Genomic DNA, 56,122 nt, shown 5'->3' on the forward strand with positions numbered 1-56,122 from the left:
CCGAACACGAGGAACGCCTGTACCAGGGCTCCGGTGAACTTCGGGTCGGAGGCCGGCAGGAGGAAGGCGTTGAACGACAGCCCGAACACGACGATCGCACCCGTCACCCACAGCAGGAGCTTGCGCCGGCCTACGGCGTCGGCGATCGGGCCGGAGAGGAGCGTGAAGATCCCGAAGAAGACCACCCCGATGATCTGCATCAGCACGAAGTCGGTGTAGCCGAAGCCGAGCCCCGGGTAGAACTGATCCGCGAAGGCGGCGGCGTCGAAGTCCTTGCCGGTGGCTTCGGCAGCCGCCTTCGCCGCGGCGGACGCGGTCTCGAGAGAGGCGGCCTTCGTGCCGTAGGCGAGGGTGAAGTTCGTCATCAGATAGAACAGCACGTAGGTGGCCAGCATGATGAACGTGCCGAGAATCAGCTTCTTCCAGTGATGACGGAACACCGTCGCCAGCGGCAGCTTGCGCAGGGCGCCCTTCTTCGACGCCTTCGTGAAGGTCTCGGATTCCACGAGCTTCAGCCGCACCCACAGGCCGATGATGACCATGACGGCGGAGAAGAGGAACGGGATGCGCCAGCCCCATGACAGGAAGGCCTCGGACTTCAGCGCCGGGTTCTCGGAGTGCGGCAGCATCCAGTTGATGGCCAGGAACAGGAAGTTCGCGATGATGAATCCGAGAGGGGCTCCCAGCTGCGGGAAGGTGCCGTACCAGGCGCGCTTGCCCTTGGGCGCGTTCTCCGTCGCGACGAGCGCTGCTCCCGACCATTCACCGCCGAGTGCGAAGCCCTGGGCGAGGCGGAGGATCAGCAGCAGGAGCGCTGCCCACCAGCCGATCTGCTGGAACGTCGGCAGCAGTCCGATGATGAACGTCGCGATGCCCATCGTGAGAAGAGAGGCCACCAGCGTCGCCTTGCGGCCGAACTTGTCGCCGAAGTGACCGAACACGACAGCGCCGATCGGGCGTGCGACCATCGCCGCGCCGAACACCGCGAACGACGACAGCAGCGACGTGGTGTCGTTGCCGGTCGGGAAGAACAGCACCGGGAACACGAGCACGGCAGCTGTCGCGTAGGCGTAGAAATCGTAGAACTCGATCGTGGTGCCGACCAGGCTCGCCGTGATGACTCGCGAACGGGGGTTCGCGGGCGCGGTTGCAGTGCTCAAGATTCTCCTTCGTTCCTCGCTCCGTGCGGAGCACGTGGGAGTTTACGCGGTGTTGAGCGTTCGCTGTGCGAGCGCGGCCGGTCTCATTCGACGTGTCGAGGAACAGGTCCGAAGCCTCGGGCAGGGAGAGCTCGCCCGCCCACGCCGAATGGCCAGCGGTGCGCTCGCCGTCGATGCGCTGCCGGTGCAACTCGACGGTCGCGGTCCGGTTCAGACGCCGCTGGTGGGCACTGAGCTCATCGTGCGGGGGAGCACGGCAGCGCCGCGCGCCGCGACCCGCTGACCTGCTGCCCACGGCCACCGGTGGTGCTCCGTCGGGGAGCACCACGCCGGGCGTGCGAGTCGGTCAGCGCCAGAGCACCCCGAGACCGGCGTTGACGAGGGTCAGCACGCCGATGAGCCAGAACATCACCGGAGGCACCCCCTCGTCGCGCTTCTGGCGGGCGGTGCCGATACCGAGCAGGGCGCCGATGACGATCAGAACGACCAACTTGACGCCGATCTTGACGTAGTTGAGCTCGCCGTCGATGCCCCACGGCGCTGCGAGCGCGAGACCGGCGAGACCGGCGATCAGCAGGCCGTAGTCCATGATCCTGGTGATCTGACGCCCGCCGCCGAACGCCTGCGCGGCCCACGCGCCGAACAGGACGGCGAAGCCGACGAGGTGGATGAGGACGACGATCAGACGCAGAGTCTCCATGCCTTTACCGTAGCCATCAGGTGACCGCATCCGCCAGGTAGGTGAGCCTCAGCGTCTGCGGGTGGTGTCCCGACTGCGCCGGGTCAGCCGAGGAGGTCCTTGATGACCAGCGCCGTACGCAGCGCGGCATCCGCCGCCTCGGCGCCCTTGTCCTCCTTGGACCCCTCGAGACCGGCACGATCCAGCCCCTGCTTCTCGTCGTCGAGAGTGAGCAGACCGAAACCCACCGGCTTGCCGGCATCCAGCGACACCCGGGTCAGCCCGTCGGTGGTCGCCGCGGACACGTACTCGAAGTGGGGTGTACCGCCGCGGATGATCACGCCGAGCGCGACGACGGCGTCCGCGCCGCCCGCGAAGGCCGCCTGCGCTGCCACGGCCAGCTCGAACGAGCCGGGAACCCGCACCAGCCGGTGGCTGGCACCGGCGGCATCGAGGACCCGCTGCGCGCCCGCGATGAGACCGTTGCTGATGATCTCGTGCCAGGTGCCTGCGATGACGACGACGTTCAGTCCTCGTCCGTCGATGTCGCCCGTGGTCGGTGCTCCTGCGCCGCTCATGCGTTGCTCCTTCCGTTGGCGAGAGCCTCTGCCAGCTCCGCCTCGCCGATGATGTGTCCCATGCGGTCCCGCTTGGTCTCGAGGTACTGGTGGTTGTTCGGGCCGACGCCGACGATGAGCGGCACCTGCTCGATGACGTCGAGGCCGAGCTCGCGCAGCTGGTTGACCTTGTCGGTGTTGTTGGTCAGCAGCCGCACCCTGGAGACGCCGAGGTCACCGAGGATGCCGGCGGCGGCGGCGTACTCCCGAGCATCCGCCGGCAGCCCGAGTGCGAGGTTCGCGTCGACGGTGTCCAACCCCTCCTCCTGCAGGCTGTATGCGCGGAGTTTGTTGATCAGTCCGATTCCTCGGCCCTCGTGACCGCGCATGTAGATGACGACGCCGCTCTCTCGCTCGATCGCGTCGAGTGCGGCCTCCAGCTGCGGTCCGCACTCGCATTTCAGCGATCCGAACGCCTCACCGGTCAGGCATTCCGAGTGCACTCTGACCAGTGCCGTCTCGGAGAGTTCTCCCGACACGACGGCGATATGGTCGGTGCCGGTGACGCGGTCCTTGTACGCGAGGAAGCGGAAGGTGCCGTGCGTGGTGGGGACGGTGGAGTCGGCGCGCAGGCTGACCCGACGACTCTTGGGGGCGCTCGCCGCCTCGTCCCGGGGATCGACCTCGTCGAGGTGCGCGATGAGCTGTTCGATCGTGATGACGGGGACGCCGTCGCGCTCGCCGAGCTCGATGAGCCCCGGCAGGCGCATCATGCTGCCGTCTTCGGCGACCACCTCGGCGATCGCGCCCACCGGACGCAGGCCGGCCAGCCGCATGAGTTCGACCGCTGCCTCAGTGTGCCCGCTGCGCTCTCGCACGCCGCCGTCGACGGCACGCAGTGGGAGCACGTGACCGGGGCGGATCAGACTCGACGCCGTCGAGGCCGGGTTCGCGAGCACGTTGAGGGTGTGGGCGCGATCGAACGCGCTGATACCGGTGGTCACGCCCTCGGCTGCATCGACGCTGACGGTGTACGCGGTGGACCGGGCGTCCTCATTGGACTCGACCATCGGCTGCAAGTTCAGGCTGTCGGCGAGATCGGCGGGCATGGGCGCGCAGATGAAGCCCGATGACCAGCGAACCGTCCACGCCACCCACTCCGGCGTGGCGAGCTCGGCCGAGAGGATGACGTCCCCCTCGTTCTCGCGGTTCTCATCGTCGGCGACGATGACCGGACGCCCGGCGCGCAGCGCTTCGAGCGCCTGCGGGATGGTGGCAAGGCTCATCGCGAGCCTCCTTCCGTGACGGCCCGGAAGGCGAGCAGACGCTCGACGTGCCGGGCGAGGATGTCGGTCTCGAGGCTGACGCGATCGCCGACCGCGCGAGAGCCGAGCGTGGTGGCGACGAGAGTCTCGGGGATGAGGGAGACCTCGAACCAGGCCGCCGTCTCGCCGGGGTCGCTGACAGCGCTGACGGTGAGCGAGGTGCCGTCGACCGAGATCGATCCCTTGTCGACGACGAGCGGCGCCAGGTCTGCGGGGAGGCTGATCCGAAGAACACTCCACTCGGCGCCGGGGCGCACCTCCAGCACGTCGCCTGTGCCGTCGACGTGACCCTGCACGATATGGCCGCCGAGCCGGGCGCCGACGGGCATCGCCTTCTCGATGTTGACGCGGCTGCCGACCGAAGCGCCGCTGAGCGCGGCGACATCCAGGGTCTGCTTCATCACGTCGGCGTCGAAGGTGTCAGCCGTCGAACCGACCACGGTCAGGCACACGCCCGAGACGGCGATCGATTCGCCGTGCACGGCATCGGCCGCTGCCCGGGGCGCACGCACGGTGAGCCGCCAGCCGTCTCCGGCGGGTGCGATGGCGGTGATCTCGCCGATCTCCTCGATGATTCCGGTGAACATCAGGCGGCTCCTTCGTTCGTGACACGCGAGTCGTTCGCGGCGTCGTCTTCGGTCGGGTGGGTTCGGGTCGGGTGGTTCTCGGCCGGACGCGCGACGACGAGCAGGTCTGCGCCGAGGGGGATCCACTCATCGACGGTCAGGCGTCGTGCGCCGTCGATGGATGCGACGCCGATGTCGGTGAGGGCGAGTCGTCCGCCGCCGAGGAGCACCGGCGCGACGTATGCCAGCACGCGGTCCGCGAGGCCTTCCGCGATGAACGCGCTCGCGAGTGTCGGGCCGCCCTCGATGAAGGCCGTCTGGATGCCGCGTGCGTGAAGGTCCGCGACGACAGCGCGCAGGTCTCTCGTGTCGTACAGGAGAGGGTCGCGCGGATGGCGCCGGAGGGCCGCATCCGCCGGAATCGCCCGAGAGCCGATCACCACGGGAATCGGCTGGTGGTCGTGGAGGCGGTCGCCGTCGCGAGCGGTGAGGGCAGGGTCGTCGGCGAGCACCGTGCCGGTCCCGACCACGATGGCATCCGCCGCTGAGCGCCTCCGGTGCACGTCTGCGCGCGCGGCGGCGCCGGTGATCCACTGGCTGGTGCCGTCATCAGCCGCCGCGCGGCCATCGAGACTCTGCGCCCATTTCACGGTGATGTGCGGCCGGCCGAGCCGCGCGGCGGTCAGCCAGTCCGCGATGACGCGGCCGGCGGCATCCGCCTGCTCGCCGGCGACGACGGCGACGCCCGCGTCGCGAAGCCGCTGTGCTCCGCCGCCGGACTGCCTGCCAGGGTCGTCGAGCGCGTAAACGACGCGCGAGATTCCGGCATCGATGAGAGCGAGCGCGCAGGGGCCCGTGCGTCCGGTGTGGTTGCAGGGCTCGAGGGTGACGACGGCGGTCGCGCCGTGCGCGGCACCGGGTGCGAGTTTCGAGAGCGCGTCGACCTCGGCGTGAGCGGTACCGGCACCGCGATGCCATCCCTCGGCGACCACCTCGCCCGCAGGTGACAGGATGACCGCTCCGACCTGCGGATTCACGCCGCGGGGGCCACGGACGGCGAGCTCCAGTGCGCGGGCCATCGCATCGCGCTCTGCCTCGTTCACTGCCATCCGTCGTCCTTCGGTGAGGCTCCGGGGTCGGCAGAACGCGCGCGTCGGCGCATCGTGCTGCCTCCCATCCGGACTAGCGAAGTCTCCTTCGCATCACCGTCGGTTCCGGAATTCCACCGGATCGGCACCGAGGTCTCCCTCGGCGCTCGCGGACTGTCACCGCCGGTTCGGATTCTCACCGACCCCGGAGCACGTTGATGCTCTGAGTGTACTCAACGCATCTGAATGGATTTCATTCCGTGCGCGATTCTCACGTGATCGGGCACCGCTGCCGCTGGCGGAGCTACTTCAGAAGGCGCGACAGGCGGCGGTCGGCGAGCGGCTTGCCGCCGGTCTGGCACGTCGGGCAGTACTCCAGTGAGCGGTCGGCGAAGAAGACGCTGCGAACCGTGTCACCGCAGACCGGGCATGCCTCGCCGCGTCGCGCGTGCACCTGCATGCCGCGGCGCTTGGCGTCCTTGAGGTCGGCGGGCGGTTTGCCGGAGGCTTCGGCGACGGCGTCCCTCAGCGTGCTCTGCGTCGCCTCGAACAGCCGCTCGACGTCCTCGGTATCGAGCGTGGCGGCGATCGCGTACGGAGACATGCGCGCCGCATGCAGGATCTCGTCGGAATAGGCGTTGCCGATACCCGCGATCACCGCCTGATCCCGAAGGAGCCCCTTGATCTGCATCCGCTTGCCCGCCAGGAGGCCGGCGAACACCTCCAGGGTGAACTCGGGCTCGAGCGGGTCGGGCCCGAGCCTCGCGATCCCTGGGACGTCCTCGAGGTCTCGCACGACGTAGACCGCGAGCGACTTCTTCGTCCCGGCCTCCGTCAGATCGAATCCGCTGCCGTCGCCGAGCGCGACGCGCAGAGCGATCGGCGTCTTGCCGGGCTTGATCAGGGTGGTGGGAAGCGCGTCGTACCAGCGCAGCCACCCGGCCTTCGCGAGGTGGAACACCAGGTGCAGCTCCTCGCCGAACGAGAGGACGATGAACTTGCCGCGGCGGGTCGATGCCGACACCACCGCTCCCTGCAGGGCCGTGACCGGGGGATCGTACGTCTTCAGTGCGGCGATCGCTGACACGCTGACGCGCGTGAGTGTGCGGCCGACGGCGCGCTCGCCGAGGAAGGCTGCGAGCCCCTGGACCTCCGGCATCTCCGGCATGAACTCATCCTGCCATCCGCATCCGACATCGTCACGGGGGTTCCCGGATTCCTGGCGCCTCGATTCCGATCGGAGCGGGGGCGGTCAGACGCGGTCGCCGACCGCCTCGTCGCGGACCGGCGACGCCACGGGGAAGCGGTCATCCGTCGCGAGCAGCCCGGCGACCCACCCGTCGACGCGCCCGCGCGGGCTGACAGGGGCCTGCGCTGCAGACCCTCGTGCCTGAATCCAGGAGGAGGAACTCCATCCCGGCATCCTATTGGCGCGCCGGCGGATGCCCTGACCGCCCATGTGTGAGCGTCCGAACCTGCAGTCCGACGGGGCGCGGCGAAGCTCCGTCCGCGCACAGCCCGATGTCGGATGCCGCGACTAGGCTTATCCGGTGACTGTTCCGGGGATTCTGCGCGCCTTGGAAGAGGCGACCCTTTACCGCGATGCCCTCACCTGGGCGCAGACGGATGCCGATCTCGGCCTCGTGGACGGGCTGGACGCGCCGGCACTCGCCGGGCTGCTCCGTCGTCGCCACGAGGCAGGTCACCCCGCGGCTCTCCTGGCCGTCGCCCCGACCGGCAGGCGGGTGGAGACCCTCGCCGCAGCGCTCGAGGCGTACGCTCCCGATGCCCAGGTGCTCACCTTCCCCGCGTGGGAGACGCTGCCGCACGAGCGGCTGAGCCCGAGCCCCGACACGGTGGGTCATCGCCTGCAGACGCTGCGCCGCATCGCGCAGTGGTCGGGCGATGCTCCGCTGATCGTCGTCGCTTCGGTGCGCGCCGCCCTGCAGCCGATCGCCGGCAACCTCGGCGAGCTCGCCCCGCTCGAACTCGCACTCGGGAGCCGCGGCAACGAGCTCGACCGCGTCGCCGAGCAACTCGTCGAACGCGCGTACTCCCGGGTCGACATGGTGTCCCGTCGCGGCGAGTTCGCGGTCCGAGGCGGAATCCTCGACGTCTTCCCGCCCACATCCGAGCATCCACTGCGCGTCGAGTTCTTCGGCGACGAGATCGACCAGATACGGGCGTTCTCGGTCGCCGATCAGCGCTCGCTTCCCGGTGACATCGACCACGTCGACCTGCCGCCCAGCCGTGAGCTGCTGCTCACCGCAGACGTTCGCGAACGAGCACGCGCGCTCATCGACGGATTCCCCGCCATCGCCGGGATGCTCGAGAAGATGGCGGAGGGTATCCCGGTCGAGGGGATGGAGTCGCTCCTGCCCGCCGTCTCCGGTCCTCTGAAGTCGCTCGTGGAGTATCTGCCGGCAGGAAGCGCGACCGCACTCGTCGATCCCGAACGCTCCACCGCGCGAGCGATCACTCTGGGCGACACCAACCGCGAGTTCCTGGACGCGGCATGGAGCGCTGCGACCTCCGGCGCGTCCGCGCCCATCGATCTCGGTGCCGGAGACTTCCTCACCGTGGCGCAGCTTCGTGAGGTGGTCCGCGAACGCGGCGGCGTCTGGTGGCGACTGAGCCCGTTCGGTGCCGGGCTCGGCGAGGGCGACGTCGACGACGCGAACCTCGATGCCGCCGTCATCCCGTCGTTCCACGGCAACGTCGACGGGGCGATCGAGTTCGTCGACGCTCGTGTCGCCGACGGCTGGCGGGTCGTGGTCATCGCCGCCGGTCACGGGCTCGTCGAGCGGGCAAGGGACGTGCTGGCAGATCGGGGCATCGCCGCGCGCATCGTCGACAGCCTCACCGACGCGCCTGACCCGGCAGTGGCAACCCTGGTGACCGGTTCGGTCGAGGCCGGCTTCCAGATCGCTCAGGCGAAGCTCGCCGTCCTCACCGACAATGAGTTCTACGGGCGCACGATCGGCGGAGACCAGCGGGTCGTCAAGAAGCTCGCCTCGCGCCGCAAGAACGTCGTCGACCCCCTGCAGCTGAAGCAGGGCGACTACGTCGTGCACGCCACCCACGGCATCGGCCGCTTCGTCGAGATGACGCAGCGCGAGGTGTCGACGGGCGGGCGCAATGCGACCAAGTCCCTTCGCGACTACCTCGTGCTGGAGTACGCGCCCTCCAAGCGCGGCTACCCCGGCGACAAGCTCTTCGTGCCGACCGATCAGCTCGACCTGCTGTCGAAGTACGTCGGAGGCGAGGCGCCGACCCTGTCGAAGATGGGCGGAAGCGACTGGGCGCAGGCCAAGGGCAAGGCGCGCAAGGCCGTCAGAGACATCGCGGTCGAGTTGGTCAAGCTGTATTCGGCCAGGATGAGCGCGAAGGGTCATGCGTTCGGGCCGGACACCCCGTGGCAGCGCGAGCTCGAAGAGGCGTTCCCCTTCGCCGAGACGCCCGATCAGCTGCAGACGATCGACGAGATCAAGGCCGACATGGAGCGGCCGATCCCGATGGACCGGCTGCTCTCGGGCGACGTCGGATTCGGCAAGACCGAGGTCGCGGTGCGCGCGGCCTTCAAGGCGATCCAGGACGGCAAGCAGGTCGCGATGCTGGTGCCGACGACCCTGCTTGTCAAACAGCACCTCGAAACGTTCACCGAGAGGTTCGCGGGCTTTCCGGTGAAGGTGCGTCCGCTGTCGCGCTTCCAGAGCGACAAGGAGGCGAAGCTCACGCTGCAGGGACTCCTCGACGGCACGGTCGACATGGTCATCGGCACCCACCGGATCCTCACCGATCAGATCATGTTCAAGGACCTCGGCCTGATGATCATCGACGAGGAGCAGCGCTTCGGGGTGGAGCACAAGGATGCGCTGAAGAAGATGAAGACGAACGTCGACATCCTCGCGATGAGTGCGACCCCGATTCCCCGCACGCTCGAGATGGCGGTGACCGGCATCCGCGAGATGTCGACGCTGCAGACCCCGCCGGAGGACCGGCATCCGATCCTCTCGTTCGTGGGTCCCCGCAGCGACAAGCAGATCGCGGCCGCGATCCGGCGCGAGATCCTGCGCGAGGGGCAGGTGTTCTTCGTCCACAACCGGGTGCAGTCGATCCAGCGCGTCGCGTCGCAGCTCGCGGAGCTCGTCCCGGAAGCACGCATCGCGGTCGCGCACGGACAGCTGGGTGAGCACCAGCTGGAGCAGGTCGTCGACGACTTCTGGGAGCGCAAGTTCGATGTGCTCGTCTGCACCACGATCGTCGAGACGGGGCTCGACATCTCGAACGCGAACACGATCATCATCGATCGCGCCGACAAGTACGGCCTGTCGCAGCTGCACCAGCTGCGCGGCCGTGTCGGCCGTGCCCGCGAACGCGCGTACGCGTACTTCCTCTACGACGAGATGAAACCGCTGTCGGAGACCGCCGCCGACCGGCTGCAGACGATCGCCGTGAACAATGATCTCGGTTCCGGAATGCAGGTCGCGCTCAAGGATCTGGAACTCAGGGGAGCGGGGAACCTCCTGGGCGCGGAGCAGGCTGGGCACATCGCCGGCGTCGGATTCGATCTGTATCTGCGCATGATCGGCGAGGCTGTGGCGACGTTCCGCGGCGAGGAGGTCGAGACCGGGACAGAGCTTCGCCTCGAGCTCCCGCTCGACGCCCGGATTCCTGAGGACTACATCGACAGTGAGCGGCTTCGTCTCGAGGCGTACCAGAAGCTCTCGGCGGCGTCCGCGGCGACGGCGAAGGATGACGCGATCGATCTGGTGATCGAGGAGCTGACCGACCGCTACGGTGCGCCGCCGGCAGAGGTGTCCGGTCTGATCTCCATCGCGAGGCTGCGTCGTCGCGCGGCACGTGCCGGGTTGACGGATGTCGTCGCGATGGGATCGAACCTGCGGATCGCACCGGCGCGCTTCGAGGACTCCATGAGGGTCAGGCTGCAGCGGTTGTATCCGAACGCGAAGCTGCTCGCGGGCGGAGAGGCGCTCGTCGTGCCGATGCCGCGCCCGGGCGGGGAAGCCCCGACGGACGCAGGACTGTTGGAGTGGGTGGAGCAGCTGTTCACCGCGATGTTCCCGGAATCGGTCGCGGCCGCGGACGATCAGACGGTGTCGAGCCCGAGATAGATGTGGTTGCCGTCGGGGTCGCGAAGCTCTGCGACGCGCTCGCCCCACGGCATGTCGGCGGGGCCGCTCAGCGCCTCGGCGCCCGCAGCGACGGCGGCGGCGAAGTCCGCCTCGATGTCGTCGGTGTAGATCCAGAGCGCGATGGCGTCGCCCGTGGCGACCTCCGGCTCGAACCCGATGCCGATGGTGCCGCCCCCGACGGCGAGTGCCACGTACACGACGTCGCCGCCCTCGGGAGCGAACCGGTAGGTGACCTCGGCGGCGAAGGCCTGTTCGTAGAACGCGATCGACGCGGCGAGGTCGACGGAGCGAAGGATCGGGAAGAGGCGCGTCACGCTCATGGCGGCACCGTACGATGAAGGCTCCGCGCGGTCAACGCCCGCGGCTGCCCGCCGTTCGATCCGAGACGATGTCGACATGCACGATCTGGACCTCGAAGCACTCCTCGATGTGGAACGGCGTGGCTGGGACTCGCTCTGCGCGTCGCGGGGCGGGCGATTCTACGGCGAATTGATGACGGCGGGTGCGGTGATGGTGCTCGTCAACGGGATGGTCCTCGACCGCGAAACCATCCGATCGTCCCTCGATGGGTCGCCGGCATGGGATCGGTACGAGATCGATGATGCGCAGGTCGTTCCCGTCGGGGCGGATGCCGCAGCGCTGGTCTATCGGGCGCGAGCCGAGCGCGCCGGCGAGGCGCCCTTCGTCGCGCTGATGTCGAGCGTGTACGTCCGTCGATGGGCAGTTGCGTCTCGCGCTCTACCAGCAGACCACCATCGACGCCTGACGAGGGGTGTCGGCGGGCCGGTACTGTCCAACGGTGTCATCGTCGTCGGGGCGGCCGCGGCGCTTCTGCTCGTGGTGTATCGGTTTCGATGCGCCGCCGGGACTAGTCTGACGTCATGCTGTACGAGCACCTCGGGGCTCGGCCCCGGATCCACCGGACCGCTGTCATCGCCCCCACCGCCGTGATCTCCGGCGATGTCGAGATCGGGGCGGACTGTCAGGTGCTGCACGGCGCCGTGATCACCGCCGAGGGCGGCCCGATCACGCTCGGCGAGAACGTGATCGTGATGGAGAACGCGATCGTGCGGGCGAGTTCTGCGAACCCGGTGCATATCGGCGATCACGTGCTCATCGGGCCCGGCGCCTCGGTATCGGGCGCGATCATCGGCGATGAGGTGTTCCTCGCCACGGGCACGCGGGTGTTCAACGGTGCCCGCATCAAGGACCGGGCGGAGGTGCGGATCAACGGCGTCGTCCATCTGCGCACGGTGCTGCCCGAGGATGCCGTCGTGCCGATCGGCTGGGTCGCGGTGGGTGACCCGGTGCAGGTGCTGTCACCCGACCGGCACGACGAGATCGCGGCCGCTCAGCGCGAGCTCGACTTCCCCGGCTACGTGTTCGGAGTCGACCGAGACACTCCCGACGTGATGGTGCAGTTGACCGAGCGCTACGGCCGCTCGCTCGCGCGGCACGCCGACGATTGCGAGATCCGGCCGTAGCGGCATCCCTCCGTCGCGGCCGTGGCGGCATCCGGTGCCGCTGTGAGACACCACCTCCGTCGTGAGAAACCATGCGTGGCGTGGTGTCTCGTGCGAGGAGTGGTGTCTCGGGCTGGATGCGTTGATTCGGGTACGACGTGCCGCGGCGACGGCGACGGCGACGCGACGCCGGACGATGACAGCGCTCAGATGACGCCCTGTGCGAGCATCGCGTTCGCCACGCGCTCGAAGCCGGCGATGTTGGCGCCAGCGACGTAGTCGCCCGGCGTTCCGTATCGCTCCGCCGCGCGGAACGCCGCGTCATGGATGTCGCCCATGATCTCGCGCAGCTTGTTCTCACTGTCGGCAAAACTCCAGCGCTGACGGGACGCGTTCTGGCTCATCTCCAGGGCCGAGGTGGCGACGCCGCCGGCGTTGGCGGCCTTGCCGGGGGCGAACAGCACACCGGCCTTCTGGAAGGCGTCGACGGCCTCGGGCACGCACGGCATGTTCGCGCCCTCGGAGACGGCGCGCACACCGTTCGCGATGAGCGTCTGGGCCTCTGCGGCACTGACTTCGTTCTGGGTGGCCGACGGGATCGCGATGTCGACCGGGACGTCCCACACGCTGCCGTTCTCGACGAAGCGGGCGCTCGGGCGGCGGTTCGCATACTCCACGATCCTGGCGCGCTCGACCTCCTTGAGCTGACGCAGCAGCGCGAGGTCGATCCCGGCGTCGTCGACGACATAGCCGGAGGAATCGGATGCCGTCACGGCGGTGGCACCGAGTTGCGTGGCCTTCTCGATCGCGTAGATCGCGACGTTGCCCGAGCCGGAGATCCCCACACGCTTGCCCTCGAAGGACTCGTTGTGCACCGCGAGCATCTCCTGCGCGAAGAACACGGCGCCGTACCCGGTGGCCTCGGTGCGCACCTCGGCGCCGCCCCAACCGGTTCCCTTGCCGGTGAACATGCCGGACTCGTGGCGGTTGGTGACCTTGCGGTACTGCCCGAACAGGTAGCCGATCTCGCGGCCGCCGACGCCGATGTCGCCGGCGGGGACGTCGGTATGCTCGCCGAGGTGGCGGTAGAGCTCGTTCATGAAGGACTGGCAGAACCGCATGACCTCGGCGTCGGACCGGCCGTGGGGATCGAAGTCCGACCCGCCCTTGCCGCCGCCGATGCCCTGGCCGGTGAGAGCGTTCTTGAAGATCTGCTCGAAGCCGAGGAACTTGATGATCGACAGGTTCACCGACGGGTGAAAGCGCAGACCGCCCTTATACGGGCCGAGCACCGACGAGAACTGGATGCGGTAGCCGCGGTTCACCTGCAGGCGCCCGGCGTCGTCGACCCACGGCACGCGGAACATGATCTGACGTTCCGGTTCGACCAGGCGCTCGAGGATCCCGCCCTCGACGTACTCGGGGTGCTCCTCCAGTACCGGGGCGATCGAGTGCAGCACCTCGTGCACGGCCTGATGGAATTCCGGCTCATGCGGGCTGCGGTCGAGCACCGTGGTGAAGACCGGCTGCACGGAGGCGGCGAGAGGGTGGAAGTCGATGGTTTCGGTCACGCGGGAACGGCTTTCTGAATGGGGGATGTCGGTGCGAGGCGATCGTGTCGCGTGAAGCGCCGCCGGATCAGGCGAGAGATTTCACTCTAGCGGGCAGCTGAATGTGAGAGCTTCGCCGGGCACGATCGGATGCCGGTCACCCGGTGTTCTGCAGGCCGGCGGCCACGCCGCTGACAGAGAGCAGCAGCAGTCGGCGCTGCTCCTCGTCGGCGCCGGATCCCTCGGGCGACTCTGCCGCCGAGGAGCGCAACGCCCGCAGCGCTCGCAGCTGCAGGAGTGACAGCGCGTCGACGTAGGGCGTCCGCAGCTGCACGGCGCGCTGCAGGATCGGCTTGTTCTCGAGAAGCCGCTCTCCGCCGGTGAGGCGGATCACCCACTCGCGGGTCAGCGAGAGCTCGTCGAGCACGAGGGCGGCGAGATCATCGCGGTCGCCGAGGGCGAGGTACTGGCGCGCGATGCGCTCGTCCGTCTTGGCAAGGCTCATCGCGACGTTGTCGATCATCGTCCGAAGCAGCGGCCACTCGCGGTACGCCTCGGCGAGCAGCTCTTCGTCGCCGACGGCCTGAAGGGCGGTGCCGAGACCGAACCAGCCGGCGAGGTTGATGCGCGCCTGAGTCCAGGCGAACACCCATGGGATGGCTCTGAGGTCCTCGAGCGACTCCACCGAGAGCCCGCGGCGTGCCGGCCGCGAGCCGAGGGCGAGCAGTCCGATCTCCTCCATCGGCGTGACGGTGGCGAACCAGGGTGCGAACCCGTCGGCCTTCACGAGCGAGAAGAAGCGCTCGCGCGAGGCGACATCCATGACGGCGGCGACCTCGGCGTACCGGGCGGCGGCGCTGCTGGTGCGCTCCTCGACGGTGGGGGATGAGGCCAGCAGGGTGGCGGCGGCGACCTGATCGATGTGCCGCATCGCGATCGCGGGCTCACCGTAGCGCGCGAAGATCACCTCGCCCTGCTCGGTGAGCTTGAAGCGTCCGTCGACGGAGTGGGGCGGCTGCGCGAGGATCGCGGAGTTCGCGGGCCCGCCGCCACGTCCGAGCGCACCGCCTCGACCGTGGAAGAGCGTCAGTGCGATCCCGGACTCGCGAGCCCACTGCGCGATCTTCTCCTGAGCCTCGTACAGTGCGAGATTCGCCGCGACCGGGCCGACGTCCTTCGAGGAGTCGGAGTACCCCAGCATGACCTCGAGACGGTTGCCGGTTTCGGCCATCCGTGCCCGGAACTCGGGGAATGCGACCACCTCGGCCAGGATGCCGGGAGCAGCCTGCAGATCGGCGAAGGTCTCGAACAGCGGGACGACGTCGAGCACCGGCACATCGTCGCCGAGCGCGTGGCGCGCGAGGCGGTGGACGGCGGCGAGATCGGATGCCGCCTGGGTGAACGACACCACGTAGCGTCCGGCGGCTCGAGGGCCGTGCTCCCGCTGGATGTCCGCGATCGCGCGGAACACCTCGAGCACCTCTTCGGTCTGAGTGCTGACGGGTTCGCCGCTCTCCAGCTCGGCGAGAGCCTTCGCGTGCACCTGCGAATGCTGGCGGACTTCGAGCTCCGTGAGGTGGAAGCCGTAGGACTCCACCTGCCAGATGAGATGCTGAACGCCGCCGAACGCGTGGCGATTCGCTCCGGCCTCGACCAGCGACCGCTGGACGGTGCGCAGGTCGTCGAGCAGCTCTTCGGGGCCCCCGTAAGCGCCGTCGGTGCGAGTACGTGTCGCCGCCACGCGCCGTGCGAAGGCGAGGAGCACCCGGCGGTGCGGTTCGCCGGGGGAGCGGGCGGCCAGGTCGGAGGCGATGGACGGCTCCGCCTCGGCGAACGCCTCCCACAGGGCGAGGACGGCAGCACTGGGCGGGGTGTCCTCCGCGTCGAGCGTGAGCGTGCGGCCGATCCGGTCGAGCGCCCTCTCAAGTCCCCGGAGCACGTGGTCGGATGCGATCTGCGCGGCCTCCCTGGTGACGGAGGCGGTCACGAACGGGTTGCCGTCCCGGTCTCCGCCCACCCAGGAGCCCACGCGCACGAAGGCGGGAACCACGGGGGCACTGGCGCCGGACTCATCACCGCGCAGGGCGTCGTCGATCCGGCGATACACGTGCGGGACGGTCGTGAAGAGCGTCTCGTCGAAGACGCCCATCACGGTGCGCACCTCGTCGGTGGGTGACGGCTTCTGGGCGCGCAGCGGCGCCGTGCGCCACAGAGTGCCGATCTCCTCCAGCATCCGTCGTTGTGCTCGCTGGGCTTCGGCACCGCCCGTGCTCGCCGCATCATGCTGGGTGAGCAGCTCCGAGAGCCGCCGGATGCTGGAAGAGACCGCCCGGCGGCGTGCCTCCGTCGGATGTGCCGTGAAGACGGGGTGAAAGCGCAGTTCTTCGAGGCGGCGGCGGGCCTCGTCGTCGCCCACCTCGGTCTTCAGGCGCGCGTAAGCGCTCGCGACGGTGTCTGCCGCATCCTCGCGACCCGGCTGGCCGGCGCGCTCACGTAGCACCCGCACCCGCTGATGCTCCTCGGCGAGGTTGACCAGGTGGAAGTAGCACGTGAAGGCCCGGGCGACCTGGTCGGCGCGGGCGATCGAGAACGACTCCGCGATGGCCGCGGCGCGGTCGAACGCCTCCGACGTCTCCTCGTCGAACGCTTGGATGGTGGCCAGGCGCAGTCGCTCGACGTCCTCGAAGAGGCCGTCCTCGCCGGACTCGCGGAGGATCTGGCCGAGGAGGCCGCCGAGCATCCGGACGTCGGAGCGCATCGATTCCGGGATGCCGCGACCCGCTTCGAAGCGTCCGATGACACGGATCGCCTCGGTGTTCGTGGGCTCGAGGTAAGTGCGTTCGGAGGTCACCGTTCGAGCGTAGCCCGGGGCGTGGGCGTGCTTTGCACGCATGACGTCGTGTGGCGGGGCCTGCGCGCCGGGGCGTCTCGCCTACGATGGGCGGGATGCGCATCTCGGCGAACCCGCTCCGCGGGCAGCAGTTCCCGGCCATCCTCCTGCTCGTTGCAGCAGGCCTGGGACTGCTGCTGGCGAACCTGCCCACGCACGGCCCGCTCGCGGCGGTGCTGGACTTCCACATCCCGGTCCCGGGCACCGGCATCGATCTGTCGGTCGCACACTGGGTATCCGACGGACTGCTCGCGATCTTCTTCCTCGTCGTCGCCGTCGAGTTGCGGCACGAACTCACCCACGGCGAGCTCGATTCGCCGCGCAAGGCCCTGCAGCCCGCGATCGCCGCCGCCGGCGGGATCGTCGTCCCGATCGCGGCCTACCTGCTCATCGCCGGCGAATCGGCGACGGCCACGGGATGGCCGATCCCGACGGCGACCGACATCGCCTTCGCGCTCGGAGTGCTGGCGATGTTCGGCCGCGGACTGCCGTCAGGCGTACGTGTCTTCCTGCTGGCGCTCGCCATCCTCGATGACATCATCGGCATCATCTTCATCGCGGTGCTGTTCGCCCGTGACGTGCAGTGGCTGCTGCTGGCGCTGGCCGTCGTCGCGGTCGTCGCCTTCGCGCTGCTGAGCCGGCTGCTGCACGAGAACGGACACGTCGCCATCGCCATCGCGATGGGCGTCGTCGGCATCATCACCTGGGGTCTGGTCGCGGCGTCCGGCATCCACGCCACGATCGCCGGCGTGATGCTGGGCCTGGTGATGTCGCCGGTGCCCGCCGGCCGCGCGCGTCACGCGCTCGAGCCGACGGTGAACGGCGCGATTTTGCCCCTGTTCGCCTTCGTCGCGGCGTTCGTCGTGATTCCGTCGCTCTCTCCCAGCGAGCTGTCGCCCGCCTTCTGGGGCATCGCCGTCGCGCTGCCGGTGGGCAAGATTGTCGGGATCAGCCTGTTCGGCTGGGTGGCGATGCGCATCCGGCCGAAGGGGTCAGAGCCGGCGCTGCCGTTCGCGGACCTGCTGTCGGCCGGTGCCCTCGGCGGCATCGGCTTCACGGTGTCGTTGCTGCTGGCGAATCTCGCCTTCGCGTCGGACGACTCCGTCCGCGACCAGGCGATCCTCGGGGTCCTGGTCGGCTCGCTCGTCGCCCTCGCGCTGTCGGGGGTGATCGTGTCGCTGCGTGCCCGGTGGTACCGACAGGTCGCCGCGGCGACATCGTGACGCGATGACGCGTCGCGCCGAACGAAGGAGGTAGCGTGTCCCCGCATTCCGATCGCCGAGACGGCGTCCCAGGTGCCGATCCGCTGCGGGTGGCTGCCGAGACGATGCACGAGGTGCGTGACCGATGCGTGTGGTCGCAGCGCATCACCCATCGCGATCTCGTTCCGTACCTCGTCGAGGAGTCGCACGAGCTCATCGAGGCGGTCGAGAGCGGGACCCGCGCTGACCTGCAGGAGGAGCTGGGAGACCTGCTCTGGCAGGTGCTGTTCCATGCGGCCATCGCGGCACAGGACCCGGATGATCCCTTCGACATCGACGACGTCGCACGCACCCTGACCGCCAAGATGGTGCGCCGGCATCCGCATGTGTTCGCCGGCGAGGTGGCGCGCACACCCGAGGAGGTGCTCGTGCACTGGAACGCGGCGAAGGCCGCGGAGAAGCGGGCGAGGACCAGCGTCCTCGATGGCGTGCCTCGCGCCATGCCTGCGCTCGCGCTCGCTCAGAAGCTCGCAGGCCGGGCGGCTACTGTCGGGGTCCTTCCTGCCGGCCCGTCGCCTGAGGAAGGCGAGAAGCCGCGCCCGGGTGCGCCGACGTCCGAGGCGGAACTGGGCGAGGCGCTGCTCGCCCTCGTCACTCAGGCCCGCAGCAACGGGTGGGATGCCGAGCGTGCTCTCCGCGAGCGGCTGCGGATGCTGGAGCACGAGGTGCGCATCGCGGAGGGCGGCGCCTGAGCCGGTGGCCGCACGGACGCCCTTCGCCGACCTGAGAGGATGGAAGCGTGGCCACCGTGAATCCGCCGCGCGGCATGCGCGACATCCTCCCCGCTGACAAGTCCCGTCGTGAGGGCGTGCTCGCCGTCATCCGCGAGCGGTACCTGGCGCACGGTTTCGACGAGATCGAGACCCCGGTGGTGGAGGAGTACTCGCGACTTCATGCCGGGATCGGAGGCGACAACGAGAAGCTCTCCTACAACATCCTGCGGCGAGGGCTGGATGCCGACGCGATCCGCGCGGCCGCGGACGACCCGGCGGAACTCTCGGATCTCGGTCTGCGGTACGACCTCACGGTGCCGCTCGCCCGCTTCTATGCGAGCAATCGTGGGCAGCTTCCCGGCGTGTTCCGTGCGATCCAGATCGGCCCCGTCTGGCGCGCCGAGCGGCCGCAGAAGGGGCGCTACCGACAGTTCGTGCAGTGCGACATCGACATCATCGGCGACGACTCGTCGCGGGCCGAGGCAGAGCTCATGGTCGCGTCCCTCGATGCCGTCGATGCGCTCGGCCTCGAGAGGGCGACGGTTCGCATCAACGACCGTCGCGTGCTCGACTGGATGCTCGAGTCGTTCGGATTCGGCGTCGAGGAGCGTCCTGGCGTGCTGATCACCATCGACAAGCTCGACAAGCTCGGGCCCGACGGCGTCGTCGCCGAGCTGCGAGACCGCGCAGCCACAGCCTCGGCGGTCGACGCCTTCGAGTCGTTCCTGCGTCGTCCGCAGACCATGGAGTATCACCCCTTCGGCGAGGGGCAGATCCGCAAGGCGCTGCCGGACGGCGCGCCCGATGAGATCGTGGCGCATCTGGTCGGCATCGGCGAGGCGGTGGCGGCCGGGCGCGGCACAGCCGGTGCAGCGGAGGCCGAGGTGCCGCTCGTGTTCGATCCGTTCCTCGTGCGCGGCATGGGCTATTACACCGGGACGATCTTCGAGCTGGCGCACCCATCCGTCGGGTACTCGCTCGGCGGTGGCGGCCGGTACGACGGGATGATCGGCCGCTTCCTCGGGCAGCAGGTGCCGGCCGTCGGCTTCTCGCTCGGGTTCGAGCGCCTCGTCGACCTGGTGACGGCGGATGCCGGCGCCGGGACGTCGTCGATCGTGCTCGTCCACGACGCCGATGTGCCCTTGGCGGAACTCGTCGGGCACAAGTCCGCCCTGATCGGCACCGGCGCACGTGTGCGGCTCGAGCGCCGCACGAAGAACCTCAAGGCGCTGCTCGAGCGCTCGGCGGCAGACGGCTACACATCGTTCGCGACGGTTTCGGCCGGGGCGGCGACGGGAGAGTTGGAGCTCAAGCCGCTCTCCTGACCGCCTTTCGGCCGTTCACACGGCGTTCACATCGGCGAGGTCGAATCAGGGCATGTCGCGCTCCCGCATCGTGCTCGCCTCAGGTCTCGGCATCGCCGTCGCGGCGACGCTCTCCCTGGGTGGCCGCGCAGTGCTCGCCCGACAGGCGGCGATAGCCCGTCGCCGCATCGGGAAGCCTCACGGCGAGGTGTCGATCGTCGCCGATCGCGTGTGGCGGCCGGGCCTTGCGGGGCAGCCCGCCGAGCTCTTGCTGCTGGGCGACTCGCTCGCCGCCGGACTCGGCGCCGAACGTCGCAAGGACACCCTCGGCGGGCGGCTCGCGAAGGGACTGGCACGGCAACTGCATCGACCCGTTCGACTGCACACGGCAGCGGTGGTCGGATCGGAGTCGTCGGCGCTCGCCCGCCAGCTGGACTCAGTTCCCGCCGACCTCCGCCCCGATGTCGCGGTCATCGTCGTGGGAGGCAACGACGTGACGCATCGTGTGCCCGTCTCTGAATCCGCAGCCCATCTGGAGTCGGCGATCACCCGGTTGCGTGCGAGAGGAGCGGAGGTCGTGGTCGGCACGTGCCCTGACCTCGGGGCGTTGCGGGCGGTGCCGCAGCCGCTGCGAGCGCTCGGCTCCCGGATGTCTAGGCAGCTGGCCGCCGCGCAGGCGAGCGCGGCGGCGCGCGCCGGGGCGGTGAGCGTCGATCTGCGACGAGCGGTCGGGGCCATGTTCCTCGACGACCCGGACAGCATGTTCAGCCTCGACCGATTCCATCCCAGTGCCCTGGGCTATCGGCGCACCGCCGAGGCTCTGCTGCCGGCTGTCGTGGATGCTATGCGCCGTCGACGCTGACCGAGGCAGCCCACTCCTGCACGCGCCGGGCGCTTTCCTCCACAGACAGATCCTCGACGCGGCTCATGATCGACCAGCGCACCCCGAAGGGATCGCGGATGCTGGCGAAGCGATCGCCCGAGACGAATGTCGAGGCCGGTTCGCGAACGACGGCTCCGGCAGCCACGGCCTTCTGCAGCACGGCGTCGACATCGGGCACGTAGAGACCGAGCGAATAGCAGTCGTCTTCGCCGGCAGGAGGAGCGACCAGGTGATACTCGGCTGTCGGCTCGCCGATCTGAAGCATCCCGAGTCCGAAGTCGAGGTCGGCATGCACGACCACCCCGCCCATCTCAGTGACGTCGATCACGGTCGCCCCGAAGACATCGCGATAGAACGCGATCGCCCCGGCGGCCCCGGGGATGGCGAGGAAGGGGGTGAGCGAGGTGGCGTTGTTCGGGCGGCCGTCGGTGGTGTGCTCGCCGGTCACTCCGGCAGTCGTGGTTTCTTCCATGCCCCCACGGTAGACAGGCGGCCAGATGTGGCGCTTGAAGATTCGCGACACGCTGCCTGCCTGGCGGCCTATCGTCGGAAGCGTGATCGATGCGCGCAGGGGAGTGCTCTATCCGGCACGCATGCCGGACTTCCACCGACTGCCGCCGCCCAGTGCTGCCCTGCACCTGGTCGCGTGGTTCTGGATCCCGGAGTGGGACATCGAGCCGGGGCGCACATCGCGACAGCACCTCGTCGCCTACCCCGCTCTGAACCTCGTCGTGGAGAAGACCGACAGCGCCGCGGCCCGCGTCCAGCTCGTCGGAGCGTCGACAGCCGCCAGTCATCGCGATCTGCAGGGAACAGGATGGGCGGTGGGTGCGCTGCTGCGTCCGGCATCCGTCGCGGCGCTCGTCGAGAACCCGGCCGCGCTCTGTGACTCAGCGGTCGGATTCGATGCTCCGGAGCTGCTCGAGGGTGTGAGCCGCGCCATGGCGGCGGGCGGCGATGATCGGCGGGCCGACGCCGTCGCCGTGTTCGCGCGGTGGCTGGCTCGACGCGTGGGCGAGGGCACGCCGACGGATGCGCTGGCGAACGAGATGTCCGAGCTCCTGATGGGCGACGCCACGATCCTTCGGCCGGAGGATGTCGCCGCCCGCCTCCATACCTCGGTGCGGACGGTGCAGCGGCTGGCGCATCGCTACGTCGGACTCCCGCCGGCGGCCATGATCCGTCGTCGCCGGCTCCAAGAAGCGGCTCAGCGCCTCCGCGACGAGCCGGGTGTGGAACTCGCCCTCGTCGCAGCCGAACTGGGCTACGCCGATCACTCGCATCTCAGCAACGACTTCCGCGCGGTTCTCGGGATCACTCCGCGCAGCTACCGATCCGACGCTCGCGCCTGAGCGCCACCGGCTCGACGATGGATCACACGCAGACGTAGCGCACGGTACCCCACGCCGACCATGACCACTCCGGTGCCGATGAGTGACGCCTCCACCGGGAGGGTGTTCACCAGGAGAAGGCATCCCAGTGCTCCGATGACCTGCAGCGCTCGCGGGTATCGCCGCTCCGAAGCGCCCTGGCGGAACGCGGCGGCGTTCGCGATCAGGTAGTACAACAGCACCCCGAACGAGGAGAATCCGATCGCCCCGCGCAGATCGGCGACGAGCACGATCCCGATCACGATCACTGCGATGGCGATCTCGGCGCGGCGCGGCACCTGCCATCGCTCGTCGACGCGAGAGAGGAATCGAGGCAGGTCGCTCTCACGGGCCATGGCGAGCGTGGTGCGTCCGATTCCGGTGAGGAGCGCGAGCAACGCGCCGAGCGATGCGGCCGCCGCCGACACCCGCACGGGGGGAGCCAGCGCCGGCCATCCGGCCGCGGTGACGACGTCGGCGAGCGGAGCGGTGCTGCCGGCGGCATCCGACCCGAGGACCGCCATCACGGTGAGCGCGACGAGCGCATACACGCCCACGGCGCCTCCGAGCGCGAGCACGATGGCGCGCGGGATGGTGCGTGCCGGGTCGATCACCTCCTCGCCCATGGTGGCGATGCGCGCGTAACCGGCGAATGCGAAGAACAGCAGCCCCGCGCCCTGGAGGACGCCGTACGCCGTGGCGTCGGGCAGCACGGCGGCGGTCGACTCCGGCGAACCGGCGACGCCGGATGCGACCACGACGGCGAGACCGAGCAACGAGCAGACGACGAGGACGCGGGTGAGCATCGCCGTCCGGGTGACCCCGAAGCAGTTCACGACGGCGAGCGCGGCGACCGCGGCGACCGCGACGGGTATCCTCCAGCCCGCCGGTGCGGCGTAGGCCGCGAAGGTCATCGCCATCGCCGCGCAACTGGCGATCTTGCCGATCACGAAACACCATCCGGCGATGAAGCCCCACCACGGCCCGATCTCGGCGCGGGCATAGGCATAGGTGCCACCGGCGACCGGATGTGCGACGGCGAGCTGCGCCGACGCCGTCGCGTTGCAGTACGCCACGACTGCGGCGACCCCCAGCGCGATGAGGATGCCGGATCCGGCGACGCCCATGGCGGGGCCCCACACCGAGAACACCCCGGCCCCGATCATCGAGCCGAGGCCGATCGCGACGGCGTCGGCGAGGGTCAGTCGGCGAGCGAGCGGCATTCGTTCATGGTGACACGACCCGGTGAACATCCGGTGCCGCATCCGGCCGGAGCGGCCAGGCGAGTCGCCCTCAGTGGCGAGCCGCCGAGACGCGCTTCTTCTCGCGGATGTAGACCTGGCGCTTCACTCGGGCGACGACATCCCCCTCGCGGTCGACGATCTCGGTCTCGAACCACTCCAGCACCTTCGCGCCTCCCTGGGCCCGATCCCTGAGCTCGGCCGCCTTCGCCTTCGAGACCTCGAACTCGGCCGTCAGCACGCCACGCCCGGGCTTGACGAACTCGATCTCGCCCCGGGTGTCCCAGACGACGTAGTCGCGGCCGAGCTGATGCATGATCAGCATGAAGAAGTAGGGGTCGGTCATCGCCGACATCGACCCGCCGAACGCGGTTCTGACGTAGTTGCGGGTGAACACGTTGACGTGCAGTTCGACGGTCGCGTGGGTCCAGTCGTCGCTGAAGCGTCGGACCCTGATGCCGCTGAACAGGTTCGGGATCCACAGGCTCATCCCGACGGCGAGACGGCGAGGAGTGATGCGCATCGCACCAGTCTTGCGTCGCGGTAGAGTCTGTCCGATTCATTCGGAGGGTCACGACAACCGTCGGCTCTGCATCCGGCCCCCGATCGTCGAAGGGACTGACATGACAGACCGAGCCGCCGTCCCCGGGGTCCGCTGGGGTGCCGTCGTGGCGTTCACCCTGCTCTGCTGCGCCCTGGCGTGGGTCGTCAGCCTGCCGCTGTGGTTCGGCGACGGGCTTGCCGAACCCATCTCCGCGCTGCTGCTGCCGATGATGATGGCGACCCCTGCCGTCGCGGCGATCATCGTCACGTTCGCCATGCGCGTGCCGGGCCGCGGGGAGCGGCTTCGCTTCCTCGGACTGTGGCCGCTGCGACCGGCGAAGCGCGTCGTGTGGCTCATCGTGCTGGGGTGGCTCGCGCCGCCGGTGCTGGTGATGGCCAGCATCGCGCTCGCGGCCGCGTGCGGGTTCGTGCAACTCGACCTCACGTTCTCCGCGTTCGCCGCCGAGATCGAGAAGGTGCTTCCTGCGGGCTCGCCGACTCCGCCCATCGGGGTGGTGGTGGCCGCGCAGGTCGCCGGGATCCCGCTGGCGGCGCTCGTCAACGCGTTCTTCGCATTCGGCGAGGAGCTGGGATGGCGCGGCTGGCTCCTTCCTGCACTGCGCCCGCTCGGCACCTGGCCTGCGCTCCTGCTCAGCGGAGCGATCTGGGGCTTCTGGCACAGCCCGATCATCCTGCTCGGGTACAACTTCGGGCGCACCGACGTCACGGGCGTGCTGTTCATGATCGGCGGCTGCGTCGCGTGGGGGATCCTGCTCGGCTGGCTGCGGCTGCGCTCGGCATCCGTCTGGCCCGCCGTGATCGCGCACGGATCCCTCAACGCCGCGGGCGGACTGATCGTCATCGTCGCCGCGGCACAGCCCGATCTCGCCCTCGCGGGTCCCCTGGGTGTCTCCGGCTGGATCGTGATCGCCGTGGTCACCGTCGTCCTCATCGCGATCGGTCAGTTCCGACACCAGCCGGAACTCGCCGATGCACCCGGTCGCCTGATCTCTGCGCCGCGCTCTTGACGGCCCCTTCCCATCCGGGATTGGCTGGGCGACATGGAACCCACACCCGCGGCATGGTCCGCTGCTGACGAATTCCTCGCGGCGACGCTCGTAGGATCCGACCCCGCGCTGGAAGCGGCACTCAGCGCACAGCGAAAGGCCGACCTGCCGGAGATCGAGGTCGCGCCTGTCGGCGGCAAATTCCTGCACCTCCTCGCACGGATCAGCGGGGCGCGCAGGGTGCTCGAGATCGGCACCCTCGGCGGGTACTCCACGATCTGGCTGGCGCGAGCGATCGGCGACGGCGGGATCGTGACGACCATCGAGGCGGAGCCCGACATCGCGGCCATCGCGCGGGCGAGCATCGACGCGTCGGGCGTCGGCGGTCGTGTCGACATCCGCGTCGGACGCGGTGCCGACGTCCTTCCGACCCTCGAGGGCTCAGAGCCGTACGACCTGGTCTTCATCGACGCCGACAAGGAGTCGAACACCATCTACCTCGACTGGGCGGCCCGGCTCGGACGCCCGGGCACCGTCGTCGTCCTCGACAACATCGGCCGGGACGGCGAGATCGTGAACGAGGCGACGACCGATTCGAAGGTCATCGGCACGCGCGAGGGGCTTCGGATGCTGGGGCATGACCCCCGTTTCGACGCGACAGCGCTGCAGACGGTCGGCGTGAAGGGATGGGACGGCATCGCACTCGCCGTCGTGGTGTGACGATCCGCGTCCGGGGCACGGCGCAGGTCGCCCCCGAGGACGGGCGGCGCCCCGGCTAGACTGAGCGCGGATCGACGTCGCTCCACCACACCTTTTCCCTGAGCAAGGAGCACATTCGTGGCACTGATCGAGGCTGTAGGCGCACGCGAGATTCTGGACTCGCGCGGTAACCCGACCGTGGAGGTGGAAGTGCTCCTCGATGACGGCATCGTGCAGCGCGCCGCCGTTCCCTCCGGTGCATCCACCGGCGCCTTCGAGGCGTACGAGCTGCGCGACGGCGACAAGAGCCGCTACGGCGGCAAGGGCGTCCTCAAGGCCGTGGAAGCGGTCATCGACGAGCTCGGCCCCGCGATCGAGGGCGTCGACGCGAGCGAGCAGCGCGTCATCGACGAGATCCTCATCGAGGTCGACGGCACCGAGAACAAGAAGCGCGTCGGCGCCAACGCCATCCTCGGCGTGAGCTTGGCCGTGGCGAAGGCCGCGGCCGACTCCGCGGATCTGCCGCTGTTCCGCTACCTCGGGGGCCCGAACGCGCACCTCCTGCCCGTTCCGCTGTTCAACGTCATCAACGGCGGCGAGCACGCCGACAACGGCATCGACATGCAGGAGTTCTTCCTCGCGCCGATCGGCGCCGAGACCTACTCCGAGGCACTGCGCTGGGGTGTGGAGACCTACCACGTGCTCAAAGCCGAACTGAAGGCGGCCGGCTACGCCACCGGTCTGGGTGATGAGGGCGGCTTCGCCCCTGACCTGCCCAGCAACCGAGAGGGCCTGGAGTTCCTGGTGCGTGCGATCGAGAAGGCCGGGTTCACGCCGGGCACCGATATCGCGCTGGGCCTCGACGTCGCGGCGACCGAGTTCTTCAAGGACGGCGTCTACCGCCTCGACAACAAGGACTTCGACGCGGCAGCTCTCACCGAGTACTACGTCGGCCTCGTCAACGACTTCCCGATCGTCACGATCGAGGACGCGCTCGCCGAAGACGACTGGGACAACTGGAAGCTGCTGACGGACGCCCTCGGGTCGAAGGTCCAGCTCGTCGGCGACGACCTGTTCGTCACCAACCCGGAGCGTCTGGCCGATGGCATCAAGCGCGGCGTCGCCAACTCGCTCCTGGTGAAGGTCAATCAGATCGGGACCCTGTCCGAGACGCTCGACGCCGTCAGCCTCGCGCAGCGCTCCGGATACACGGCCATGCTCTCGCACCGTTCGGGTGAGACCGAGGACACCACCATCGCCGACCTGGTGGTCGCCACCAACTCCGGCCAGATCAAGGCCGGCGCTCCCGCCCGCAGCGAGCGCGTCGCGAAGTACAACCAGCTGCTTCGCATCGAGGAGGAGCTGGGAGACGCAGCGGTCTTCGCCGGCCGTTCGGCGTTCCCCCGCTACCAGGGCTGAGGACAACCGGCACCCGAGCGTCGGCGACTGAACGACGCCGACGAGAACGGATGAAGCTCGCCGCCACCGAAAGCGGCCGAACGAAGGAGGAGTCGTGGCACGTCGACCGGCTCCTCCTTCGTCGTCCTCGAAGGTGCCGCCCGCATCGAGCGTCGTCGCGAGTCGAGGCTCGAAAGGCGGCTCCCGTCGCAAGGCCGGCGCCGCTCCCGGCGGAGCATCACGCGGAGCGAAAGCACCGACCGTCGACGTCAGGGAGTGGGCTTCCGGCATCCGCCTGTCCGCATTCTCCGTGATCATGCTGTCGCTCGTCGTGCTCGGCGCGTGGGTCCTGGTGCCGACGCTCGGCACGTTCATCGACCAGCGGCAGAAGATCGCCGCCCTCGAAGCTTCCATCCGGGTGAGTGAGGAAGAGATCGCCTCCCTGAAGCAGGAGCGGGAACGGTGGCAGGACCCGGCCTACATCACCACCCAGGCGCGAGAGCGGCTCTACTATGTCAAACCCGGGGAAGTGGTCTACCTGATCGACAATGACCTCGATCCGGCCGCCCTTCCGCAGGAGCAGGCTCCCGTCAGCGACACCCTCGAGGAGAAGCCGGCTGACTGGATGCCACAGCTCCTTCGCACACTCACCTCGGCCGGACTCGCCGAGACGGCCGCGGTCGCGCCCTGACCGACAGCCGCGCGACCGCTCCGAGCATCCTCCCGGCGGCCTCCCGTACGCTGGAACGGTGACCACGCCGCCATTCCCCCTCCCCACGCCTGCCGATCTCGCCGTGGTGTCGTCGCAGCTCGGGCGAGAGGCCCGCGGAGTGGTCGGCATCGCCGCGCGATGCGTCTGCGGCAATCCCACGGTCGTCGCCACCACGCCTCGTCTGCCGGACGGAACCCCGTTCCCGACGTTCTACTACCTGACGCACCCGGCGGCGACGGCCGCGATGTCGACCCTCGAGGCGACGCAGGTCATGCCAGAGCTCACCGGCCTCCTCGAGGATGAGGAGACGGCGGCAGCCTACGAGGCGGCGCACCGGGCATACCTCGCCGACCGGGCGCAGTTCGGCGACGTCTCCGAGATCGACGGCATCTCCGCCGGGGGGATGCCGACGCGCGTGAAGTGCCTGCATGCTCTCGCGGGGCATGCGCTCGCCGCGGGCCCCGGCGTCAATCCGATCGGCGATGAGGCGCTCTCCCGCTCGGCGTGGTCACCTCAGCTCTGCCGATGCGACGACCCCGGCGCCGCGATTCGCCCTGCCGAAGACAGCACCGCATGACGAGAGGCGCGCAGCTGCTCCGCGCGACCGTCGCCCTGGCGACCGTCGCGGCATCCGCCCTGCTTCTGGGCGTGGCGGCCACTCCGCCTCCGGTCGCCGACGACCCCGCAGACCCGGTGCGGGCTGCCGAGTACTGGCTCGACGGTGCGCGCATCCGCGAAGCGTGGCAGACGACGCGGGGCGAGGGAGTGACCATCGCCGTGATCGACACCGGGATCGGCAAGGTGCCGCAGACCTTCGGCGAGGCCGTCATCGGCGGCACGGATGTCTCCGGCAGCGGCACCCCCGACGGCCGTACGCCGCTCGGTGCCGTCGACGGGGATCACGGATCATGGGTCGCCTCGCTCGCGGCGGGTCGGGGAGCCCCGGACGGCACCGGGATGATCGGCGTGGCGCCCGAAGCGAACCTGCTGTCGATCTCGGTGGGCTTCGGCGCGGCCGCCGCGGTTCCGTTCACCGAGCAGGTGGCCAAGGCGATGAAGTGGGCCGTCGACAACGGCGCTGACGTCATCAACCTGTCGTTCACGACGAACACGCTCGACTGGGACAGGAGCTGGGACGACGCGTTCCTCTATGCCTTCGAGCGGGACGTGGTGGTCGTGGTGGCCGCCGGCAATCGGGGCAGCGGCACAAGCATCATCGGTGCACCCGCGACGATCCCCGGAGTACTCACCGTCGGCGGTGTCGACCAGACCGGGACGGCGAGCGTCGAGGCCTCGACGCAGGGCATCACCATCGGCATATCCGCGCCGAGCGAAGGTCTGCTCGGCGTCTCGGCGGACGGCAAGATCGCCTCGTGGCGCGGCACCAGCGGCGCCGCTCCCATCGTCGCGGGCGTCGCCGCGCTGGTGCGATCGGCCCACCCCGACCTCGATGCCGCGAACGTCATCAATCGCATCATCAAGACCGCGATCCCCGTGGATGGGGCGACGAAGCCGCGTGATCCGCTCTACGGATTCGGGCTGCTGGACGCCGCCTCGGCCGTCACGGCGAACGTCCCCACCGTCGACGAGAACCCGATGGGCGACCTCGCCGAGTGGATCCGCCTTCATCGGCGCGCTGAAACCGTCCCGCAGCCGGTGCCCGAGATCACGCCGGTGAGCGTTCCCCCGCTGCCGGCCGCGGAAGGGCCGACCGAGCCCGGTTCTCCGCTGCTTCCCAGCGCCGAGTCACTGCGTTACGGTACCCTCCCGCTCATCGCGGTCACAGTCCCTGGTATCCTGGTGGGGCTTGGCGTCACCGCAGCTGCCCGGCGCATCCGATCGGCGCGCGTCATTCGTACGCCAAAATCCTGACTCCGAGGAGTTGTCCCCCTGTGCCTCAGAACAGCACTGTGCCCAAGATTCTGATCGTCGGTGGAGGCTACGCGGGTTTCTACTCGGCGTGGAAGCTCGAGAAGCACCTGCGCAAGGGCGAAGCCGACGTGACCATGGTCGACCCGCTGCCCTATATGACGTATCAGCCCTTCCTTCCCGAGGTCGCGGCAGGCTCCATCGAGGCGCGTCACTCGGTCGTGGCGCATCGGCGCCACCTCAAGCGGACGCATGTCGTGACGGCGAAGGTCACGAACATCGACCACGCGAACCGCGTGGCCACGATCACCCCGCCCGTGGGGGAGCCGTATGAGTTCGCGTACGACCAGATCGTCGTGACCGCGGGTGCCGTCTCGCGCACCTTCCCGATCCCGGGCATCGCCGACAACGCCATCGGTCTGAAGACCATCGAGGAGGCCGTCGCGATCCGCGATCGCCTGATGTCGAACTTCGACAAAGCGGCGTCGCTGCCGGCCGGCCCCGAGCGGGACCGGCTCCTCTCCGTCGTCGTCGTCGGCGGTGGCTTCGCCGGTATCGAGGTCTTCGCCGAGCTGCGCTCGCTCGCCTCGTCGCTGGTGTCGAAGTACCCGCAGCTGACCTTCGACGACACGCATTTCCACCTCATCGAGGCGATGGGTCGCATCATGCCCGAGGTTTCGCTGAAGACCAGCGAGTGGGTGCTGAAGGACCTCGCGAAGCGGGGCGCGTACGTGCACCTCGACACGCAGGTCACCGGCGCCACCGACGGCAATGTCGAGCTCTCCACGGGTGAGGTCATCCCGACGGATCTGATCATCTGGACCGCCGGTGTCATGGCGAACCCGACCGTCGTCCGCGGCGGAGATCTTCCCATCGAGGAGCGCGGTCGCATCCAGACACGCGCTGATCTGCGCGTCGGCACCGCCGAGGAGTTCGTCGAAGGCGCCTGGGCGGCCGGCGATGTCTCCGCCGTTCCCGACCTCTCCGGCGGCGGCGTCGGCGGATACTGCGTGCCCAACGCGCAGCACGCGGTGCGGCAGGCCAAGCTCCTCGCGAAGAACCTCGTCGCAGTTCTGCGCGGTGAACAGCCCCGGGAGTACTTCCACAAAAACCTCGGCGCCGTGGCGGGTCTCGGCCTCTACAACGGTGTGTTCCAGTCCGGCAAGATCGCGCTCAAGGGCTTCGTCGCCTGGGTGGCGCACCGCGGATATCACGGTCTCGCGATGCCGACGTGGGAGCGCAAGTGGCGTGTGCTCTGGGGCTGGTGGCACAACCTGTGGCTCGGTCGCGACCTCGTGAACCTCGAAGCGGTGCAGAACCCGCGCTACGTGTTCGAGGAGTTCGCCGCTCGTCCGCGTGCGGCGGCCGAGACGGCACCCGCGATCACGCCACCGGCCAAGCCACGCGACGCAGGCAAGCGGGCCGACGAGAACACGCCGGCTGCCGAGAAGAAGCCCGAGACGGCCGCCGCCAAGTAGTCGCACGCACAAGAACGCCCCGGTCCTCTGCGATGAGGCCGGGGCGTTCTGCGTTTCACGCCGCCCGGATGCTGTGAGGCATCGATGAGCGAGCGTCACACGGCGGACGGCGCCGATCCGCGCAGATACCGCGACATCGCGGGGTGCGCGAGGAACGCCTCCAGGGTGCGCTTCGCGTCGGCGAGGGTGGCGAAGGTACCCCGCTCCCGGCCGAACGGATCGCGTGCGACATAGCCGTCAGCGTCGAGATCGACGGAGCCGCCGAAGATTCCGCCGGCGTCCGCGACCCAGAGATCGGTGTCCGCCTCTGTCCAGACCGGCCGAACCGCCTCGGTGGGGGTGAGCGTCTGAGTAGGGCTGATGAGTGTCATAGTCTTTCCTTTCCGCTCCCGGCATTGCTGCCTGATCAACACTCTGACAGCGACTGAGTAACCGGTTCAAATCCGCGGAGGGGGTCTTGCGCGCGCCGCTCCCGATCTGCTATTAGACGTGAGGGTGCCCCCGCTGGGACTCGAACCCAGACTGAAGCGATTTTAAGTCGCCTGCCTCTGCCATTGGGCTACGGGGGCATCTGCTCGTCAGCCTAGCGGCGGCGTCGCGGCGGCGTGGTGCGAGCCGACCTCCACCCGGGCCAGGTCGTAGGGTGGGGGAGTGCTCGACCTCACCGCTGAACTGGGCTCATCGAAAGCCACGAGCAGGTCTGCCCGCGTGGACAGCTCGATCGCTCCTGCCTGGCAGGACCCGGCGAGGTACTGGCCGCGGCTCACCGAGGCCACGGCTCATCTGACGGCTCCCGTCGCCGTGATCGATCGTGAGGCGCTGCGATACAACGCGATGGACCTGCTGGTGCGCTCCGGCGGGCTCCCGATACGCGTCGCCTCCAAGTCGGTGCGCGTGCGTGCGGTCCTGGATGCCGTGCTCAAACTGCCCGGGTTCCGAGGAATCCTCGCATTCACGCTCGCAGAAGCGCTCTGGCTCGCCGAGACGCACGACGACATCGTCCTCGGCTATCCGACCGCGGACCGGGCGGGGATCGCGCGGCTGCTCGATTCCGAGACAGCAGCACGGCGCATCACACTGATGATCGATGACGTCAGCCAGCTCGACCTGGTGGACAGTGTGGCGGCCGCTCATCGGCGGCACGAGGTCAGGGTCGCGATCGATGTCGACGCGTCATGGCGTTCGGCGGCACTCGGCCATGTCGGCGTTCGTCGATCGGCGCTGTACTCCGCCGGCGAGGTCGCCGGATTCGCGCGCGAGATCGTCCGGCGGCCCGGATTCCGGCTCGTCGGTCTGCAGCTGTACGAGGCGCAGCTCGCCGGCCAGCCGGACGATGCCGGCAGAGACGCGGCGCTGATCCGGCTGGTGCAGTCGCGTTCGAGGAATGAGCTGAGAGAGCGGCGAGCGGCGATCGCCGCAGCGCTCACGGACATCACCCCGCTGGAGTTCCTCAACGGCGGAGGGACCGGGTCGCTGGAGTTCACCGGAAGCGATGAGTCGCTCACCGAGGCGACGGCCGGCAGCGGCCTGCTGGGCGGGCACCTGTTCGACGGCTACCGCTCTTTTCAGCCGGCGCCGGCCTCGGCTTTCGCGTTCGATGTGGTTCGTCGCCCGGCCCGCGACATCGTCACGGTGCTCGGAGGGGGATGGATCGCCTCAGGTCCCGCTGCGGCCTCGCGTCAACCGCTTCCGGTGTGGCCGCAGGGCCTGGGCACGCTGCCGCGCGAGGCCGCCGGCGAAGTGCAGACTCCGCTGCGCGGGCGGGCGGCCGAGCACCTCGCTGTCGGTGATCGCGTCTGGTTCCGGCATGCCAAGAGCGGGGAACCGGCGGAACGGATCGATGCCTACCACCTCGTCTCGGGCGGTGACGTCGTCGACGAACTGCCGACGTACCGTGGCGAAGGGAAGGCCTTCCTATGACGCGGATCGGCGGAACCTGGCAGAACTGGGCGCGGACGGCCGAGGTCAGACCCATCCGCGTCGAACGTCCTCGCACGCCGGAGGGGGTGCAGCGGGCCGTGCAGGCGGCAGCGGCCCAGGGGCTGAGCGTGAAGGCCGTCGGCTCCGGACACAGCTTCACCGGGATCGCCGTCGCTCCCGGTGTGCTCCTCGAACTCGACGACCTGCAGGGCGTCGTGAAGGCCGATTCGGACACTGGACGGGTCACCTTCCTCGCCGGCACCCGACTTCACCGCATCCCCCGACTTCTCGCCCGCCATGGTCTCGCCATGGAGAACCTGGGCGACATCGACCGGCAGTCGATCTCCGGCGCCGTCTCGACGGGCACGCATGGGACGGGATCACGGTTCGGCGGGCTCGCGACACAGGTCGTCGGCGTCACCCTCATCACCGCCGCGGGGGAGTTCCTGCGCGTCGACGAGCAGGAGAACGCCGAACTGCTGCCCGCGGTGGCCCTCGGCCTCGGTGCATTGGGCGTCATCGTCGATGTGACGCTTCAGTGCGTTCCCTCGTTCGTCATGCACGCCGTCGACGAGCCGGCGCCGCTGGAGGACGTTCTGGCGAGCCTCGACGACCGCGTGGCGGCATCCGATCATTTCGAGTTCTACTGGTTCCCCCACACCGACGTCGCGTTGACGAAGCGTCAGAGCCGGCTGCCGGAATCCGCGGTTCGGCATCCCTTGCCCGTCGTCGGCCGATGGGTCGATGAGACGCTGCTCGCCAACGGGGTCTACCGCATCGCCTGCGCAGCCGGTCGCGTGGCACCCGCGATCACCGCGCCGTTCAACCGGCTGGCGGTGAGGCTCACCGGCGACCGCGAGTACACCGATCTTTCGCATCGTGTGCTGACGCAGAGTCGCACCGTGCGTTTTCGCGAGATGGAGTACGCCCTGCCTGCCGAGAACGTCGTCGTCGCGTTCCGCGAGGTGAAGGCGTCGATCGCCCGGCGCGGCTGGCGCATCGAGTTCCCTGTCGAGGTGCGTTTCGTCGCGCAGGATGACCTGTGGCTTTCCACCGCACACGGACGCCCGACCGGGTACATCGCCGTGCATCGATACTGGCGCGCAGACCCGACGGAGTACTTCGAAGCCGTCGAGCGCATCATGCTCGAGCACGGTGGCCGGCCGCACTGGGGGAAACTCCATACCCTCACAGCCCAGCAGTTGCGCGAACGCTATCCCCGTTTCGACGACTTCGTCGCACTCCGGGACCGCCTCGACCCCGAACGACGGTTCAGCAACCGTTATCTCGAGCGCGTCCTCGGCGTCTGAGATCCACGTCGTCCGCGCCGCCCGCATTACCCAGTCGACGCGCAGACTGCGCGACTAGGATGAGAGAAATTCGAGGAAGGGTGGCCTCCGCATGGAGTGGCTCGTACCGGTACTGATCGTGGTCGGAGTGATTCTGCTCGTCGGAATCTATCTCTGGGCGACGTACAACTCGCTGGTGCAGCTGAAGGTCCGTGTCGATGAGGCCTGGAGCGGCATCACCGTTCAGCTCAAGCGCAGAGCCGATCTCATCCCGAACCTCATAGAGACGGTCAAGGGATACGCGTCGCACGAGAAGGCCGTGTTCGAGAGCGTCACACGCGCGCGCGCGGAAACCCTGGCAGCCGACGGACCGGGAGCCGCGGGAGTCGCCGAGGGGCACCTGCAGCAGGCGTTGCGCAGCCTGTTCGCGGTGGCGGAGGCCTACCCCCAGCTGCAGGCGAGCCAGAACTTCCTCCAGGTGCAGCAGGCGCTGGTCGACACCGAGGACAAGGTCCAGGCCGCCCGCCGGTTCTACAACGGCGGCGTTCGCGAGCTGAACACCAAGATCAAGGTCTTCCCGAACAATCTCTTCGCACGTGGTCTCGGGTTCACCGAGCGGGAGTTCTTCGAGGTCGCCGACGCCGGCGCCATCTCCGAGCCGCCCCGCGTGCAGTTCTGACCCGACCCGTTCCGGTCGCTCGCTGACGCATCGGTGGATGCGTCACCAGACGGACAGCTGCAGCCCGTCGGCGGTGAACGCCAGATCCCCCCGCACCGACCAGGTGTCGGTCCGGTAGGTGAACGATTCCTCGCTTCCGTCGCGAGCGGTGCCGCTGACGGTCGCGACGAGGATGCCGCCATCGGCATGGAAACCCGCGCCTTCCAGCGCGAGCGCGGGCAGCTGCTCGATACGGAATCGGATTCCGGTGATCGAGGCGAGATCCGCACCCCAGGGGATCCGGATCCCACAACCGTCCGGTGCGCTCTCACCCGTGACCGGGGCGGTGCAGGCCTCGAGGTGTCGGTCGAGCTCGGCCTGTGCTGCGGCGGTCGCCTCCTCGCGCACGTGGGCTTCGACCGCCGCCTGCGTCGCCTCCCCGGGAAGCACGACGATCGTCGCCTCTCCCGCGAGAAGCTCTGTCGGCGCCGCCGCGACGGCGTAAGTCGCGGGAAGCAGGGCGATCTCCTCGCCTGACCCGACGACCGCTTCACCGATGGTGATGAACGAGCCGATGGTCGTTGTGGCGGTCACCGACCCGAGCGTCGAATCATCGACGACCCATCGACCGTCCGCCTGCGAAAGCAGGATCGAGGCGGTGTGCGCGTCGCCGGCGAGCTGGAACGACACGGTCGCGGTGGCGCGATCGCCGTCCTCGTCGATGCGTTGGACCTCTGCCTGCTCAATGAGGCCCGAGGCGCCGGCGAAGGCGTCGAGGGTGCTCTGCGGTGCCGCGATCCCGGTCGCCTCCACCGCCCCGATCTCGCCCGATTCCAGAGCGCGAAGAAATGAGGTGGCGCTCTGTTCCGGTGTGGACGGTCTGCTTGCGGCGAGCCATGTCCACACGCCCGCGGCGAGGAGCAGGACGAGTGCGACCGCACCACCGAGGATCCAGGCGCGCCGTACCGTCATGTGCCGATGCTCTCGCGCGGATGAACATGCCTGCCGACCACGGCTCCGCCGAGAGCGTTCAACGCGGCGTGCAGGGCGTCGGCGGCGTCGCCCCAGCCGGAGACCGACACGCCGGCGAGACCCTGCCAGCTCGCAGCAAGGGCGAGCTCGACGGCGACGGCGTCGGCGTCGCCGACGCGCGCCTGTGGCTCCCACCATGCCGATTGCACGCGCAGAGTCGACGCGGCGCGATCGGCCTTGAGGTCGACGCGCGCCACGATCCGATCGCCGACGAGCACCGGCAGCGAGTAGTACCCGTAACGGCGCCTGGCCGCCGGCACGTAGATCTCGATCCGGTAGTCCAGCTCGAAGATGCGCAGTGCCCGGTCGCGGAACCACACCACCGGATCGAAAGGCGTGAGCACCGCCGCGGCATCCACCCGGCGGGGGAGCACCGCCTCGCGATGCCGCCAGGCGGGAAGGGGCCGGCCTGCCCTCTCCCAGCCGCGCACGCTCACCGGCACCAGTTCGCCTGCGTCGACGAGATCCGCGATCGCCGCGGTCACCGCTCGGCGGTCGCGCAGCCGGTAGTAGTCGGCGAGGTCGGCCTGCGTCGCGACTCCGGACGAGCGGGCCGCTCGGCGCACGAGCTCGTGGATCGCTTCGTCGCGCGGGATCTCACGCGAGCGGATGCCGTCCGGGATGACGTGCTCGGCGAGGGCGTATGTGCGCTCGAACCCGCGGCGCCCGCTGACGGCGACGTCGCCGGTGCGCCACATGTGCTCGAGTGCGAGCTTGACCTCGTCCCAGTCCCACCAGGTACCGCGCTCGCGCGGCGCATCCGCCCGAATGTCTGCCGGTCGCAGGGGGCCGCGGGCACGGAGTTCGTCGTGCACCCATCGCAGCGTGCGTTCGTTGCTGCTCATCCACGAATCCTCGGCCGACCAGCGGCGGCGGAAGTCCTCCATCCGGAACCGCCACAGCGGCCAGTCGGTGATCGGGATGAACGTCGCCTCATGAGCGAGATACTCGACGTAGTGCGTCGTGCGCGCGAGGAAGATGCGATCGAGCAGCGCCGGGTCGTACGAGCCGAGTCGCGAGAACAGCGGAAGGTAGTGCGAGCGGGCGAAGACGTTGACCGAGTCGATCTGCAGGACGCCCATGCGCTCCATCACCCGGTGCACGTGGCGCGCGGTGACGGACGCCGGGCGCGATCTCGTGAACCCCTGGGCGGCCAGCGCGATGCGACGCGCCTGAGCAGGGCTGAGGGTCTCGGTCACATGGTCAGCGTATCGCCGGTCGCCGACATCCCCTGTGGAGACCGCCGCGCGCGTCGAACCGGGCCGCGCGTCCGCCGTAGACTGACCGGATGAGCGACGAGCTGCGACCGAGATTGAGAGACATCTTTCGCCAGCGCCCGGTGTCGACGGAGCGAACGGTGACGACCGAGGTCGACGAAGCCGTCCCGTTCGGACTCCGCGTCGGCGCCGGCTACGCATGGCGACTGCTGCTCCTGGCCGCCGCCGTCGGAGTGTTCATCTGGCTGGTGATCCTGCTCAAGCTCCTCGTGATCCCGCTGATGGTGGGCATCCTCATCACCGCGCTGCTGTGGCCGGCGTTCGAATGGATGCTCCGCACCGGCTTCCCGCGCTGGCTGGCCGTCGCGCTCTCGATCATCGGCACGCTGGCCATCGTCACCGGCCTCATGTGGCTGGTCGTGTGGCAGATCCGGATGGAGCTCCCCGACGTCCAGGCGAGCACCACCGAGGCGATCGCAGACTTCCAGGCGTGGCTGAGGGAGGGGCCCCTTCATCTCTCGGCGGACCAGATCGCGGACTACATCGTCCAGGCCCAGAACCTCCTGCAGGAGCAGGGGCAGGCACTGTGGTCCGGAGCGCTCGCGGTGGGCTCGACACTCGGACACGTGGTCACCGGCGCGCTGCTGTCGCTCTTCATCCTCATCTGCCTGCTCGCCGACGGCGCGGGAATCTGGCGGTGGACCGTCAAGATCTTCCCCCGCAACGCTCGCCCTGCCGTCGACGCCGCTGCGCGCAACGGCTGGAAGACGATCGTCAACTACGCCAGGACCCAGCTGTTCGTCGCCACGATCGACGCCATCGGCATCGGACTCGGAGCCTTCCTGCTCCAGGTGCCGCTGGCGCTGCCGGTCGCAGTACTGGTGTTCCTCGGCTCGTTCATCCCGATCGTCGGAGCCGTGGCCACCGGCGCCATCGCGGTCTTCCTCGCGCTCGTCTACAACGGCCCGTGGATCGCGCTGTGGATGCTCGTCGTCGTCCTCGGTGTGCAACAGCTCGAGGGCCACATCCTGCAGCCGATCCTGATGGGATCCGCCGTCAAGGTGCACCCGCTCGCCGTCGTCCTCGTCGTCGCCGGTGGCGCGATGATCGGCGGGATCCCCGGTGCGCTGTTCGCGGTGCCGCTGGCAGCATTCGTCAACGTCGCGGCCGTGACGTTGAGCTCGGGGTCCTGGCGCACCGGCGCCGTCCCGCACGGCGATCTGATCTGGAGTACAGTGCCGCGGCCGCGGCAACGGAGGCATCGATGAGCGCAGTCCCGAGCCTTGCGGAGTTCGAGAACGCTGCTCGGAGTCTGGCTGGGGTGATCTCGCACACGCCGACCCTGCCCTCCAGGGCGCTGTCGGACATCCTCGGATCTCCGGTGCTGCTGAAGATGGAGAACCTCCAGCGCACCGGCTCCTTCAAGATCCGCGGAGCGGCCTACCGGTTGTCCCGCCTGAGCGCCGACGAGCGCCGCCGCGGCGTCGTCGCCGCCTCCGCGGGAAACCACGCTCAGGGCGTCGCGTTGGCGGCCCAGGCGCTGGGCATCTCGGCGACGATCTTCATGCCGCTGGGCGTTCCCGTCCCCAAGCTCCTGGCCACGCGCGGGTACGGAGCGGAAGTGGTGCTGGAGGGGGAGACCGTCGCGACCTCGCTGCGTCTCGCGGCGGAGTTCGCTGATCGCACCGGGGCGGTTCTCATCCCGCCTTTCGACCACCGCGACGTGGTCATCGGACAGGGGACGCTCGGACTCGAGCTGCTCGAAGACGCTCCGGACGTCGACACGATCGTGCTCGGCATCGGAGGGGGCGGGCTCATCGCCGGGGTCGCCGCCGCCGTCAAGGCTCGCGCGGCGGAGCTCGGTCGCACGGTGCGGATCATCGGCGTTCAGGCCGAGAACGCCGCCGCGATGCCGCCGTCGCTCGAGGCCGGATATCCGGTCGACATCGAGACGCGGCCGACGATCGCCGACGGCATCCTGGTCGCCAGACCTGGACTGATCCCGTTCGACATCATCAAGGAGCTCGTCGACGAGGTGGTGACGGTCTCCGACGACGATCTCGCCCGCGCCATCCTCATTCTGCTCGAGCAGTCGAAGGTCGTCGCCGAGCCTGCCGGCGCAGCCGGCGTCGCGGCGATCCTCGCAGGCAAGGTCACCGCGAGCGGGACGACGATGGCGGTTCTCTCCGGGGGCAACATCGATCCGCTGCTGCTGCAGCGCGTGGTGTCGCATGGCCTTGCGGCATCCGGTCGCTACCTGACGATCCGGGTGCCCCTTCCCGACCGTCCCGGTCAGCTCGCACGGGTGTCGGAGCTCGTCGCCGCCGCCGGAGCGAACGTCATGGAAGCCATGCACACCCGCCACGGACACGGCCTGCAGATCAGCGACGTCATCCTCGAGCTCAGCGTCGAGACGCGAGGACCTGAGCACTCGGAGTTCACTCTCGACACGCTGCGGGCTGCCGGGTTCGAGCCGATGATCGTCCCCGACTGACGCTCTGCCTCTCCGAGAAGCCGCCGACGCGAGAACGCCCCCGGTGTCACCACGCTGGGGGGCGTTCTGCGGATGCGGGTGCGGCTCAGCCGGTGTAGGTCTCGACCTTGACGACCTCGACCTCGATCGAGCGGCCGTTGGGCGCTTCGTAGGACGACTTCTCGCCGACCTTGAGTCCGAGGATCGCCTGTCCGAGCGGGCTGGCCTCGCTGTACACGTCCAGATCGCTGCCTGCGGCGATCTCGCGGCTGCCGAGCAGGAACACCTCTTCGCCTCCCGCCACGTTGGCGGTGACGACGGTGCCCGGCTCGACGATGCCGCGGCTGGCGGGCGCCTCGCCGACCTTGGCGGTCTTCAGCAGCTCCTGCAGGGTGCGGATTCGGGCCTCCTGCTTGCCCTGCTCGTCCTTCGCGGCATGGTAGCCGCCGTTCTCCTTGAGGTCTCCCTCTTCGCGAGCCGCTTCGATGCGCTTGGCGATCTCATCGCGCCCGACGGTGGAGAGGTGCTCCAGCTCGGCGACCAGTCGGTCGTAGGCTTCCTGCGTGAGGAAGGGAACCTGAGCGTCGGTGGACATGACGAAGCTCCTTCGTTCGGAATCCCGCCGACGTTCGCGGGGGGATATGCCAAGACGCCCTGGCACGGTGCCAGGGCGTCGTCTTGTCTGCTCCGATCCTATGCGACCCAGCAGCTGTTCACCAAACCTGTCGTCGCTTCGGCGACCGTCGGAACCGTCTCGGAGATGCTGCGCGAGTGAGTGTCACCGACAGGGACCTCGACGATCTTCCAGCCCACCACTCCGAACTCCTCGTCCAGGGCCTCGACCGCACAGAAGACGCTCTTGCCCTGCACACCGCTCACCTGGAAGTCGACGCTCACCGTGTGCTCATCGATGACCTCGAATCCGAGGTCGTCCGCATCGACCGAGTTCATCGACTGGCTGACGGTCGACCACCCGAGGGCGGCGACCGCGAGAACGACCACGACGCCCCCGATGATCCACGGCGCTCGCCGCCGGCGCGTTCGGCCGTAGCGTTCGTCGAGCTCTTCTCGGGTCGTCACAGGCTGGGGCTTCCGGTCGTTAGGCTTGTGGTTCCAGGTTATGCGACCTGCGCAGGAAAGGCGGACTCATGCTCGTTCTGACAGGCACGGAGACTCCGATTCCGACGCCGACGATGACGGTCGCGCCGGAGGCCGTCACCCCCGGTTTCGTCGGTTTCGCGGCGATCGTGATCGTGCTGATCGCTGTGATCCTGCTCATCTGGGACATGAATCGCCGCATCCGTCGCGTTCGCTACCGCGAAGAGGTGCGCGCCGAACTAGACGCCGAGCAGGCGGCGCGTTCCGAGGGCGGGGCGTCGCCGAAGGACGCGACGACCGGGATCGCAGACCACGACGCACCGGATGCCGGGACGCGGACGAAGCCAGAGGGCGACGACAGCCGCACCACCTGACGCCGTCAGGCTCCGGGGAACCCGAGCGAGGGCGACAGCGGGTCCAGCGCGATGAGCAGGCATGCGAACCAATGGCACAGGAAAGCCAGCACCGTGCACACGTGGAAGATCTCATGGAAGCCGAAACGGCCCGGCCACGGGTTGGGCTTCTTCATCGCGTAGACGATCGCGCCGCCGGTGTACAGCAGCCCGCCGACGACGACGAGCATCATCATCGCGACGTTGGCGGCGAGCAGGTCGGCCATGTACATCACGGCGGCCCAGCCCAGCGCCAGATACAGCGCCACGTAGAGCCAGCGCGGCGCGTTGATCCAGAAGACGCGGAACAGGATGCCCACGAGCGTTCCCGCCCACACCACGGTCAGCAGCAGTGTGCCTTTTCCCGGCGGCAGAGCCAGGGTGGCGATCGGCGTGTAGGTGCCGGCGATGAGCAGCAGGATGTTCGCATGGTCGATGCGCTTGAGCACAATCCTCGTCCTGGGCCCCCAGTCGAAGCGGTGGTAGAGAGCCGAGTTGCCGAAGAGGAGCAGGGAGGTGGCCATGAACACCGCAGCCGACCATTTCGCCGCGCCGCCGTCTGCCACCAGGATCAGCACGACACCGGCGATGAGGGCGATCGGGAACACGCCGGCGTGGATCCATCCGCGCCACGTCGGTTTCAACTCGACGGAGGCGTCGTGCTGCGCCTCGGCCATGAGCGGCAGTTCTGGCAGATCGGGGGTCGAAGGCGACGGAGTGCTCACGTGCCCACTCTAAGTGGGGCGGCGTGATCCTGACCGCACTTATCCCCAGCATCCGTGCCGCATGCGCGCAGCGCGGCGCGATACCGTAGTGAGGTGATCTCACGCGACGGGCAGGGGCGAGGACCGCTCTACCGGCTCTACAGCAGCCGGCTGCGTCGCCATCTGGATCCGGCATCCGTGCCGCATCACGTCGCGATGATGATCGACGGCAATCGTCGCTGGGCTCGGCAGCTCGGATATGACACCGCCGCAGAGGGGCACCGTGCGGGGGCTGCGAAGATGCGGGAGTTCCTCGGCTGGTGCGATGAACTGGGGGTGCGGGTGGTGTCGCTCTACCTCCTCTCGAGCGACAACCTGCGAAAGCGCGACTCGGCCGAGCTGGCCGACCTCATCGAGATCATCGCCGAGCTCGCCGAGGCGCTCTCGCAGGAGGAGAACTGGCGCGTCAAGCATGTCGGGCGCGCAGACCTCCTGCCGACAGAGCTGGCACGGGTTCTCGCCGACGCCGAGGAGCGCACACGCACGCACACCGGTCTGCATGTGAACCTCGCCGTCGGCTACGGCGGACGCAACGAGATCGTCGACGCGGTACGCAGCATCATCGCCGCGCACGAGGCGTCCGGCGGCACGCTGGAGGATCTTGCCGCCCACCTCACACCGGAGATGATCGGCGAGCACCTGTACACCGGCGGCCAGCCCGATCCCGACCTCGTCATCCGCACCAGCGGCGAGCAGCGGCTCAGCGACTTCCTCCTCTGGCAGAGCGCCCACAGCGAGTTCTATTTCGTCGAGGCGCTCGGCCCTGACCTGCGAGAAGTGGACTTCCTGCGCGCCATCAGGGACTACGCCGACCGGGACCGTCGTTTCGGCCGGTGAATCGAGCTTTCTTCGCGCTGCGGGCCCCCGGTGGTGACGAAGGTCACGTGACACAATGGCTGAGTGAGTACCTTCGACGAATACCTTGCGACCTTCGTCGGTGAGCCCGGCTATCTGAACTGGGCGGCGTTCGGACCGCTCGCGCCGTCGGTACGCGAGGAGGTGTTCGCCGACGCCGACCTGCTCGGCAGTGGCCGGCCGTCATCGGTCGCCCTCGTGGCGGAGCGGATCGGCCAGGCGCAGGAGCTGGTGGCCGGACTCATCGGGGCGGATGCCGCGGAGGTTGCGCTGCAGCCGTCGTCGACGCAGGGGCTCATGCATGCGCTGTACGGGCTCGGCGGTCACGTGATCGCGTCGACCGGCGAGTTCCCCAGCGTCAGCCTCACCCTCGAGCGTGCCGCCCAGGCATCGGCCGGGGCGCTCACGCCACGCTGGATCACGCCCGTCGATCTGCGGGTGACGCCGGAAGCGGTGGCCGAGGCGCTCGACGACGACGTCACCGCGCTCGCCGTCAGCCATGTCGACTTCCGCACCGGGTACCGCGCCGATCTCGCGGCCCTGCGCGACGTTCTGGGGCCCGATCGCCTGTTGATCGTCGACGCGGTGCAGTCCTTCGGAGTCATCGAAGACGATTATTCCGCGGCGGACGTGGTGGTCGGTCACGGCTACAAGTGGCTCCGCACGGGCCGGGGCACCGGTTTCGCGTGGTTCTCCTCTCGTGCGCGCGAGCGGATCGCCCCGGTACTGAGCGGGATCACCGGCACCGTGGCGGAGGGACTCTTCGTGGACGCGCTGCCGGTGCCGGCGGCATCCGCCCAGGCGTACACGGTGAGCTATCCCGATCACCTCGCCGCGGCACGTCTGGCCGTGGGTCTCGGCGATGTGCAGGGCGCGGAAGTGTCGCTCATCGAGGCTCGACTCGCCGAGCGCGTCGATACGGTGATCGAGATCGCCGATCGTCACGGCATCGCGGTCCATTCGCCCCGCGAACGCGAATCGCGCGCCGGTATCGTCGCGCTCGCGCCCGCCGACCCGGCGCGCCTCGCGGCTGCCCTGGCGAACGCCGGGATCGTAGTGACGGCGCGGGGTGAGACCCTGCGGATCGCGCCCCACGCGGGCACCGATGACGAGACCCTGCGCATGCTCGACGACGCGATCGCGGCCGCTGGTAACGAGACGTTCACCAGCGCGTAGAAATCGGCGGCGTGTCGTCACCGGCAGATGTCGTCGGCTCGTCGTACCTTCAAGGCATCGGGCACGGTGCCCGGTCGAGTCGGCCGTCAGGATCGCGACTCGTGGCCCCTGGTCGACTCGTTCTCATAGCCGGGAATTCTCCCGGGTCGGGAGTGGGTCGTGACCACACGTTCAGCGCAGCAGTCCACCAGCACCGCGCAGCAGGCCACCCGAAAGTCGACGCCGCGAGCGTCCTCAGCGGATCCGGATCAGGATCTTCGCACGTACGTGCTCGACACGTCCGTGCTGCTGAGCGATCCGCAGGCGTTCTTCCGGTTCGCCGAGCACTCGGTCGTGCTTCCGGTGGTGGTCATCTCCGAGCTCGAGGGAAAACGGCACGATCCCGAGATCGGATACTTCGCGCGGCAGGCGCTGCGCCACCTCGACGATCTGCGCATCGAGCACGGCCGGCTCGACTTCCCCGTCGAGGTCGGCGAGGGCGGCACGCTGCGTGTCGAACTCGGCAACACCGACATGTCGGTGCTTCCCGTCGGCATCCGCCTCAGCGACAACGACAGCCGGATCCTCTCGGTGGCCATGCACCTCGCTCAGGACGGGCAGGAAGTGACCATCGTCTCGAAGGATCTGCCGATGCGTGTGAAGGCCGCGTCGCTGGGACTGCGCGCCGAGGAGTACCTCGCCGAGCAGGCGGTCGACTCGGGCTGGACCGGGATCGCGAGCCTCGACCTCTCCGGCGATGACATCAGCGACCTCTACGAGAGCGAGGTCGGGATCAGTGAGAGTGCCCGCGGGCTCCCGGTGAACACCGGGCTGATCATCCACTCCGAGCGAGGCTCGGCGCTCGGGCGCGTCACCGGTGACGGCGAGTACCGGCTGGTGCGCGGCGACCGCGACATCTTCGGGATGCACGGGCGCTCCGCGGAGCAGCGCATCGCGATCGACCTGCTTCTCGATCAGGAGGTCGGCATCGTCTCGCTCGGCGGTCGCGCGGGCACCGGCAAGTCGGCACTGGCGCTTTGCGCGGGCCTCGAGGCGGTGCTCGAGCGTCAGCAGCAGAAGAAGATCATCGTCTTCCGGCCGCTCTTCGCCGTCGGCGGGCAGGAGCTCGGCTACCTGCCCGGCGATCAGAACGAGAAGATGGGGCCGTGGGGCCAGGCGGTCTTCGACACCCTCGGTTCGGTCGTCTCCGGGAATGTGGTCGAAGAGGTGGTGGAGCGCGGCATCCTCGAGGTGCTGCCGCTGACGCACATCCGTGGCCGCTCCCTGCACGACGCCTTCGTGATCGTCGACGAGGCGCAGTCACTGGAACGCAACGTGCTGCTGACGGTCCTGAGCCGGATGGGGCAGAACTCGCGGGTGATCCTCACGCACGACGTGGGTCAGCGCGACAACCTGCGCGTCGGGCGCCACGACGGCATCGCGAGCGTGATCGAGACGCTGAAGGGACACGACCTGTTCGGTCATGTCACCCTGATGCGCTCGGAGCGTTCCGCGATCGCCGCGCTCGTCACCGAACTGCTCGAGAGCGCAGAGCTCAGCTGAACGCGACAGCGGATGCCGTGCACTCACGGCATCCGCTGTCGTGTGTCCGGCGGGTTCCGCTGTCGTGTGTCAGGCGGGTCGCCTGCCCGCCGGACGAGCGCCATCCCACCGGGCACCTGCACGATCCGGGAACGGATGCACGACCGAACCGAGCGTGAGGACCGGCATCCGTTCCGGTGTCGTGCATCTGTTCCGATGGCGCGTCCTGCGCGTGCGCGCCCAGGTGGTCGGAGCGGGTCTATGCTCGGTGGCATCGAATGCAGACGATGGAGTGATGCGCCATGGCCGATGCCACCAAGACCGTCGATGAACGTGACCTGCCACCGGTGGCGGTCGATGAGAAGCCCCGCTGGACGCCGCTGAAGATCGCGCTGTGGGTGGCCATCGGGCTGCTCGGCGGCGTCGCCTGGACGATGCTCGCGATCGTCCGCGGCGAGACCGTCAACGCGATCTGGTTCGTGTTCGCGGCCGTCTGCACCTACCTGGTCTTCTACCGCTTCTATTCGAAGTACATCGAGCGCAACCTCGTCAAGCCGAATGACCGCCGGGCGACGCCTGCGGAGTACAAGGCCGACGGCAAGGACTACGTGCCCACCGACCGTCGTGTGCTGTTCGGTCACCATTTCGCCGCGATCGCCGGTGCCGGTCCGCTGGTAGGTCCCGTGCTCGCGGCCCAGATGGGCTACCTGCCGGGCACGCTGTGGATCATCGTCGGCGTGGTGCTGGCAGGAGCCGTCCAGGACTACCTGGTGATGTTCTTCTCGATGCGTCGCGGCGGCAGGTCGCTCGGTCAGATGGCCCGCGATGAACTCGGGCGCTTCGGCGGCACGGCGGCGATCATCGCGACACTGCTCATCATGATCATCATCACCGCGATCCTCGCTCTGGTCGTGGTGAACGCCCTCGGCGAGAGCCCCTGGGGTGTCTTCTCGGTGGCGATGACCATCCCGATCGCGCTGTTCATGGGCGCCTATCTCCGCTGGATCCGCCCCGGCAAGATCACCGAGGTGTCGCTCATCGGCTTCGTGCTGCTGATGGCGGCGATCATCGGCGGTGGCATGGTGGCCGAGACCGACTGGGGTCAGGCGATCTTCACGCTCGACCGGACGACCATCGCCTGGGGCATCATCATCTACGGCTTCATCGCCGCGGTGCTGCCGGTGTGGATGCTGCTGGCACCGCGCGACTACCTCTCGACCTTCATGAAGATCGGCGTGATCGTGGCGTTGGCGGTCGCGATCCTCTTCGTCCGGCCCGAGATCACCGTCCCGGCGTTCAGCGAGTTCGCCGGGGGTGAGACCGGTCCGGTCTGGGCGGGGGCCCTGTTCCCGTTCTTGTTCGTGACGATCGCCTGCGGAGCGCTCAGCGGATTCCACGCCCTCATCGCCTCGGGCACCACTCCGAAGATGGTCGAGAAGGAGAAGCAGACGCGCTTCATCGGCTACGGCGGGATGCTGATGGAGTCGTTCGTGGCGATCATGGCGCTCGTCGCCGCGATCTCGATCGACCGCGGGCTGTACTTCGCGATGAACTCATCGCCCGCAGCGACATTGGGCACCGTCGAGGGAGCTGTCGCCTTCGTCAACAGTCTCGGCCTGACGGGTGTGAACCTCACCCCGGAGCTGCTCACCAGCACCGCTGGTGCGGTCGGCGAAGAGTCCATCGTCTCGCGGACGGGCGGTGCTCCCACCCTCGCCCTCGGGCTCGCGCACATCATGCAGCAGTGGATCGGCGGACCCGGCATGATGGCGTTCTGGTACCACTTCGCGATCATGTTCGAGGCGCTGTTCATCCTGACGGCTGTGGATGCCGGTACGCGCGTCGCGCGCTTCATGCTGCAGGATTCGGTCGGCAATGTGATCCCGCGCTTCAAGGACACCTCGTGGCGGGTGGGGGCGTGGATCTGCACGGCGGTGATGGTCGCCGGTTGGGGCGCCGTGCTGATCATGGGAGTCACCGACCCGCTCGGCGGCATCAACACGCTGTTCCCGCTGTTCGGCATCGCCAACCAGCTGCTGGCGGCGATCGCGCTCGCTGTGGTGCTCACCATCGTCGCTCGCCGTCGCACCTTCCGGGTGCTCTGGGTCGTGGCGCTGCCGCTGGCCTTCGTGACGGTGATCACCGTGACGGCATCCCTGCAGAAGATCTTCTCGCCGGTGCCGCAGGTGGGCTACTTCGCCAACCACGTCGCCTTCCGTGAGGCGCTTGCGGCGGGGGAGACCTCGTTCGGCACGGCCACGTCGGTGGCCGCGATGGAGGCCGTGGTGCGCAACACGATGATCCAGGGCACGCTGTCGGTGATCTTCCTCGTGCTGTCGGTCATCGTGATCGCCATCTCGGTCACGAAGGTCGTCCAGACCCTCCGCCGCCCCGGTGCGGTCGCGGATCAGGAGGACCCTGAGGTTCCGTCGCGACGGTACGCGCCGGCCGGACTCCTCGCCTCACCGGAGGAGCGCGCCGTGCAGAAGCAGTGGGACGCGCTTCCGGCATCCTCTGGCCCGCGTGGGGGTCACTGATGGCGGTCGTGGCTGCTGAGTCGGGCCCGCGCGGGCTCGTTCGGGCATGGCGCGCACTCGCGTGGTACGTCAACGGCGTCACCGGGCAGTCGAAGTACACCTGCTACCTCGAGCACGAGCGTTCACAGCATCCCGACCGCGAACCGCTCACGGAACGGGAGTTCTGGCGCCAGCACTACGCCGGGCAGGACGCCGACCCCGGCGCGCGCTGCTGCTGAGCGGGACCCGTCGGTCGGCTCGCGTGTGGGACAGCTGCACGATCGAGGAACACCTGCACGACGAAACGGTCGGTTTCGTCGTGCAGGTGCGCCCGCGTCGTGCAACTGTTCCCACCCGGCGGCGAGCGGGCATCGGCCGGCGCACGCTGAACGCGAATGTACCCCTCAGGCCACAGCCCCGAGTCGCACCAGCGCTGCAACGATCGCCGCCTGTACGGTCGGCCAGTCGTGAACGATCTGGGCATAGTCGAAGCGAAGCGACTCATAGCCCATAGCTGACGTCGCAGCGTCGCGTACGAGGTCCTTGTGCCGGTGCGCGGGCGAGGCATGGTTCTCTCTGCCGTCGACCTCGATGATGAGGCGACCACCGACGACGAAATCCACCCGGCCGACACCGGTGATGACCACCTGGCAGTCCAGTCGAATGCCGAGCACGTGCAGACGCAACCGGAGGAGCGACTCCAGACCGCTGTCGGCGTCCGATCGCGCGAGATCCACGAGCCAGCGGGCGTTCTCCGGTAGACGATCCCTGATCCGCTGACGCCCCGCGACGTTGAGAAGCCGCTGCTGCAGCGCGGATTCGAGGGACGCGAAGAACGCCTCGTCGCCGGCGCAGCGGAAGAGATGGACGAGGGCCTGCTCGACGTCGACGATTCCGAGACGGGTGGCCCCAGCGTAGAAATGCCCGACGCAACGGCATCCGAGATGCGGATGGGTGCGCCCGTTGCGCCCCATCCAGACGTGTGGTCGTGATGCATCCGCAAGCACCCACACGCCGTGCTGACGAAGCGCCGAGCTGCACGTCAGAGCGCCGCCGTGTGCTGCGGCCGCCACCACGTCCGGGCGCGTCTGCGGGGCGGCGAAGACGCCGGCACGAACGCGCAGAATTCGTCCCGAAGCCGCCGCAACAGCGAGTGCCTTACGCGATATCCCGTGTCGTTGCAGGTGGGTGCCCCGGGCGATCCCGCCCAGACGGTGAAGCGTCGTCGTCGGATCCAGCATCCGGTCATTCTGTTCCCATACGGCCACCAATCGCGTGTCAGTCCCCGGTGATGGTGCAGAAACGACGGCGTGCCTGGAATGTGCAGGAGAGACCGGTCGGAACGGCTGCACGACGCCGGAACGCCTGCACGACCGCAGAGGCGTTGCGGTCGTGCATCCGCGCTTCGGTCGTGCAGGTGAACTGGCCGTGGAGGCCGGGCGCGGGCGCCGGATGCCGCGAGGAACGCGTCCTCGCGGCATCCGTCGGGTGTCAACCCGGGTGGGTCATCGACAGCAGGTCGAGCTTCTCGTCGAGCTGCTCGAGCGTCAGCTCGCCGCGCTCCACATATCCGAGGTCGATCACGGCGTCTCGGACGGTGATGCCCTTGGCCACGGAGTGCTTGGCGATCTTGGCGGCGGCCTCGTAGCCGATGAGCTTGTTCAGCGGGGTCACGATCGAAGGGCTCATGCCCGCGAAGGCCGCAGCCCGCTCGACGTTCGCCTGCAGGCCGTCGATCGTCTTGTCCGCGAGCACGCGTGAGGCGTTCGCGAGCAGGCGGATGGACTCCAGCAGCGCCGTGCCCATCACGGGGATCGCGACGTTCAGCTCGAAGGAACCCGAAGCGCCCGCCCACGCCACGGTCGCATCGTTGCCGATCACGCGTGCGCACACCATGAGCACGGCCTCCGGAACGACCGGGTTGACCTTGCCGGGCATGATGGAGGACCCCGGCTGCAGGTCGGGGATGTGCAGCTCGCCGAGGCCGGTGTTCGGGCCCGAACCCATCCACCGCAGGTCGTTGTTGATCTTCGTCAGCGACACGGCGATCGTCCGGAGTGCACCCGACGTCTCGACGAGGCCGTCGCGGTTCGCCTGCGCCTCGAAGTGATCCTTCGCCTCCGTGATCGGCAGCTCGGTCTCGGCCGCGAGCAACGCGATCACCTTCTGCGGGAAGCCCAGCGGCGTGTTGATGCCCGTGCCGACCGCCGTTCCGCCCAGCGGAACCTCCGCGACGCGGGGGAGCGCGGACTGCACGCGCTCGATGCCGAGGCGCACCTGACGGGCGTAGCCGCCGAACTCCTGCCCGAGCGTCACCGGGGTCGCGTCCATCAAGTGGGTGCGACCGGACTTCACGGCGTCCTTCCACAGCTCGGCCTTGGCCTCGAGGGCGACGGCGAGGTGGTCGAGCGACGGGATCAGGGTGTCGATGAGCGCCTGCGTGACGGCGATGTGCACCGAGGTCGGGAAGACGTCGTTCGACGACTGCGACGCGTTCACGTGGTCGTTGGGGTGGACGGCCGAGCCGAGGATGCCGCTGGCGAGCGTCGCCAGCACCTCGTTCATGTTCATGTTCGACGACGTGCCGGATCCGGTCTGATAGGTGTCGACCGGGAACTCGCCGTCATGGGCGCCCGACGCGACCTGGTCGGCAGCCTGCGCGATGGCATCGGCGATGGCACCGTCGAGCGTGCCGAGCTCCTTGTTCGCCAGCGCCGCAGCCTTCTTGATGCGGGCGAGGGCGGCGATCTGCGCTGATTCCAGTCCCTTGCCCGAGATGGGGAAGTTCTCCACCGCACGCTGCGTCTGCGCTCCGTAGAGCGCGTTCAGGGGAACCCGCACCTCGCCCATCGTGTCGTGCTCGATGCGGTACTCGTTGTCGGTCACTGCTGTTCCTCCGGATGTGACGTTGTGGCCCTCAGGCCGGGATCTCGGCGCTCGCGTCGATCGCGAGCCCCACGGAGACGATGGGCACCGCGGTGCCCTCGCTGAGTCGGTAGTTGGCGCCGACGATGCCGAGGCGCCCGTCGGCGACGGCCTCGCTGATGAGCTCGGACGACTGCAGGATGCCGGCGACGGTGTTGCGCAGGTGCTCGCGCCCGACGAGCTCGGCGTCGATGTCGGCCACCGAGGCGCCGCCCGATTCGGCCAGAACGCGTCGTGCCGCCGGCACGATCGGGGCGATGAGCCGCCAGATGTGCGGAGGCAGCGGGGCGGCGTCGATGGCGGTGCCGTCGATGGCGGCCCTGACCGCACCGCACGCATCATGTGCGAGGACCACGATGAGCGGGACCTTCAGGATCTCGACGGCGTACTCGAGGCTGCCGATCACCGAGTCCGACACCACCTGCCCGGCATTGCGCACCACGAACAGGTCGCCGAGACCCTTGTCGAAGATGATCTCGGCAGACAGGCGCGAGTCGGAGCAGCCGAACAGCGTCGCCATCGGATTCTGCGCCGAGACGAGGTCGTTGCGTCGGGCCACGTCCTGATTCGGATGCTGCGGCGCATCGGCGACGAAGCGTCGATTGCCCTCGAGCATCTCCTGCCAGGCGGCGGCCGGGGTGAGCGTGCGAGTCATGAATCCTCCGAGAGAGCACGGATCTGCGGGACGAGGGATTCGGCCAGATCCGCGGTGGAGTCGGCGGATCGTGAGCCGTAGAGGAGGACGTAATCGCTTCCCGCCTGCGTGCCGATCGCGTAACGCACGTTGCCCTTGGCGGACTCGCCGATGCCGAAGACATCCCAGTCGAGCCCGCCGATCGACACGGTGTCGGTGGGAGCGATGCCGTTCAGGCGTTGCGGGGCCCAGGAGGCGTCGGCGTCGAACGCCTGCGCGACGCGGATGAAGCCGCGCTCGTCCTGCGCGGCGGGGGCGAGGGTGACGTCCCACACGACCGTCGCTCCGCTCTGCAGCTCGGCGGCGTTCACGCGCCAGAAGCTGCCGAGCTCGGGCACGATCGCCGGGCTCTCCATGGTCGATTCGACGTTCGCGGCGATGCCGGCGAGGTCGATCTTGCGAGCGGATGCCGGCTCACCGCGGGGCACCGCGAAGACCATCACGGCGACGACGGCCAGAGTGACGATGAGCGCTGCGACGAGGTTCCGCAAGGTCTGACTCGACCGGTACGCCTTGGTCGACGCCGCCTTGCGTGCGGCCGCTTCCTCCGGCGTCTCGGGGCGGCCGAGCTCGGCGACGATCGGTGACGGCTTGTTCACGATTCCGCCTCGTCGGAGACGTTGGCTCGCGCCGCGTCGAGGCGGCGTTTGGCACCGAGCAGCCACTCCTCGCAGCGGGCGGCGAGCGCCTCCCCCCGCTCCCACAGCGCCAATGAGTGCTCGAGTGTCGGGGATCCCTGCTCGAGCTCGGCGACGACGCGGACGAGCTCGTCGCGAGCGGCCTCGAACGACAGCGTCTCCACCGGGATGTCGTTCAGCGCGCTCACTGTTCCATCCTACGTCGTGCCGAACAGGCCCCAGGCTCGGCGATCCTCAGGTGGTCTCGGGGATCTCGCCCTCGGACCGAGCGGCCACCGATCCGCGGTCGACGGTGATCGTGAGGGTGCTGCCGGCGGGTGCATCCTTGGCATCACGGAGGATGACCCCGCCCTCGAGGTGGGCGATGGCGTAACCACGGGCCAGGGTCGCAGCGGGAGACAGCGCCCGCAGCGATGCTCGCAGCTCGCTTGTCGTGCGGGTCGCCGCGTCGAGCTGCCGCGTGACGGTCTCCCGTCCGCGGGACAGCAGGAGCCAGATCTCCTGCGAACGGGCGTCGATGATCGGCGCGGGCGAGCGCAGCACCGGGCGAGACCGCAGCTGGTCGAGCTGGGCGATTTCGTGGGAGACGCGCTGGGTCACCCTGGTCGTCGCGCGCGAGCGCAGCTGCGCGATCACGGCGCGCTGCTCGCCCACATCCGGCACGACGCGTTTGGCGGCGTCTGTCGGGGTGGATGCGCGAAGGTCGGAGACGTCGTCGAGCAGAGGATGGTCGTTCTCATGGCCGATGGCGCTGACGACCGGCGTGGCCAGGTTCGCCACCGCCCGCACCAGGCGCTCATCGCTGAATCCGAGCAGCGTCTGCGGGTCGCCGCCGCCTCGCGCGATGATGATCACATCGACTTCGGGGTCGGCGTCGAGCCGCTTCAGGGCCGCAAGAGTCTCCGGCACGCAGCGGTCGCCCTGCACGGCGGCGTACTCGGTTCGGAAGCGCACCTGCGGCCAGCGCAGCTCGGCGTTTCGATGAACGTCCTTCTCGGCATCCGACCGCTCGCCGGTGATCAGCCCGATCACGTGCGGAAGGAAGGGGAGCCGCTTTTTGCGTGCCGGGTCGAACAGCCCCTCCTGGCGCAACTGTGCTCTCAGCTTCTCGAGGCGCTCGAGCTGGTCGCCGAGCCCGACGTGTTTCATGGCCGACACGGCGAAGCTGAAGTCGCCGGTCTTGACGAAGTAGTCGGACTTCACGGCGACCACCACGTGATCGCCGACGGAGATGTCAGCCGGGATGCGCGGACGCACGCTCGACCAGATTCGGATCGAGATCTGGGCGTCGGACTGGGTGTCCTTCAGGCGGGCGAAGATGTTCCCGGAGCGAAGGTTCCACGACGTGATCTCGCCCTCCACCCATACCGTGTTCCACCGCGCGATGAAGTCGCGGATCGTCGCGTTCAGCCGTGCGACGGACGTCGGAGCGGCGGGCGTGGAGTCGCGGGGCGCCACCGCGTCGGCGGGGGGAGTCTCGCCGGGGGCTGCGGCGGCTTCGAAGACTGTCATCACGTCCTGTCGGTGGATCGTCGGGGGCGGCGTCCTGCGGGTTCTGACGAGGGTGGCGCTCCCGGCCTTCTCCCGGCGGGCGCCGGTAGAATCAAGGGGTGACCTCGACTGCTGTGCATCTCCCCGTCCCCCGCATCCCTCGCATGCGCGCGGCGAGCGGGCGGCTTCAGGATAACCCGGTCGCGGGCCACAAGCGGGTGCTGCTGGCTGCTCCGCGAGGTTACTGCGCAGGGGTCGACCGTGCGGTCGTGGCCGTCGAGAAGGCTCTCGAGCGGTACGGCGCCCCGGTGTACGTGCGAAAGCAGATCGTCCATAACATCCATGTCGTGACCGAGCTCGAGGACAAGGGCGCCGTCTTCGTCGAAGAGGTCGATGAGGTGCCGGAGGGTTCGCACGTCGTCTTCAGCGCGCACGGCGTCTCACCGGCAGTGGTCGGCGCAGCAGCCGATCGTGGCCTCCACGCCATCGACGCGACCTGCCCGCTGGTCACCAAGGTGCACCGCGAGGCCGTGCGGTTCGCCCGTGATGACTTCGAGATCCTGCTCATCGGGCACGAGGGGCACGAGGAGGTCGAGGGCACTGCCGGCGAGGCGCCGGAGCACGTCACGATCGTGAACTCGCCCGACGAGGCCGACACCGTTCAGGTGAAGGACCCCTCGAAGGTCGTGTGGCTGTCTCAGACGACGCTCTCGGTCGACGAGACCATGGAGACGGTCAACCGCCTGCGCCTGCGTTTCCCGGACCTGCAGAATCCGCCGTCCGACGACATCTGCTACGCCACGCAGAACCGTCAGGTCGCGATCAAGAAGGTGGCGGCTGAGGCGGAGCTGGTGATCGTCGTCGGCTCGGCGAACTCGTCGAACAGTGTGCGGCTGGTCGAGGTGGCGCTGGAGTACGGCGCGAAGGCGGCCTATCGGGTCGACTACGCCGAAGAGGTCAAGCAGGAATGGCTCGACGGTGTGTCGACCGTCGGGGTCACCAGCGGTGCATCGGTGCCGGAGGTGCTCGTGCGCGAGGTGCTCGACGCGCTGCAGGACGCCGGGTACAACGACGTCGAAGAGGTGCGCACGGCGGAGGAGGATCTCATGTTCTCGCTGCCCAAGGAGCTGCGCCAGGATGCTTCCGGTCAGCGCGACGGCCGTGCGCTCGGCGGTCGCACCTCTCGGTGACCGTTGCCTGAGCGGCGGATGCTGCCTCGGCGGTTAGCATGGCGGGATGACCGATCAGCGACCCCAGTACGGCGAACTCGCGACCCCCGAGGAGCAGCGTAGGGCGGCCGGGCTCCCGGCCCTCGACCACGTCGATGCGAAGGCGGACGGGGTCGCGGGGCCGCAGGCCGCCTCGGCGGCGCACCCCGCGGTCGGGGCGGCGAATCCCCGCCGTGAGGCATCGAGTATGGACCGGATCGCGACGTTCGCTCTGCTCGGCTTCGGGTTGATCAACGTGCTGTCGTCGATCGCGGGCCTGCTCGATCTGGCGTCGACGATGAACCGGACGATGGAGATCCTCGGCATCGAGGGGGAATTCACCGCGTTCGCTCTCGCGCGCACGTGGGGCACGATCGCGACGGTCGTCCTGCTTGCCGGGTATGCGGTGACGGTATGGCTGTCGCTTCGCCGGGTCAAGGCACGCCGGCACGCGTGGTGGGCGCCCCTCGCCGGCTTCGTCGTCACGACTCTCGCGGTGTCGATCTGCATCTCGGTGCCGATGTTCGCAGATCCCGCCTTCATGCAGAGCGTCAGCGCGCCGGTCGGCTGAAGCTTCCGGCCGCTCGCTGCCCCGAGCGCGCCATGACAGACGCCCCGGCCGAATCGGCCGGGGCGTCTGTCATGCGTGTGCCTGCAGGCTGATGGTCAGCCGCGGGCAGGGCGTCTCAGCTCTTGGACTGACCGTAGGAGCCGAGCTGACGGGTCGACTCCACGACCCGTGCCGCCATCGCCGACTCGGCGATCTTGCCCCAGGCGCGGGGGTCGTACTGCTTCTTGTTGCCGACCTCGCCGTCGACCTTGAGGACGCCGTCGTAGTTCTTGAACATGTAGTCGGCGATCGCGCGGGTGTACGCGTACTGCGTGTCGGTGTCGATGTTCATCTTGATCACGCCGTTGGCGACCGCCAGGGCGATCTCCTCGTCGGTGGACCCGGAGCCGCCGTGGAACACGAGGTCGAGCGGCTTCGCGCCGGTGTTGTACTTCGCGGCGACCTCGGCCTGGATCTCGCCGAGGAGTTCGGGACGCAGCTTCACCCCGCCCGGCTTGTACACGCCGTGGACGTTGCCGAAGGTGAGGGCGGCGATGTAGCGGCCCTGCTCACCGAGGCCCAGCGCCTGAACGGCCTGGTCGACATCGGAGAAAGTCGTGTAGAGCGCTTCGTTGGAGCCCTCGTGCGCGACGCCGTCCTCTTCGCCGCCGACGACGCCGATCTCGACCTCGAGGATGGCGTTGATCGCCTTCATGCGGGGGAGGAGCTCCTTGGCGATCTCGATGTTCTCGGTCAGCGGCACGGCCGAGCCATCCCACATGTGCGACTGGA

55 protein-coding genes, 1 tRNA gene and 1 riboswitch (2 of these 57 only partly in view) are annotated in these 56,122 nt (G+C 68.9%); of the genes, 28 read left to right on the plus strand and 28 right to left on the minus strand.

Annotation, left to right across the window (positions count from 1 at the left end; translation table 11 throughout):
- From RIN18_RS01740 to RIN18_RS01775, 8 genes are all read right to left on the minus strand, one after another.
- Window positions 1–1,160, minus strand: partial view of an MFS transporter gene (locus RIN18_RS01740; protein ID WP_309102215.1) — the 5' portion only. It extends 301 nt beyond the left edge of the window; the window shows 1,160 of its 1,461 coding nt (coding positions 1–1,160); it begins with the start codon at window positions 1,158–1,160; the stop codon falls past the left edge of the window.
- Window positions 1,161–1,506: 346 nt separating this feature from the next.
- Complete coding sequence (locus RIN18_RS01745) at window positions 1,507–1,860, minus strand: Fe-S protein (RefSeq protein ID WP_309102216.1); 354 nt, start codon at window positions 1,858–1,860, stop codon at window positions 1,507–1,509.
- A gap of 83 nt (window positions 1,861–1,943) precedes the next feature.
- Window positions 1,944–2,417 (minus strand): 6,7-dimethyl-8-ribityllumazine synthase, encoded by a 474-nt coding sequence (gene ribH, locus RIN18_RS01750; protein WP_309102217.1) that lies wholly within the window; start codon window positions 2,415–2,417, stop codon window positions 1,944–1,946.
- Window positions 2,414–3,682, minus strand: a complete 1,269-nt coding sequence (ribA, locus tag RIN18_RS01755) for a GTP cyclohydrolase II (protein WP_309102218.1) — start codon at window positions 3,680–3,682, stop codon at window positions 2,414–2,416. The genes ribH and ribA overlap by 4 nt, the downstream gene beginning before the upstream one ends.
- On the minus strand, window positions 3,679–4,308 hold the full coding sequence (locus RIN18_RS01760) for a riboflavin synthase (protein WP_309102219.1): 630 nt from the start codon (window positions 4,306–4,308) through the stop codon (window positions 3,679–3,681). Before RIN18_RS01760 ends, ribA begins: the two co-directional genes overlap by 4 nt.
- On the minus strand, window positions 4,308–5,396 hold the full coding sequence (gene ribD / locus RIN18_RS01765; RefSeq protein WP_309102220.1) for a bifunctional diaminohydroxyphosphoribosylaminopyrimidine deaminase/5-amino-6-(5-phosphoribosylamino)uracil reductase RibD: 1,089 nt from the start codon (window positions 5,394–5,396) through the stop codon (window positions 4,308–4,310). Before ribD ends, RIN18_RS01760 begins: the two co-directional genes overlap by 1 nt.
- A 51-nt stretch (window positions 5,397–5,447) precedes the next feature.
- Window positions 5,448–5,592: riboswitch (FMN riboswitch) on the minus strand.
- Window positions 5,593–5,679: 87 nt separating this feature from the next.
- Window positions 5,680–6,543, minus strand: coding sequence for a DNA-formamidopyrimidine glycosylase family protein (locus RIN18_RS01770; protein ID WP_309102221.1), 864 nt, complete (start codon window positions 6,541–6,543; stop codon window positions 5,680–5,682).
- An 84-nt stretch (window positions 6,544–6,627) separates the two neighbouring features.
- Window positions 6,628–6,834, minus strand: coding sequence for a hypothetical protein (locus tag RIN18_RS01775; RefSeq protein WP_309102222.1), 207 nt, complete (start codon window positions 6,832–6,834; stop codon window positions 6,628–6,630).
- Between the two features lie 91 nt (window positions 6,835–6,925).
- On the opposite strand from RIN18_RS01775, the gene mfd reads away from it, so the two are divergent.
- Window positions 6,926–10,510 carry a transcription-repair coupling factor gene (mfd, locus tag RIN18_RS01780; protein WP_309102223.1) on the plus strand — a complete coding sequence of 1,195 codons (3,585 nt, stop codon included), beginning with the start codon at window positions 6,926–6,928 and terminating at the stop codon, window positions 10,508–10,510.
- On the opposite strand, the gene RIN18_RS01785 is transcribed toward mfd, so the two are convergent.
- Window positions 10,486–10,851 (minus strand): VOC family protein, encoded by a 366-nt coding sequence (locus RIN18_RS01785; RefSeq protein WP_309102224.1) that lies wholly within the window; start codon window positions 10,849–10,851, stop codon window positions 10,486–10,488. The two genes, mfd and RIN18_RS01785, sit on opposite strands and share 25 nt — an antisense overlap.
- 76 nt (window positions 10,852–10,927) lie before the next feature.
- Here RIN18_RS01785 and RIN18_RS01790 point away from each other — a divergent pair, with 76 nt between their 5' ends.
- Together RIN18_RS01790 and RIN18_RS01795 are read left to right on the plus strand one after the other, a co-directional pair.
- Entirely contained in the window at window positions 10,928–11,482 is a 555-nt protein-coding gene (locus RIN18_RS01790; RefSeq protein WP_309102225.1) for a nuclear transport factor 2 family protein, read from the plus strand.
- Complete coding sequence (locus RIN18_RS01795; RefSeq protein WP_309102226.1) at window positions 11,413–12,015, plus strand: gamma carbonic anhydrase family protein; 603 nt, start codon at window positions 11,413–11,415, stop codon at window positions 12,013–12,015. The genes RIN18_RS01790 and RIN18_RS01795 overlap by 70 nt, the downstream gene beginning before the upstream one ends.
- Window positions 12,016–12,200: 185 nt before the next feature.
- Here the strand turns inward: RIN18_RS01795 and gdhA are convergent, their stop codons facing one another.
- Together gdhA and RIN18_RS01805 are read right to left on the minus strand one after the other, a co-directional pair.
- Window positions 12,201–13,565, minus strand: a complete 1,365-nt coding sequence (gdhA, locus tag RIN18_RS01800) for an NADP-specific glutamate dehydrogenase (protein WP_309102227.1) — start codon at window positions 13,563–13,565, stop codon at window positions 12,201–12,203.
- Between the two features lie 136 nt (window positions 13,566–13,701).
- Window positions 13,702–16,302, minus strand: coding sequence for a phosphoenolpyruvate carboxylase (locus RIN18_RS01805; RefSeq protein ID WP_375163481.1), 2,601 nt, complete (start codon window positions 16,300–16,302; stop codon window positions 13,702–13,704).
- Between the two features lie 188 nt (window positions 16,303–16,490).
- On the opposite strand from RIN18_RS01805, the gene RIN18_RS01810 reads away from it, so the two are divergent.
- The 4 genes from RIN18_RS01810 (at window position 16,491) to RIN18_RS01825 (ending at window position 20,575) form a co-directional block, all read left to right on the plus strand.
- Window positions 16,491–17,657 (plus strand): Na+/H+ antiporter NhaA, encoded by a 1,167-nt coding sequence (locus tag RIN18_RS01810; protein WP_309102229.1) that lies wholly within the window; start codon window positions 16,491–16,493, stop codon window positions 17,655–17,657.
- Window positions 17,658–17,761: 104 nt separating this feature from the next.
- Window positions 17,762–18,388, plus strand: a complete 627-nt coding sequence (locus RIN18_RS01815; RefSeq protein ID WP_309102324.1) for a MazG family protein — start codon at window positions 17,762–17,764, stop codon at window positions 18,386–18,388.
- A gap of 74 nt (window positions 18,389–18,462) precedes the next feature.
- Entirely contained in the window at window positions 18,463–19,734 is a 1,272-nt protein-coding gene (locus RIN18_RS01820) for an ATP phosphoribosyltransferase regulatory subunit (RefSeq protein WP_309102325.1), read from the plus strand.
- A gap of 52 nt (window positions 19,735–19,786) precedes the next feature.
- On the plus strand, window positions 19,787–20,575 hold the full coding sequence (locus RIN18_RS01825; protein ID WP_309102230.1) for an SGNH/GDSL hydrolase family protein: 789 nt from the start codon (window positions 19,787–19,789) through the stop codon (window positions 20,573–20,575).
- Here RIN18_RS01825 and RIN18_RS01830 read toward each other — a convergent pair.
- Window positions 20,556–21,068, minus strand: a complete 513-nt coding sequence (locus RIN18_RS01830; RefSeq protein WP_309102231.1) for a VOC family protein — start codon at window positions 21,066–21,068, stop codon at window positions 20,556–20,558. The genes RIN18_RS01825 and RIN18_RS01830 overlap by 20 nt on opposite strands.
- 82 nt (window positions 21,069–21,150) lie before the next feature.
- Here RIN18_RS01830 and RIN18_RS01835 point away from each other — a divergent pair, with 82 nt between their 5' ends.
- Window positions 21,151–21,948, plus strand: coding sequence for a helix-turn-helix domain-containing protein (locus RIN18_RS01835; RefSeq protein WP_309102232.1), 798 nt, complete (start codon window positions 21,151–21,153; stop codon window positions 21,946–21,948).
- Here RIN18_RS01835 and RIN18_RS01840 read toward each other — a convergent pair.
- The gene (locus RIN18_RS01840) at window positions 21,924–23,189 is read right to left on the minus strand and encodes an APC family permease (RefSeq protein ID WP_309102233.1); all 1,266 of its coding nucleotides are present in this window, start codon (window positions 23,187–23,189) and stop codon (window positions 21,924–21,926) included. The two genes, RIN18_RS01835 and RIN18_RS01840, sit on opposite strands and share 25 nt — an antisense overlap.
- Window positions 23,190–23,259: 70 nt before the next feature.
- Window positions 23,260–23,730: a DUF4442 domain-containing protein gene (locus RIN18_RS01845; protein WP_309102234.1), complete on the minus strand. Its 471-nt coding sequence runs from the start codon at window positions 23,728–23,730 to the stop codon at window positions 23,260–23,262.
- A 100-nt stretch (window positions 23,731–23,830) separates the two neighbouring features.
- Between RIN18_RS01845 and RIN18_RS01850 the strand changes: the two genes are divergently transcribed.
- The 7 genes from RIN18_RS01850 (at window position 23,831) to RIN18_RS01880 (ending at window position 30,913) form a co-directional block, all read left to right on the plus strand.
- Complete coding sequence (locus RIN18_RS01850) at window positions 23,831–24,778, plus strand: type II CAAX endopeptidase family protein (RefSeq protein WP_309102235.1); 948 nt, start codon at window positions 23,831–23,833, stop codon at window positions 24,776–24,778.
- 33 nt (window positions 24,779–24,811) lie between these two features.
- Window positions 24,812–25,477 (plus strand): O-methyltransferase, encoded by a 666-nt coding sequence (locus RIN18_RS01855; RefSeq protein ID WP_309102236.1) that lies wholly within the window; start codon window positions 24,812–24,814, stop codon window positions 25,475–25,477.
- A 117-nt stretch (window positions 25,478–25,594) separates the two neighbouring features.
- Window positions 25,595–26,875 (plus strand): phosphopyruvate hydratase, encoded by a 1,281-nt coding sequence (eno, locus tag RIN18_RS01860; protein WP_309102237.1) that lies wholly within the window; start codon window positions 25,595–25,597, stop codon window positions 26,873–26,875.
- Window positions 26,876–26,969: 94 nt separating this feature from the next.
- Window positions 26,970–27,545, plus strand: coding sequence for a septum formation initiator family protein (locus tag RIN18_RS01865; RefSeq protein ID WP_309102238.1), 576 nt, complete (start codon window positions 26,970–26,972; stop codon window positions 27,543–27,545).
- A 58-nt stretch (window positions 27,546–27,603) separates the two neighbouring features.
- On the plus strand, window positions 27,604–28,143 hold the full coding sequence (locus tag RIN18_RS01870; RefSeq protein WP_309102239.1) for a DUF501 domain-containing protein: 540 nt from the start codon (window positions 27,604–27,606) through the stop codon (window positions 28,141–28,143).
- Window positions 28,140–29,438 (plus strand): S8 family serine peptidase, encoded by a 1,299-nt coding sequence (locus tag RIN18_RS01875; RefSeq protein ID WP_309102240.1) that lies wholly within the window; start codon window positions 28,140–28,142, stop codon window positions 29,436–29,438. The genes RIN18_RS01870 and RIN18_RS01875 overlap by 4 nt, the downstream gene beginning before the upstream one ends.
- Window positions 29,439–29,476: 38 nt before the next feature.
- Window positions 29,477–30,913, plus strand: a complete 1,437-nt coding sequence (locus RIN18_RS01880; RefSeq protein ID WP_309102241.1) for an FAD-dependent oxidoreductase — start codon at window positions 29,477–29,479, stop codon at window positions 30,911–30,913.
- A 95-nt stretch (window positions 30,914–31,008) separates the two neighbouring features.
- Here RIN18_RS01880 and RIN18_RS01885 read toward each other — a convergent pair whose 3' ends face one another.
- Window positions 31,009–31,284, minus strand: a complete 276-nt coding sequence (locus RIN18_RS01885; RefSeq protein ID WP_309102242.1) for a hypothetical protein — start codon at window positions 31,282–31,284, stop codon at window positions 31,009–31,011.
- 125 nt (window positions 31,285–31,409) lie between these two features.
- A tRNA-Leu gene (locus RIN18_RS01890) sits at window positions 31,410–31,482 on the minus strand.
- An 82-nt stretch (window positions 31,483–31,564) separates the two neighbouring features.
- On the opposite strand from RIN18_RS01890, the gene RIN18_RS01895 reads away from it, so the two are divergent.
- The 3 genes from RIN18_RS01895 (at window position 31,565) to RIN18_RS01905 (ending at window position 34,801) form a co-directional block, all read left to right on the plus strand.
- Complete coding sequence (locus tag RIN18_RS01895; protein WP_375163479.1) at window positions 31,565–32,833, plus strand: amino acid deaminase/aldolase; 1,269 nt, start codon at window positions 31,565–31,567, stop codon at window positions 32,831–32,833.
- A complete protein-coding gene (locus RIN18_RS01900; RefSeq protein WP_309102243.1) occupies window positions 32,830–34,143 on the plus strand; it encodes a D-arabinono-1,4-lactone oxidase in 1,314 nt (437 codons plus the stop codon). The genes RIN18_RS01895 and RIN18_RS01900 overlap by 4 nt, the downstream gene beginning before the upstream one ends.
- 91 nt (window positions 34,144–34,234) lie before the next feature.
- On the plus strand, window positions 34,235–34,801 hold the full coding sequence (locus RIN18_RS01905; protein WP_309102244.1) for a LemA family protein: 567 nt from the start codon (window positions 34,235–34,237) through the stop codon (window positions 34,799–34,801).
- Between the two features lie 42 nt (window positions 34,802–34,843).
- Here RIN18_RS01905 and RIN18_RS01910 read toward each other — a convergent pair whose 3' ends face one another.
- Together RIN18_RS01910 and RIN18_RS01915 are read right to left on the minus strand one after the other, a co-directional pair.
- Window positions 34,844–35,752: a hypothetical protein gene (locus RIN18_RS01910; protein ID WP_309102245.1), complete on the minus strand. Its 909-nt coding sequence runs from the start codon at window positions 35,750–35,752 to the stop codon at window positions 34,844–34,846.
- Window positions 35,749–37,011: a DNA glycosylase AlkZ-like family protein gene (locus RIN18_RS01915; protein ID WP_309102246.1), complete on the minus strand. Its 1,263-nt coding sequence runs from the start codon at window positions 37,009–37,011 to the stop codon at window positions 35,749–35,751. The genes RIN18_RS01910 and RIN18_RS01915 overlap by 4 nt, the downstream gene beginning before the upstream one ends.
- 89 nt (window positions 37,012–37,100) lie before the next feature.
- Between RIN18_RS01915 and RIN18_RS01920 the strand changes: the two genes are divergently transcribed.
- Both RIN18_RS01920 and ilvA read left to right on the plus strand, forming a co-directional pair.
- Window positions 37,101–38,297, plus strand: a complete 1,197-nt coding sequence (locus RIN18_RS01920; RefSeq protein ID WP_309102247.1) for an AI-2E family transporter — start codon at window positions 37,101–37,103, stop codon at window positions 38,295–38,297.
- Entirely contained in the window at window positions 38,294–39,523 is a 1,230-nt protein-coding gene (ilvA, locus tag RIN18_RS01925; RefSeq protein WP_309102248.1) for a threonine ammonia-lyase, read from the plus strand. Before RIN18_RS01920 ends, ilvA begins: the two co-directional genes overlap by 4 nt.
- 85 nt (window positions 39,524–39,608) lie before the next feature.
- Here ilvA and greA read toward each other — a convergent pair whose 3' ends face one another.
- Window positions 39,609–40,097, minus strand: a complete 489-nt coding sequence (gene greA, locus RIN18_RS01930) for a transcription elongation factor GreA (protein ID WP_309102249.1) — start codon at window positions 40,095–40,097, stop codon at window positions 39,609–39,611.
- Between the two features lie 98 nt (window positions 40,098–40,195).
- Complete coding sequence (locus RIN18_RS01935; RefSeq protein ID WP_309102250.1) at window positions 40,196–40,582, minus strand: DUF4307 domain-containing protein; 387 nt, start codon at window positions 40,580–40,582, stop codon at window positions 40,196–40,198.
- 68 nt (window positions 40,583–40,650) lie between these two features.
- On the opposite strand from RIN18_RS01935, the gene RIN18_RS01940 reads away from it, so the two are divergent.
- Window positions 40,651–40,974, plus strand: a complete 324-nt coding sequence (locus RIN18_RS01940; protein WP_309102251.1) for a hypothetical protein — start codon at window positions 40,651–40,653, stop codon at window positions 40,972–40,974.
- Between the two features lie 5 nt (window positions 40,975–40,979).
- Here RIN18_RS01940 and RIN18_RS01945 read toward each other — a convergent pair whose 3' ends face one another.
- Window positions 40,980–41,669: a hemolysin III family protein gene (locus RIN18_RS01945; protein ID WP_309102327.1), complete on the minus strand. Its 690-nt coding sequence runs from the start codon at window positions 41,667–41,669 to the stop codon at window positions 40,980–40,982.
- Between the two features lie 144 nt (window positions 41,670–41,813).
- Here RIN18_RS01945 and RIN18_RS01950 point away from each other — a divergent pair, with 144 nt between their 5' ends.
- The 5 genes from RIN18_RS01950 to RIN18_RS01970 all read left to right on the plus strand — a co-directional run bounded on the left by RIN18_RS01950 (window position 41,814) and on the right by RIN18_RS01970 (window position 48,063).
- A complete protein-coding gene (locus RIN18_RS01950; RefSeq protein WP_309102328.1) occupies window positions 41,814–42,593 on the plus strand; it encodes an isoprenyl transferase in 780 nt (259 codons plus the stop codon).
- A gap of 63 nt (window positions 42,594–42,656) precedes the next feature.
- A complete protein-coding gene (locus RIN18_RS01955) occupies window positions 42,657–43,787 on the plus strand; it encodes an aminotransferase class V-fold PLP-dependent enzyme (protein WP_309102252.1) in 1,131 nt (376 codons plus the stop codon).
- A gap of 159 nt (window positions 43,788–43,946) precedes the next feature.
- Complete coding sequence (locus RIN18_RS01960; protein WP_309102253.1) at window positions 43,947–45,329, plus strand: PhoH family protein; 1,383 nt, start codon at window positions 43,947–43,949, stop codon at window positions 45,327–45,329.
- Between the two features lie 281 nt (window positions 45,330–45,610).
- Complete coding sequence (locus RIN18_RS01965) at window positions 45,611–47,845, plus strand: carbon starvation CstA family protein (RefSeq protein ID WP_309102254.1); 2,235 nt, start codon at window positions 45,611–45,613, stop codon at window positions 47,843–47,845.
- Between the two features lie 8 nt (window positions 47,846–47,853).
- The gene (locus RIN18_RS01970; protein WP_309102255.1) at window positions 47,854–48,063 is read left to right on the plus strand and encodes a YbdD/YjiX family protein; all 210 of its coding nucleotides are present in this window, start codon (window positions 47,854–47,856) and stop codon (window positions 48,061–48,063) included.
- Window positions 48,064–48,228: 165 nt separating this feature from the next.
- On the opposite strand, the gene RIN18_RS01975 is transcribed toward RIN18_RS01970, so the two are convergent.
- The 6 genes from RIN18_RS01975 to xseA all read right to left on the minus strand — a co-directional run bounded on the left by RIN18_RS01975 (window position 48,229) and on the right by xseA (window position 53,593).
- Entirely contained in the window at window positions 48,229–49,065 is an 837-nt protein-coding gene (locus RIN18_RS01975) for a DUF559 domain-containing protein (protein ID WP_309102256.1), read from the minus strand.
- Window positions 49,066–49,315: 250 nt separating this feature from the next.
- Window positions 49,316–50,710, minus strand: a complete 1,395-nt coding sequence (locus tag RIN18_RS01980; RefSeq protein ID WP_309102257.1) for a class II fumarate hydratase — start codon at window positions 50,708–50,710, stop codon at window positions 49,316–49,318.
- Between the two features lie 31 nt (window positions 50,711–50,741).
- On the minus strand, window positions 50,742–51,404 hold the full coding sequence (locus RIN18_RS01985) for a carbonic anhydrase (protein ID WP_309102258.1): 663 nt from the start codon (window positions 51,402–51,404) through the stop codon (window positions 50,742–50,744).
- Window positions 51,401–52,042, minus strand: coding sequence for a DUF4245 family protein (locus RIN18_RS01990; RefSeq protein WP_309102259.1), 642 nt, complete (start codon window positions 52,040–52,042; stop codon window positions 51,401–51,403). The genes RIN18_RS01985 and RIN18_RS01990 overlap by 4 nt, the downstream gene beginning before the upstream one ends.
- A complete protein-coding gene (locus RIN18_RS01995) occupies window positions 52,039–52,269 on the minus strand; it encodes an exodeoxyribonuclease VII small subunit (RefSeq protein WP_309102260.1) in 231 nt (76 codons plus the stop codon). The genes RIN18_RS01990 and RIN18_RS01995 overlap by 4 nt, the downstream gene beginning before the upstream one ends.
- A 46-nt stretch (window positions 52,270–52,315) precedes the next feature.
- Window positions 52,316–53,593 (minus strand): exodeoxyribonuclease VII large subunit, encoded by a 1,278-nt coding sequence (gene xseA, locus RIN18_RS02000; protein WP_309102261.1) that lies wholly within the window; start codon window positions 53,591–53,593, stop codon window positions 52,316–52,318.
- A 143-nt stretch (window positions 53,594–53,736) separates the two neighbouring features.
- Here xseA and RIN18_RS02005 point away from each other — a divergent pair, with 143 nt between their 5' ends.
- Together RIN18_RS02005 and RIN18_RS02010 are read left to right on the plus strand one after the other, a co-directional pair.
- Window positions 53,737–54,762: a 4-hydroxy-3-methylbut-2-enyl diphosphate reductase gene (locus tag RIN18_RS02005; protein WP_375163482.1), complete on the plus strand. Its 1,026-nt coding sequence runs from the start codon at window positions 53,737–53,739 to the stop codon at window positions 54,760–54,762.
- Window positions 54,763–54,808: 46 nt separating this feature from the next.
- On the plus strand, window positions 54,809–55,351 hold the full coding sequence (locus tag RIN18_RS02010; protein WP_309102263.1) for a DUF6264 family protein: 543 nt from the start codon (window positions 54,809–54,811) through the stop codon (window positions 55,349–55,351).
- A gap of 115 nt (window positions 55,352–55,466) precedes the next feature.
- Here the strand turns inward: RIN18_RS02010 and fbaA are convergent, their stop codons facing one another.
- Window positions 55,467–56,122, minus strand: the 3' portion of a protein-coding gene (fbaA, locus tag RIN18_RS02015) for a class II fructose-bisphosphate aldolase (RefSeq protein ID WP_309102264.1). Its footprint extends 373 nt past the window's final position; the window shows 656 of its 1,029 coding nt (coding positions 374–1,029); its start codon lies off the right edge, out of view — the gene reads right to left on this strand; it ends in the stop codon at window positions 55,467–55,469.

The organism is Microbacterium sp. (assembly GCF_031179285.1).
In the GTDB taxonomy this organism is placed as follows: Bacteria; Actinomycetota; Actinomycetes; order Actinomycetales; family Microbacteriaceae; genus Microbacterium.

Excerpts from the sequence above, each read along its gene's own strand:
- RIN18_RS01745 (WP_309102216.1), bottom strand. The coding sequence starts at position 1,860 with ATGGAGACTCTGCGTCTGATCGTCGTCCTCATCCACCTCGTCGGCTTC.
- ribH (WP_309102217.1), bottom strand. The coding sequence starts at position 2,417 with ATGAGCGGCGCAGGAGCACCGACCACGGGCGACATCGACGGACGAGGA.
- ribA (WP_309102218.1), bottom strand. The coding sequence starts at position 3,682 with ATGAGCCTTGCCACCATCCCGCAGGCGCTCGAAGCGCTGCGCGCCGGG.
- RIN18_RS01760 (WP_309102219.1), bottom strand. The coding sequence starts at position 4,308 with ATGTTCACCGGAATCATCGAGGAGATCGGCGAGATCACCGCCATCGCA.
- ribD (WP_309102220.1), bottom strand. The coding sequence starts at position 5,396 with ATGGCAGTGAACGAGGCAGAGCGCGATGCGATGGCCCGCGCACTGGAG.
- RIN18_RS01770 (WP_309102221.1), bottom strand. The coding sequence starts at position 6,543 with ATGCCGGAGATGCCGGAGGTCCAGGGGCTCGCAGCCTTCCTCGGCGAG.
- RIN18_RS01775 (WP_309102222.1), bottom strand. The coding sequence starts at position 6,834 with ATGGGCGGTCAGGGCATCCGCCGGCGCGCCAATAGGATGCCGGGATGG.
- RIN18_RS01785 (WP_309102224.1), bottom strand. The coding sequence starts at position 10,851 with ATGAGCGTGACGCGCCTCTTCCCGATCCTTCGCTCCGTCGACCTCGCC.
- RIN18_RS01790 (WP_309102225.1), top strand. The coding sequence starts at position 10,928 with ATGCACGATCTGGACCTCGAAGCACTCCTCGATGTGGAACGGCGTGGC.
- RIN18_RS01795 (WP_309102226.1), top strand. The coding sequence starts at position 11,413 with ATGCTGTACGAGCACCTCGGGGCTCGGCCCCGGATCCACCGGACCGCT.
- RIN18_RS01805 (WP_375163481.1), bottom strand. The coding sequence starts at position 16,302 with ATGCGCTCCGACGTCCGGATGCTCGGCGGCCTCCTCGGCCAGATCCTC.
- RIN18_RS01810 (WP_309102229.1), top strand. The coding sequence starts at position 16,491 with ATGCGCATCTCGGCGAACCCGCTCCGCGGGCAGCAGTTCCCGGCCATC.
- RIN18_RS01815 (WP_309102324.1), top strand. The coding sequence starts at position 17,762 with ATGCACGAGGTGCGTGACCGATGCGTGTGGTCGCAGCGCATCACCCAT.
- RIN18_RS01820 (WP_309102325.1), top strand. The coding sequence starts at position 18,463 with ATGCGCGACATCCTCCCCGCTGACAAGTCCCGTCGTGAGGGCGTGCTC.
- RIN18_RS01825 (WP_309102230.1), top strand. The coding sequence starts at position 19,787 with ATGTCGCGCTCCCGCATCGTGCTCGCCTCAGGTCTCGGCATCGCCGTC.
- RIN18_RS01830 (WP_309102231.1), bottom strand. The coding sequence starts at position 21,068 with ATGGAAGAAACCACGACTGCCGGAGTGACCGGCGAGCACACCACCGAC.
- RIN18_RS01840 (WP_309102233.1), bottom strand. The coding sequence starts at position 23,189 with ATGCCGCTCGCTCGCCGACTGACCCTCGCCGACGCCGTCGCGATCGGC.
- RIN18_RS01845 (WP_309102234.1), bottom strand. The coding sequence starts at position 23,730 with ATGCGCATCACTCCTCGCCGTCTCGCCGTCGGGATGAGCCTGTGGATC.
- RIN18_RS01850 (WP_309102235.1), top strand. The coding sequence starts at position 23,831 with ATGACAGACCGAGCCGCCGTCCCCGGGGTCCGCTGGGGTGCCGTCGTG.
- RIN18_RS01855 (WP_309102236.1), top strand. The coding sequence starts at position 24,812 with ATGGAACCCACACCCGCGGCATGGTCCGCTGCTGACGAATTCCTCGCG.
- RIN18_RS01875 (WP_309102240.1), top strand. The coding sequence starts at position 28,140 with ATGACGAGAGGCGCGCAGCTGCTCCGCGCGACCGTCGCCCTGGCGACC.
- RIN18_RS01885 (WP_309102242.1), bottom strand. The coding sequence starts at position 31,284 with ATGACACTCATCAGCCCTACTCAGACGCTCACCCCCACCGAGGCGGTT.
- RIN18_RS01900 (WP_309102243.1), top strand. The coding sequence starts at position 32,830 with ATGACGCGGATCGGCGGAACCTGGCAGAACTGGGCGCGGACGGCCGAG.
- RIN18_RS01905 (WP_309102244.1), top strand. The coding sequence starts at position 34,235 with ATGGAGTGGCTCGTACCGGTACTGATCGTGGTCGGAGTGATTCTGCTC.
- RIN18_RS01910 (WP_309102245.1), bottom strand. The coding sequence starts at position 35,752 with ATGACGGTACGGCGCGCCTGGATCCTCGGTGGTGCGGTCGCACTCGTC.
- RIN18_RS01920 (WP_309102247.1), top strand. The coding sequence starts at position 37,101 with ATGAGCGACGAGCTGCGACCGAGATTGAGAGACATCTTTCGCCAGCGC.
- ilvA (WP_309102248.1), top strand. The coding sequence starts at position 38,294 with ATGAGCGCAGTCCCGAGCCTTGCGGAGTTCGAGAACGCTGCTCGGAGT.
- greA (WP_309102249.1), bottom strand. The coding sequence starts at position 40,097 with ATGTCCACCGACGCTCAGGTTCCCTTCCTCACGCAGGAAGCCTACGAC.
- RIN18_RS01940 (WP_309102251.1), top strand. The coding sequence starts at position 40,651 with ATGCTCGTTCTGACAGGCACGGAGACTCCGATTCCGACGCCGACGATG.
- RIN18_RS01945 (WP_309102327.1), bottom strand. The coding sequence starts at position 41,669 with ATGGCCGAGGCGCAGCACGACGCCTCCGTCGAGTTGAAACCGACGTGG.
- RIN18_RS01965 (WP_309102254.1), top strand. The coding sequence starts at position 45,611 with ATGGCCGATGCCACCAAGACCGTCGATGAACGTGACCTGCCACCGGTG.
- RIN18_RS01975 (WP_309102256.1), bottom strand. The coding sequence starts at position 49,065 with ATGCTGGATCCGACGACGACGCTTCACCGTCTGGGCGGGATCGCCCGG.
- RIN18_RS01985 (WP_309102258.1), bottom strand. The coding sequence starts at position 51,404 with ATGACTCGCACGCTCACCCCGGCCGCCGCCTGGCAGGAGATGCTCGAG.
- xseA (WP_309102261.1), bottom strand. The coding sequence starts at position 53,593 with ATGACAGTCTTCGAAGCCGCCGCAGCCCCCGGCGAGACTCCCCCCGCC.
- RIN18_RS02005 (WP_375163482.1), top strand. The coding sequence starts at position 53,737 with ATGCGCGCGGCGAGCGGGCGGCTTCAGGATAACCCGGTCGCGGGCCAC.
- RIN18_RS02010 (WP_309102263.1), top strand. The coding sequence starts at position 54,809 with ATGACCGATCAGCGACCCCAGTACGGCGAACTCGCGACCCCCGAGGAG.